A 57,671-nucleotide genomic window follows, 5' to 3' on the forward strand; every position below is an offset into this window, starting at 1 on the left:
ATTCGCCAATGCCTAAGTAGGATTATGATGTTTTTAGAAAATGGGCTTGTTGTCTCTCTAAGTGAAGGATTCTAAAGCATTTAAATCTTGTGTTGTTTTTATTTATAAATGAGTTAATAAACTAGAATACTTGTTCTACTTCGACTACTCCAGGTACTTCTTCATGCAAAGCACGCTCGATGCCTGCTTTTAATGTGATTGTTGAACTTGGGCATGTACCGCATGCACCGTGTAATTGAAGTTTAACGATTCCGTCTTCTACATCTACAAGTGAACAGTCGCCACCATCACGTAGTAAGAAGGGACGTAATTTTTCAATAACTTCTGCTACTTGATCAAACATTGTTACGTTTTCAGTTGGCATGGAAATGCCTCCTTTCAAGTATATTATTTCATTTTCTATCTATCTTTTTATTATAATAGATATATAAGAAAAAATCTATCAATCAAGACAAAAGGGGATAAGTTAATATGAATAAAGTAAGTGTAGTCGTTTATGGCGCAGATATTGTGTGTGCGAGTTGTGTCAATGCACCGACAGCTCGAAATACGTATGATTGGTTGCAACCGTTATTAAAAAGAAAATATCCAGATACACAATTTGAATTTACGTATATTGATATTGAAAAAGATACAGAAAATTTAACTGACCATGATCAGCAATATATTGAACGTATTCAAGAAGATGAATTATTCTATCCGCTTGTCACTATGAATGATGAGTATGTTTCAGATGGATATGTTCAACTAAGAGATATCACTCAATTTATGGAGCGTCATTAATTATTTAATAAAGACACGGCCGTGTACTTTTCGAGTTAATGTATTAAAGAAAAGTCAGGTCGTGTCTTTATTTTAATATTATACAAGTTTAGCCATTATGGTATTTATATAACCATAATACGCCTGATTTTAAGATTGAGGCTAACCGACCAGTAACAGTTCGGTCCATAATATATGCAAATCCTTTTTTGTCGCCTAAAGAACCTAAGAACCCTTGAACTTTAAGTTCAGGCATTTTTTCGGGAAGTGGTTTACCTTGCCATTGTAACTTCATCACATCAGCAATTTGATCACCTTGAACTTCTGCAAGTTGTGCACTAGGTGCATGAGGTAAATCTGCACAGTCACCAACAACATATACGTTTTTATAAGTAGGCACTTGGTGATATTGATTTAATATAACGCGCCCATCTTTACTAATATCGATTGGTAGATTTCTAACAATTTCAACGGGTTGGATACCTGCTGTCCATACAATTAAATCTAATTCTTCTGGCACATCATTATTAAAAATCTTACCAGGTTCTACACGATTAATATCAGAATTTGGTACTACAGTTACGTCATTTTTTTTAAACCAATTTTCTATATAACGACTTAACTTTTCAGGGAAACGACGTAAGATACGCTCTCCACGATCATATAGGAAGATTTGTAAGTCTTCACGACTTTCGCGTAATTCACTTGCTAGTTCAATGCCGCTTAAACCAGCGCCTACAATGCCTACCTTAGCCCCGTTAGGTAATTCGCTAATATGGTGAAATGTTTCGCGTGAACTAGATAATGTTTGAATACTATGTGTATATTCCGAAGCGCCTGGAACGTTGTGATATTTGTCCTCACATCCTAGTCCTATAACTAATTCATCATAATCCACTTTCGTATTTCCAACAGAAACTATTTGGTCCTCTAAATTAATATCATTAATTTCTCCATATACGGTGTTAATACGCTCTGAATCTGGGAAATTCATACGAATATCTTTGTCTGATTTTGTGCCAGCAGCTAATTCATAGAATTCTGGTTTCAGACCATGATAAGGCATACGATCAATCAATGTAATAGAATAATTTTCAGGAAGTGCAGATGGTAAAATATGAGACATAATACGCATATTACCATATCCGCCACCTAATAGTACTAAGTTTTTCATTTATGATACCCCTCTAGTAAAAATAGTATTGATCAATTTAATAATAGCATGATGGTTTCGTAATGAACCATCAATGTTATTATCTTATTTTGTCAATGTAAGTTAATAAATATAATGTGGTTAAATCATATTCGTTTTTTCATTGAACGAAACACTAAATTTTAAAATAAGCTTACTTAAAATTATTATATGCTTTTTTGTATACTTCTACAAATAAAGACGATGCGTCATAATTTGTAAAATATAATAATTTTGAATACAAAACGATGATAACAATATATATAAATGCTGTGAATGGCGTTTTATACGAAAATATATATCGCTTTAATTTAATTTTGACAAAAAAATTTTAAGCACATAAAAAATACAATCATAAATTTAAAATTTTACGTGTTAGTAAATGCGGTTTAGTGTGGAAAAGTTAACATCAATGCAATGATAAAATAAGCAACGTAATTTAAAAAAATACGATTTTAAAAAATTGAATTATATAAGCTAGTATGTAGTCAGTTAGGGATTGTTTTTGTTATAATTATTAAACTGACAATTAATGAGAGGGTGTAATATGAATCCAATAGTTGAGTTCTGCATTTCGAATTTAGCGAAAGGCGGAGATTATGTATATAATCAACTTGAAAATGATCCAGGAGTTGATGTTTTAGAATATGGTTGTTTACAAAACTGTGGTATTTGCTCAAGTGGCTTGTATGCATTAGTAAACGGTGATATCGTTGAAGGAGAATCACCAGACGACTTATTACAAAACATTTATGCACATATAGAAGAAACATGGATTTTCTAAGGAGGTAATTTAAATGGCAGTAATTGAATTAACAGAAGCTGCAGCATATGAAGTTAAAGATATGATGCAACAAAATGATATGCCAGATGGATATTTAAAGCTTAAAGTAAACGGTGGTGGCTGCACAGGATTAACATACGGTATGTCAGCAGAAGCTGAACCAAGTGAAAATGACGAAGTATTTGAATTTCATGGTTTAAAAGTACTGATTGATAAATATGATAAACCTGTATTAGAAGGTACCAAAGTTGATTTTAAACAATCGCTTATGGGCGGTGGCTTCCAAATTGATAATCCAAATGCTATTGCATCTTGTGGTTGTGGTAGCTCATTTAGAACTGCTAAAGTTGCCGGAGCGCCAGAAGATTGTTAATAATATAAAACCAAGCATTCAAAGGCTATAGTTCGACCAAATATAGAGAGAACTATAGCCTTTTATATGTTTATGTGAAATAATAAACAATATGGGTATTACGGCTTGAAAATAAACTGTAAAAACTATAAAATTAGTGTTGGATGAAAAATGTCTTTTTTGTGAAATTCTAAAAATTGTTTAACGTATAAAAAAAGACTGTCGCAACAAAAAAATGATGAAAGTTTAGGTGAATGAAATGGCTCAAGATCGTAAAAAAGTATTAGTTTTAGGCGCTGGTTACGCTGGTTTACAAACTATTACAAAATTACAGAAGCAACTTTCAGCTGATGAAGCTGAGATTACATTAATTAATAAAAATGATTATCACTATGAAGCTACTTGGTTACATGAAGCTTCAGCAGGAACACTTAGTTATGAAGATGCATTATATCCAGTTGAAAGTGTAATTAATAAAAACAAAGTAAACTTTGTTAAAGCAGAAGTTACAAAAATCGACCGTAATGCTAAGAAAGTAGAAACTGATGCAGGTATCTTTGATTTTGATATCCTAGTTGTTGCTTTAGGTTTCGAAAGCGAAACATTTGGTATTAAAGGCATGAAAGACTATGCTTTCCAAATTGAAAATGTATTAACTGCTCGTAAATTAGCACGTCACATCGAAGATAAATTTGCTAACTATGCGGCTTCGAAAGAAAAAGATGACAAAGATTTAGCTATTATCGTTGGTGGCGCAGGATTTACAGGTGTTGAATTCTTAGGTGAATTGACTGATCGTATCCCTGAACTATGTAATAAATATGGTGTTGACCAAACAAAAGTTAAAATTACTTGTGTAGAAGCAGCGCCAAAAATGTTACCACAATTCTCTGACGAATTAGTAAACCATGCTGTAAGTTATTTAGAAAGCAAAGGTGTTGAATTCAAAATTGCAACGCCAATCGTTGCTGCTAATAAAAAAGGTTTTGTAGTAAAAGTTAATGACGAAGAACAACAATTAGAAGCGAATACAGTTGTATGGGCTGCTGGTGTTCGTGGTAGTAAATTAATGGAAGAATCATTTGAAGGTGTTAAACGTGGCCGTATTGTTACTAACCAAGATTTAACTATCGAAGGTTACAATGATATTTTTGTAATTGGTGACTGTTCAGCATTTATTCCTTCTGGAGAAGAGCGTCCATTACCAACAACTGCACAAATTGCAATGCAAGAAGGCGAACATACTGCTAAAAACATTAAAAATATTTTAGAAGGTCAACCAACACAAGAATTTGAATACGTTGACCGTGGTACAGTATGTTCTCTAGGTGCTAATGATGGTGTTGGTGTCGTTTATGGCAAAGACATCCAAGGTAAAAAAGCTGCATTTATGAAAAAAGTCATTGATACTCGTGCAGTATTCAAACTTGGTGGCATTGGCTTAGCATTTAAAAAAGGTAAATTTTAATAATTAAATCATAAGTGTTAGCTATACATTTATGATGATATACATGATAAGGCTGGGGCATAAATAAATGTCTCAGCCTTAAATATAATATTGGCGGCGAAACGTTGTTTCGACAGTAGCTTTACATTTGTTGTTCGATTCAACCATCTGGTTCACACCAAGTGATAATTTCTGGGCCGAAAATCAGAATTTTATTGCACCTCGTCCGTGTCTTTGTTCTACTTAATTTGTAGATTAAAGCGTAAAATTGTGAGATGCTATGAATGAATGGAAATGGAGGATTATGAATGGATGCAGTAATTAATACAACTACAAATTTTGAGAATGATACGCTTATTGTTGGCGTGCCTGAACATTTGAATCAATTAGAGTCAATTAAAGTTGGAGATGATGAATTAAGTGATTTATTATCACCACTAAAACAACATCATATTTTAAGTACGAATATAGGAAAGATTTCTAGTACATTTTTTAAAATAGGCGAGAAAACACATAAACTTATCTCAGTTGGATTAGGAAATGTCAAAACGCTCGAGTATAGTGATTATTTGAAAATATTTGGGAATGTATTTCAAGCTTTAAAACAAAGCCGGGTTGATCAGGCTACATTAGTATTTGATTCATTTAAATCTCATCAACATACAAATCAGACCATTGCTGAAATTCTAGGTCAACAAAGTGAACAATCTATCTACACATTTGACGGTTATAAAACAAATAAATCAGCACCTTATCAACTTAAATTAGCTATACATACAAAAGATCAAAGCATAAGCGAATCAGTTGAACAAGGGCATGCAATCGCAACTGCAATTAACTTAGCGCGTGATTATAGTAATATACCTCCTAATATTTTAACGCCTGCATATTATGCAGATTTGATACAACAGCATTTTAGCGAAACTGAAGTTATTGTAGATGTTAAAGACAGTGTGACATTACAAAGTGAAGGGTTTGGACTGGTTCATGCAGTCGGAAAAGCTTCTAAACAAGGACCACGTATTATCACACTTACTTATAACGGGGGGCGTCCAGGTGACAATCCAATTGCGCTTGTAGGAAAAGGTATTACCTATGATTCAGGTGGTTATTCTATTAAATCAAAAACAGGCATGCAAACAATGAAATTTGATATGTGTGGTTCATCTAATGTAATAGGAATGATTGAAGCGGCTCGTCAATTGGCATTGCCAATAAACATTGTTGGTGTGATTGCAGCTGCAGAAAATATGATAAATGAGGAAGCTATGAAACCGGATGATGTTTATACAGCTTTAAGCGGAGAATCTGTAGAAGTATTAAATACAGATGCTGAAGGACGTTTAGTCTTAGGCGATGCTGTTTTTTATGCAAATCAATTTGAACCGCAAGTTATTTTAGATTTTGCGACATTGACTGGGGCAGCAGTTGCAGCGCTAGGCGAAGATAAAGCCGCAGTGTTTAATAAAAATGCGACAACGTCATTAAATGCTATTCTGGAGCAAGCTAAGACAATGGATGAAATGGTATTTGAACTCCCTATGACTGCAACAGAACAAGCATTGATTAGAAAGAGTGCTGTTGCTGATTTAGTTAATCATACAAATGGGCAAGGTAAAGCTTTATTTGCCGCAACATTTATAAATCATTTCGCTGGTGACACCCCGCATTTACATTTTGATATTGCAGGCCCGGCTACAACGAATCAGCCATCATATAAAGGTCCAGCAGGCCCAACAGGTTACTTGATATTATCTATCGTTCAATGGTTGAGGACATTATGAGATAAAAAAACGTATTAAAAATAGGAACATGAATTAATAGTCGCGAGATAGGAATCATATGGTCTAAATTGAATTTCGTGGCTCCGCTTTAGCAAGCATGTTTAGACAAAAGTGTACAAAATCTAGAGACTTGTGTAAGTACTATGCATTTTCATAAAGCGTAATATGAGCCAAAACGTTTTAAAGGGTATTCGAGGTTGAAACATTATTTATTATGTTTCAACCTCTTTGTTTATATTGTTGTAATGAAACGCAACCATACGAATGATATATTGTTTGGTTAAATATGAGAAAAATATGATTGACAATTCAGGTACTAATTGTTAATATAAATCTCGTGATACTTTAGTTCGATAACGTAATAAAGGAGATGTGCTTTTGTGATAAATGCAGTTGTTATAGCAGTTATACTGATGATTGTACTATGTTTATGCAGATTAAATGTAGTTATAAGTTTATTTATCAGTGCTTTAGTAGGCGGTTTGATTGCAGGTATGAGTATCACTGATATTGTATCTGTATTCGGTGAAAATATTGTCGATGGCGCCGAAGTGGCATTGAGTTATGCGCTATTAGGTGGATTCGCTGCTTTGATTTCTTATAGCGGTATTACAGACTATTTAGTGAATAAGATTATCAACGCGATTCATGCAGAAAATAATAAAATGTCACGTATTAAAGTTAAAATTATTATTATGGGCGCATTACTCATCATGAGTATCATGAGCCAAAACTTAATACCTGTACATATTGCATTTATTCCAATTGTAATCCCTCCATTAATAAGTTTGTTCAACGAACTTAATATAGATAGAAGACAGATAGCAATTATCATCGGTTTCGGTTTATGTTGGCCTTATGTATTACTACCGTATGGTTTCGGTCAAATTTTCCATCAAATCATCCAAAGTGGGTTTTCTAAAGCGAATCACCCAATTGAGATGGGGATGATTTGGAAAGCTATGTTAATTCCATCGTTAGGCTATATTGTTGGCTTGATAGCTGGTATTTATTATTATAGAAAACCAAGACAATATGCAGAACATAAAGATATTAAAGATATGAGCCAAATTGAAATTAAACCCTATATATTAGGCGTAACTATCATTTCTATCATTGCTACATTTTTAGTACAAATGTTTACGGATTCAATGATTTTTGGTGCATTAGCTGGCGTACTTGTTTTCTTTGCTTCACGCGCTTACAAATGGACTGAATTAGATGAAAAATTTGTAGATGGCATTAAAATTATGTCATTTATTGGTGTAGTCATTTTATCTGCAAATGGTTTCGCAGGTGTGATGAATGAAACAGGGGATATAGGCAAGCTGGTTGATAGTATAAGCGGGGTGATTGGAGATAATAAATTAATTAGCATTATTGTAATGTATATTATTGGATTAGTTGTAACCCTAGGTATAGGTTCTTCATTTGCTACAATTCCAATTATTGCTACGTTATTTGTACCGTTAGGTGAATCTTTAGGTTTAAGTACCATGGCATTAATCGCTTTAATAGGTACGGCAAGTGCTTTAGGGGACTCAGGTTCTCCAGCAAGTGACTCTACATTAGGGCCAACAGCAGGTTTAGATGTTGATGGACAACATGATCACATTCGTGATACTTGTATCCCCAACTTTGTGTTTTATAACATTCCATTAATTATTTTTGGCACGATTGCAGCTATGATATTATAAACTTAATAATATGAAAATGAGGTGTCTTGAGTGACAAACATGCTTGATGTAATGAAAATAAAAGTAGAACGACAAGAACACGGGCTTATGGTTATGTCTATGCCAGTAACAGATGAAGTGAAGCAACCATTCGGCTTCCTGCATGGCGGCGCAAGTTTAGCGCTTGGTGAGACCGCATGTTCGATGGGAGCAGCCGATATCATTGATACGGACCACTATATCCCGTTAGGTTTAGAAATGAATGCGAATCACATAGGTTCCACTACTAAAGGCACAATATTTGCGACAGCTACAATTATACATGAGGGCAGTACAACGCAAGTATGGAATATAGATATTAAAGATGATACAGATAGATTGATTTGTGTCATGAGAGGCACGATTGCGATTAAGCCACGTAAACGCAATAAATAACGAAGTATAAATTAATTGACGATTTATAGAATTACGCTAACATGTATTTGAAAAAATAACTATAATAGACAGGCATATGAAACCAAATTAACTATTTGCGTTTCATGTGCCTGTTTTTTTAATTGATTATCTTATTTTTTCTTTTAATAATAATAAGGCGCCAATGCGGTTGGCAGCTTCACGCCCACCCATGATATTCCTTGCAAAAGGCCCAAGTTGTAAGTCAGCTAAACCACCTGCCACAAATAAATTGGGCAACCATTCTAAATTGGTAGTGATGGAAGGTAAGCCTGCATTTGAGACTGGTGCGTTATATAGTTGAACTAACTGCTTAATTATTGGTTGTTGCATGATTGTATCTTTAAACCCGGTAGCTAAAAAGATGTGGTCGTAATATATGGAATGATGGTCTGTATAAATATGATGGCGATGAATTTCTTTTAATTCATTTATATGAATCATTAACCGGCCTTGTTTAACATATTTTTTAAGCCTTAGATACAACTCCTTAGGCATAGAACCTTGATGTCTTTCCTCTTTTATAATTGCTAATTTGGTTTTAGGATCAACAATATTATTGAAAGGCGTCATTTTTTTAGGGCCTAGCCAACCAGCATCTGCATCAAAATCATGCACATCAAGAGGTTTATTTGTCCAAAGATGAATGATTGAATGTGCCTGTTTTTTTAATAATTTTAAAGTTAAATGTGCCGCTGAAATACCACTGCCAACTACATGAGAAACGATTTTATCGATATCTATCTCTGAATCAAATATATGGGAGACGTCAGGTGCATTTTTAAATGTGGACGGTATGTATGGCTCATGATTACAACCATTAGCGATAACAACATAATCCGACTTTAGAAATTGTTGATTTGAAAGCCTAACGCACCATTGTTTTTCTTTGAGTATAATTTGATTAGCAAAAGCAACCGTGTGACTCTGATTCAGTTCAAATTCGTGTAAAAGACTATGAATATGGTCCATAAATAAATTTCTGTTGGGGCGTTTGTATGAACCATAGCTAGCATTAACATATTGATGATATTTAGCGAATTGATTTAAATGAAAAGGGTTAGGGTGAATATGATGTACACATGGAGATCGCAAATAGGGCATTTCAATCCTTTTTGTATAATGATTAAACTGTTCGCAAAGACTATGATGTGGATCAATAATATTCAACTCATGTGTCTTAATGCCTAAAGTCTTTAGTTTGATAGCAATTGTTACTGCCTGAATACCGCCGCCGATGATTGTCCAAGTAGACATTATTCCAACTCCTTTAAAACGAAATTATTACGATTTAATATATCATTGAATTGAGCAATAATCAATATTTTATAAAGCTCTAATGTGAAATGAGCGGTCTGGAAAATAAAAAGATCAGTATGAGATAGTGTTGTTTTTCGAAAAAAGTAGCTTATTGCTCCAATTTGCTTGTAACAAAGCATCTGGAGTTAAACTTGAAGTTTTAATATGGAGGGTGGTTAGGGAGTGAGGCGAGGCTTTGGTATATAAAACATTTCAGCTTTGAATATCGTATTGGGAGCATCTGACTGTTAAAGCGATACTTTTTCATTTATGAAGATGAGTAGCACTTTAGCAAGGGTTTAAGCTCGTGTAACGCTTTGTGAAGGTGAATCACTTTTATGTAAGTGTTAGTAAGGTAGTATAAACATTACTGTTAATTTTAAATCATAAAAATAACCCCCTCTAACGTTTTCACTGTTTAAGTGTTTCTTTAGAGGGAGTATATCGAATGAAGGTGTTATAACTCCATTGTTCATTGTTATATATGCATTATTTAACGGTGTTATAATTTAGTGTCTTTTAAGTCTTCTTGAATATCATCCCGCTTTGTTCTTTTAGCAGCAGGTGTGCTTAAATTATAAGCAGCTTTGATTATAAGATGACTTGCTAACGGACCAGTAATTAAAATAAATAGTATACCAATCAGCAACTGCATATTTACGTATCCTTCGCGTCCGATAAAGTATAAGAAAACGCCACTAATTAATAACATTGCACCTAATGTAGCAGCTTTACCAGCAGCATGTGCTCTAGAATATACGTCATCTAAACGTAAGAGACCAATAGCAGCGAGTGCGCTAATAAGTGAGCCGAGTATAACCAATATAAGTGCAATACTAATGATGATCGTTGTTATCATGCTCAATCACCTTACCTTTATCCATATATTTGGCGAAAACGGCAGTGCCTAAGAATGCTAGAATACCAATTAATAGAATGGCAACCATCATATATTTAGTACCTAAGAAAATACTAAATAGCGCTACAATCGCCATTAATTGTATTCCCATAGCATCGAGTGCTACAACCCTATCAGCAAGAGAAGGTCCGATAATAACACGAACTAGCATACCTAACATGGATAATGCAACGATAACTAATGCAACGATTAATATAATATTGTAGTTCATTCATATTCGCCTACCTCTCTTACCACTTTTTCAAGGGATGATTTAATACCTTCAATCTCTTCTTCTTTTGTACTGAAATCAATACTGTGTACATATATTTTTGTACGATCATCACTGACGCCTAAAACAATAGTTCCGGGTGTAAGTGTAATTAAATTTGATAATAAAGCAATCTGCCAATCCTTTTTCAAATCTGTGGGATATATAAAGAAGGCAGGTTCGTTGTTAAGTTTAGGTTTAGTAACGATGCGAATGACATCGATATTAGCTTTTATTAGTTCTATTAAGAATACGAAAAACAATTTAATTATTTTATAAACCGTAATAATATAAAATCTGCCGGGTAAAACACCGCGCATTAGGAATACTAGCAATAGAGCAAATAGATAACCTAATAGAAAATTATTAAATGTATAACTGCCAGTAACAAATAGCCAAAAAACAGATAACATTAAATTGACTAATATTTGAATTGCCATACTATTCTCCCCCCAATACGCTATCAATATAAACACTAGGATTGTAGAAAGTTTCAGCAGCATCTTTAATAATTGGGTGTAAGAAATCAGCAGATAATCCGAATAATACAGAAATAGCAACTGAAACGACCGCTACTGCAAGCACCCCTTTATATTGAAGTTTAGGATTCACTTCATAACCTTCAGGTTCTCCAAAGAAACCTTTTAAGAAAATGCGAATGACAGAATAAAGTACTACAAGACTAGATAATAATACGATTATACCACTAATGTAGAAGCCTTTTTCAAAAGTGGCTTGAACAATATAATATTTTCCGTAAAAACCACTTAACGGCGGAATACCTGCTAAGCTTAATGCAGCGATAAAGAATGTCCACCCTAATACAGGATAATGTTTGATTAAGCCACCATATTGACGTAAATCATGCGTTTTTGTAATTTTATACATGACACCGATTAAGAAGAAAAGGGCTGCTTTAATGAGCATATCATGTAAAGTGTAATAGATTGCGCCCATCATGCCGGCTTGATTCATCATCGCAATTCCCACTAAGATGACACCTACGGCAACCATAATATTGTAAATGATGATTTTTTTAGTGTCGAAATAACTTACTGCTCCTACACAACCAAAAATAATTGTGAGTAATGCTAGAAATAAAATTGTGTATAGAGAAAAGTTTGATGACTCACCAAAGAATAGGCTCGCCGTTCTTGCAATCGCATATACACCGACCTTTGTTAACAATGCACCAAAGAATGCAATAATCGCTATTGGTGGAGCGTAATACGCGCCCGGTAGCCAAATGTACATTGGGAAAACACCTGCTTTAGTAGCAAAGACAAAGATGAACATAATAAAGATGATACTAATAATCCCTTTATCTTGCGCTGACAATTGGCTTAATTTTTCACTAATATCTGCCAAATTCAATGTACCAACGACTGAATAAAGCATGGCAACTGCAATAACAAAGAAAGCAGAGGATGTCACATTTACAAGTACATATTTAATTGTTTCACTTAATTGTACCTTCGTACCACCGATGACTAGCAATATGTAAGATGCCATTAAAAATACTTCGAAGAATACGAAAAGGTTGAAAATATCGCCTGTGATAAATGACCCTATAACACCTGTAAGCATAAACATAATTGCGAAATAGTAGTAATATGTTTCACGTTCAATACCTACGGATTGGTATGAATATAAAATAATCAACATTGTTACAATTAAACTAGTGATTACAAGTAGGGCACTAAATATATCAAGTACAAATACAATACTGTAAGGAGCCTCCCAAGAACCGAGTTCAAGTTTGATTGGCCCGTGTTTTAATACATTTTTTAAATTAATAAATGCAAAAATCAATGTGATTGCTGTACCTGATAAAGCAACGTAACGCTTTATTTTCGGGCGTTTACCAATGAATATGAGTGCGATAATGGTTAACATTGGTATGACGAGTAGTGAAATAATAAGGTTACTTTCTATCATCATCTAGCACTCCTTTCATGCTTTCTACGTTGTCTGTGCCCAATTCTTTATAACTTCTAAAAGCTAATACTAAGAAAAACGCTGTGACAGAAAACGAAATGACTATTGCTGTTAATATAAGTGCTTGAGGGATGGGGTCTACATATGAAGTGATCCCTTTTTCATAAATAGGCACTTCACCTTTTTTAAGCCCACCCATAGTTATTAAAAATAAATTGGCTGTATGTGTTTGTAAAGTAGTCCCAATAATGATACGAATCAAACTTTTAGAAAGAATGAGGTAGACGCTCATTGCAGTGAGAATACCACAAACAAAAATCATCACTATTTCCATTACTCATTCTCTCCAATCGCTAATATTATAGTCATTATTGTACCAACGACAGCACACAAAACACCTAAATCAAAAAAGGTCGCAGTATGCATTTCTATTGGTTTTAAAATTACTAATGGAATTTCAAAGGGTGTATGTGTAAAGAAGTTTTTATTGTATAACCAACTTGCCATTGGTGTGGCTAAACAAAAGAATAAGCCTATACCAATGAGTTTTTTGAAATCCCATGGATATATTTTGCGCATTGTCTTAATATCGAATGCGACAGAAATGATTACAAGTGAACTGGACAATAATAAGCCGCCAACGAAACCGCCGCCGGGTGTATAGTGTCCTGTTAAGAACAGATGTAAACCAAACATAACGATTAAGAAGAAAATCACAATTGCTGAATATTGGAAAATTAAATTATTCTTCTGTCTTTTCAATGTGAGTTCCTCCTTCATCATTTGATTTATTTTTATAACGAAGTTTAATCATTGTATAAACACCTAATCCGGCAATACCAAGCACTGAAGATTCAAATAATGTATCGGTACCACGGAAGTCAACGAGAATAACGTTAACCATGTTTGTTCCATGTGCCAAATCATATACATGATCTTTATAGAATTCGCCAATTGAACCAAAATGTCTATTACCATAGGCGATCAAACCTAATACAGTAACCACAAGGCCAGCACCTATGGCGATAATTGCGTTTAACCATTTATATGAAGGTGTTTCATTGTGTCGGTTTAAGTTTGGTAAATGATAGAAACATAATAAGAACAATGCTGTAGAAATCGACTCTACAACAAATTGTGTGAGTGCTAAGTCTGGTGCACCAAAGAAAATAAAGAAAATAGCTACTGCATAACCTACAGCACTCGCCATAATAATACTAAATAAGCGAGAACGAGCGAATATAATCATAGAAGCAGCCGTAATGATAATGACTACGATGATTAATTCAAATGGTCTTATTTCACTAACATCTTTAAAATTGATACTGAACGGCGTTACTAGTAATGTCACAAGCGTGATAATGATTAATGATGCAAAAATCATTAATAAGTTATTACGTGTAAATCCTGTAACATATGTGTTTGTAAATTGGCTCGAAAAGCTTGGCGTAACTGCGCCTAATTTATTATACCAATAGTTGATTGTTAGTTTTGTAGGTTGCGCTTTTAATAAGCTAATCCAATAACCGAAACTAAAGATTAATAATATGCCAACAATATATATGCCTAATGTTGAGAAAAAGGCCGGCGTAAATCCGTGGAACATATGAAACTCAGCTGTTGTTCCTGTAGTATGACTTATTGCGTTAACTGCAGGTTCAATAATCGATCCTGTCAATATTGAAGGGAAGAAACCAAAAACAATCACTAGTATTGCTAAAATACTCGGTGATATTAGCATTAATTTTGAAACTTCATGAGCTGGCTTAGGTAATGAATCAGGTTTGTAACTACCTAAGAATATCTGTCCGATAAATCTAACAGAATAGACAAAAGTAAATACGCTGCCTAGGATAGCTACAATTGGAATAAGTATGCCAATACTATTTAAACTGAATATATTAGCATGTGTAACTTCAATCATACTTTCAAGGAATTTTTCTTTTGATAAGAATCCATTAAATGGTGGAATGCCTGCCATACTTAGTGATGTAATAATCGTGATTGTGAATGAAATTGGCATAATAGTGATTAAACCACCAAGTTTATTTACGTCACGCGTCCCAGTACTATGATCTATAGCACCTGTTACCATAAACAAGGCACCTTTAAAAGTAGCATGGTTGATAAGATGAAACACAGCAGCCGTAAATGCAGCTACATAAATTTGGCTATCCGCACCTTCAAAATGGTAACTTACTGCACCAATGCCCAACATTGCCATAATCATACCTAATTGAGACACTGTTGAAAAAGCAAGAATGCCTTTTAAATCTTGCTGTTTTGTTGCGTTTAATGAGGCCCAGAATAACGTGATTAAGCCTACTGCGGTAATCGTCCAAATCCAGCCTTGAGAAAGTGCAAAGATTGGCGTCATACGGGCAACTAAGTAAAGACCTGCTTTAACCATTGTCGCTGAGTGTAAGTAAGCACTGACGGGCGTAGGAGCTTCCATAGCATCTGGTAACCAAACGTAGAATGGAAATTGGGCTGATTTTGTCATCGCGCCAATAATTACAAATATCATAGATAGTATAAAGAAAGGACTCGTTTGTATTTCTGACGCATTGCCAATTAACGTTTGAATACTTGTAGATCCGCCTGCAAGTGATAATAAGATGAGTCCACCAAGCAGTGAAAGGCCACCTAGTACTGTGATGAGCATTGATTTTTGTGCCCCATAAATAGATGCTTGTTTCGTTCTCCAAAATGAAATTAGTAGAAAACTAGAAAAAGAAGTTAACTCCCAAAACAGATACAAAATAATAATGTTATCTGATAATACAACGCCTAACATGGCACCCATAAAAAGCAATAGGTAACAATAAAAATGACCTAATTGCTCTTGTCGACTTAAATAACTAATAGAATATAATACAATTAAGCTTCCAATACCAGTTATTAATAAACTGAATAGTAAGCCTAATCCATCAACGTATAAATCGAAATTCATGCCAAAGTGAGGCATCCAATTTGCTTTATGTACTACGTTATTTCCTGACATTGTAGTCGAAATGTCTGAAAGAAAATAAATAAATAAGACGACGGGGATAGGTAACACAAACCATCCTAAATGTATTCGCTTATATATGCGATATACAAATGGAATAATGAGTGCAAATATTAACGGTAATAAGACCGCTATATGTATCAAACTCATTATTTTATCCTCCTTTTAAAAAATAGTGTAAAGCCATTATACATGAATAACACTAATCTGAAAAACAACGCCAACCCTTGCAGAGCTTATATTTAAAGTTTATTTTAAATAAGAAGAAACAAGGTATTTTTATTCAAAAAATTTTTTATATTGGATTGAATAATCTTCCTTTAAACGGCTTAAATTCTCAAGTGACATTTTAGCAAAGGCTGTGTTTTCTGCTTTTAATTTACTTTCCAAATTTGAAATTGCGAGTTGCAAGGATGCTATATAAGGCATTTCCTCTACATTAAATGGTCTTAGTTTTGACTTAGATGTATAGCGTTTTTCAAATTGGCTTAAAGCTTTGCGCTCATGGAAAAATACATTTTCAGTTTCGTTTGGATGATGTAAATCACCTTGTTTTGGATGTTTAATAACTTGTTCAACTTGAACTAATACTTGGTTCTCGTCTTCTTCTTTGATTGAAACGCCATAACTTCCAGTTTTGTGTGCAAAACGATATAACATAATTCAATACTCCCTTCATTTTATGTTAGAATACATATATCATCTTAACATGAAATGGAGAATAAAAATGACGAACTATCCTCAGTTAAATTCAGAAGTAAATGAAAATGAAATAAAATTAGTAATGCATACAAATAAAGGTGATATGACTTTTAAACTATTACCTGACGTTGCACCCAAAACAGTAGAAAACTTTGTAACACACGCTAAAAATGGTTATTATAATGGTATTTCTTTCCACCGTGTTATCAATGATTTTATGGTTCAAGGTGGAGATCCAACTGCTAGTGGTATGGGCGGTGAAAGTATTTATGGTGGTCCTTTTGAAGATGAATTTTCATTAGAAGCCTTCAATTTATATGGTGCTTTATCTATGGCTAACTCAGGCCCGAATACAAACGGTTCGCAGTTCTTTATCGTTCAAATGAAAGAAGTGCCTGAGTCTATGCTAAGTCAACTTGCAGATGGTGGATGGCCAGAAACAATTGTCAAAGCTTATGGAGAAAAAGGTGGTACGCCTTGGTTAGATCAAAAACATACAGTATTTGGTCAATTGATAGATGGAGAAGCAACATTAGAAGATATCGCAGCTACTAAAGTGGGACCTCAAGATAAACCATTGCATGACATCACAATCGATTCTATAGACGTGGTTGAGAAATAAAAACAAATATTACAATAAGTGCAATGATTTGAACATAGAATAATATCAGTTATGGGTTGGTTTCAATGTTGTATCATATACAAATCAAATAATAGATGGCATAGTGTTGATATAATCATGGGTGTTTTATAACCGTTGCAAAACGTTAAAACAGTTTCAATCAATTTATAGTTATGCTTTTGAAGGTTATAAAATCATAACATCTGCTTGAAAAATATGAACCCGACTGTGAATGTATAAATAATATAAAGTATGAAATTAAGTCTGGATGCAGAGAAACTTTTTGTTGTTTTTACTGCATTCAGACTTTTTTAATTTTATTGTCAAAAATAAAAGAATTAATAAATACATCCCCATGTGCTGTAAGAGCTTTCATAAATGCATTCGATTCTCATTTAACGTTGGCTATTTTACTTTATTTCTAAATAAATCGTGAAATTTTTCTAGGTAATGTTAGTACCTTAAGAGGATTTATGCTATCATGAACTTGTTAAGTAAAACGAATTAAGGGGTTATCACGTTGAATAATCACTATAAAGTAGGTCAACATATTAAAGTTCGTGTGACTGGTATTCAACCGTATGGCGCTTTTGTAGAAACCCCTGACAATACTGAAGGATTAATCCATATTTCTGAAATTATGGATGACTACGTCCACAATTTAAAAAAGTTTTTATCGGAAGGACAAATTGTAAAAGCGAAAGTAATATCAATTGATGAAGAAGGTAAGTTAAATCTTTCTTTAAAAGATAATGACTATTTTAAAAACTATGAACGTAAAAAAGAAAAACAATCAGTATTAGATGAAATTAAAGAAACCGAGAAATATGGGTTTCAAACAATTAAAGAACGCTTACCGGTTTGGATTAAACAGTCCAAAGACGCGATTAAAGATGAGCGATCATCTTTTAAAAAATACTAACATCTTCATTGAAGATGTTAGTATTTTTTATATAACAGTAAATTGTTCTATATGAGTTGCACGCGTAATATGAAAAATCATAAAATTATATGCGTGAGCATATAGTTTTATATTTGAATTTAAGGCAGTTAGAATTAAAGTACTTAAAGTGATGATATTACGACACTTTAGTATTTTTGAATTTTAGGAGGATTTAATTTAATGAATAAAAAATTTCAACCATTATTTGAAAAATTAAAATTACCAAATAATGTAACATTAGATAATCGATTTGTGCTCGCCCCTTTAACACATGTTTCATCCAATGATGATGGAACAATTTCAAATGAAGAAGTTGTCTATATGGAACAACGTTCAAAAGACGTTGGTTTAGCTATTTCAGCAGCAAGTAATGTGACGGATTTAGGTAAAGCTTTCCCTGGACAGCCTTCTGTAGCACATGATTCTAATCTTGAAGGTTTAAAACGATTGGCAAAAGCAATGAAGAAAAACGGTGCAAAAGCAGTCGTTCAAATTCATCATGGTGGCGCGCAATCATTACCTAATTTAACGCCTAATGGTGACGTTGCGGCACCAAGCCCTATATCATTAAAAAGTTTTGGTGAACAAGAAGAACACCATGCGCGTGAAATTACTGAAGATGAAATTGAAACAACAATCAAAGCATTTGGTGAAGCTACACGAAGAGTAATTGAAGCAGGCTTTGATGGTGTTGAAATACACGGTGCCAATCACTATTTAATTCATCAATTTGTTTCTCCTTATTATAACCGTCGTAATGATGAATGGGGAGAAAATCGCTATCAATTTGCTTTACGTGTGGTGGATGAAGTAGCAGAAACTGCTAAAACGCACGGCAATGAAGATTTTATCGTTGGTTATAGATTTTCTCCTGAAGAAGCTGAATCACCAGGTATAAGTATGGAAATAACGGAAACATTAATTAAAAAATTAATTGAAAAACCATTAGATTATTTACATGTATCATTAATGGATATTCACTCAAAAACACGTGAAGGTCAATATAAAGGACAAGAGCGTATTAAATTAATTTTAGATTGGATTAATGGACGTATGCCGCTGGTAGGTATCGGGTCAATTTTCACTGCTGAACAAGCGATTGAAGCGATTGAATCAACAGGCGTAGAACTTGTTGCATTAGGAAGAGAAATTTTATTAGATTATAATTTTGTAAGTAAAATTAGAGAGGGCAAAGAAGATGAAATTATATCTCAATTTGACCCTAATAGAGCAGATAAACATCATTTACCACCGAACTTGTGGGAACAATTTAATAATGGCTTTTACCCATTACCAAGAACTGACAATAAATAAAAGTAGTTCAATGATGTTCTAAAGCATATAAAACACACTAGCGATAAGCCATGAAGAAACCTATCATGATAGGTTTCTTCATGGCTATTTTTTATCATTATCGTAAAAATAAAGGTTAAGGGATGACTATATGTCAAATAGGATATTGGTAAGATGAGCAAATGATTTTAGAAAATATATATTTCTGTTTGTATGCTTATTAAGCTTTACCATACAAGGTTTACGCGTATCGATTTGATAATCCATTTTTAAATTTTTTTGTTTAGGATATAGCTTTTATTCATAGTATATGAATAGCTAATGTGGGTTAGATTAGATAGCGATAAATTTAATTTAAGAAAATGGTTAAATTTATTGAAATTGACTTGTGCAAACAGTTAGAAATGTGTCATTATATTATTGTAAGGGCTTACATTATATTAGTGGTTTTATAAACATAGCATTTAAAACTTGAGTTGTAAGTTTTGAATTTACGATTTTATAGCATTTTCGGAAAATAGTTTTCGAAAGTTAATAAATACGTTATGCTATGAATAAGTATTGCCAATTAATCATTATATTTCAATTCACACAAAGGGGAGATATTATGTCAAGATCAGAAGAAATCATTGAATTAACAAACCACTATGGTGCTCATAATTATGTACCACTTCCAATTGTTATTTCAGAAGCTGAAGGCGTATGGGTTAAAGACCCGGAAGGAAATAAATATATGGATATGTTATCTGCTTATTCTGCAGTAAACCAAGGGCATAGACATCCTAAAATTATCCAAGCGTTAAAAGATCAAGCAGATAAAGTGACTTTAGTATCGCGTGCATTCCATAGTGATAATTTAGGCGAATGGTATGAAAAAATTTGTAAGTTAGCTGGTAAAGAGAAAGCTTTACCAATGAATACAGGCGCAGAAGCAGTTGAAACAGCATTGAAAGCTGCACGTCGTTGGGCTTATGATGTAAAACAAATTGAACCAGATAAAGCTGAAATTATAGCATTCAATGGTAACTTCCATGGTCGTACAATGGCACCCGTATCATTATCATCTGAACCAGAATATCAGCGCGGTTATGGTCCTTTATTAGACGGTTTCCGTAAAGTTGAATTTGGTAACATAGATGCAGTTAAAAAAGCAATCAATGAAAATACAGCAGCTATTTTAATCGAGCCTATACAAGGAGAAGCTGGTATTAATGTACCGCCTGAAGGCTATTTAAAAGAAATTAGAGCATTATGTGATGAACATAACGTTTTATTTATCGCTGATGAAATTCAAGCAGGACTTGGACGTTCAGGTAAATTATTTGCTACTGATTGGGATAACGTTAAACCGGATGTTTATATTTTAGGCAAAGCGCTAGGTGGTGGTGTGTTTCCAATTTCAGTTGTACTTGCAGATGAAGAAGTATTAGGTGTATTTACACCTGGCTCTCACGGTTCAACATTTGGGGGGAATCCTTTAGCTTGTGCTGTATCTATTGCAGCATTAGACGTTTTAGTAGATGAAGATTTAGCAGGTCGTTCATTAGAATTAGGCGAGTATTTTAAATCAGAATTAGAAAAAATTGAACATCCATCTATTAAAGAAGTACGCGGTCGCGGATTATTTATTGGTATAGAGTTAAATGAAAATGCTAGACCATACTGCGAGAAGCTAAAAGAAGCAGGTTTATTATGTAAAGAAACCCATGATACCGTGATTAGATTTGCACCGCCGCTGATCATTTCTAAAGAAGAATTAGACTTTGCAATAGACAAAGTAAACAGTGTTTTTAAATAAAATCAATGTTCTGTAACTTAAGTTTTGAAAACCCTTTAAAAAGCAAAATCTTATGTTACAATTATCGTGAAAGCGAAATCATTAGTAACGAAAAAGAGGCGAAATGAATCATGACTGAGAATAATAATTTAGTTACTTCTACGCAACAAATTATTAAAGAAGCATTGCATAAATTGGGATTTGATGATGGTATGTATGACTTAGTAAAGGAACCATTAAGATTCCTTGAAGTACGTATCCCTGTACGTATGGATGATGGGACCGTCCAAACATTCAAAGGGTATCGTGCTCAACATAATGATGCTGTTGGACCAACAAAAGGTGGGGTACGTTTCCATCCCGATGTAGATGTTGAAGAAGTTAAAGCATTATCTATGTGGATGACATTAAAATGTGGCATCGTGGATTTACCATACGGTGGCGGTAAAGGTGGAATCATTTGTGATCCAAGACAAATGAGTATTCATGAAGTTGAACGTCTATCTCGTGGGTATGTTCGTGCGATATCTCAATTTGTTGGACCTACAAAAGATATCCCAGCACCAGATGTATTTACTAACTCACAAATTATGGCTTGGATGATGGACGAATATAGTTCATTAGATAAATTTAATTCACCAGGATTTATCACTGGGAAGCCTATTGTTTTAGGTGGTTCACAAGGACGCGATCGTTCTACAGCATTAGGCGTTGTGATTGCTATTGAACAAGCAGCTAAACGTAGAGGTTTAAACCTTAAAGGGGCACGTATTGTTATTCAAGGTTTTGGTAATGCGGGAAGTTTCTTATCCAAATTCCTTTACGATATGGGTGCGAAAATCGTTGGTATCTCAGATGCTTATGGTGCACTACATGACCCAGATGGTTTGGATATAGATTATCTTTTAGATAGAAGAGATAGTTTTGGTACAGTTACAAACTTATTCGATGACACAATTTCTAACAAAGCATTGTTTGAACTTGATTGTGATATTCTTGTGCCAGCAGCAATCGCTAACCAAATTACAGAAGATAATGCAAATGATATTAAAGCAGATATCGTTGTTGAAGCGGCTAATGGCCCTACAACACCAGCTGGTACACGTATCTTAACAGAACGTGGTAAATTGCTTGTACCTGATGTGTTAGCAAGTGCTGGCGGTGTTACAGTTTCTTACTTCGAATGGGTTCAAAATAACCAAGGTTATTATTGGTCAGAAGAAGAAGTGAATACGAAATTACGTGAGAAACTAATCACAGCTTTCGATACCATTTACGAATTATCTCAAAACAGAAAAATAGATATGCGCTTAGCAGCATATATTATTGGTATTAAACGTACTGCTGAAGCTGCACGTTACCGTGGTTGGGCTTAATTAATCAATGATTGAAATTAAATAAAAAGTAGATGAAGTTCTATTAATAAAGTGAACTTCGTCTACTTTTTTGTTTGCATTAATCTTTGTTGTGCTGTCGTGCATCATCTTGTATAACTTGTTTATATAAATCAGGATAATTGGTGAAAACACCATCAACACCATATTGGTTTAAACGATACATATCCTCTTTGTTATTGACTGTAAATGGATGAACTAATAAGCTGGCGCGTTTAAGATTCTTTACATTTTGTTCAGTTAAATCTGTATATTCAGGACCTACACCAATGGCATATTGTCTGATTTGATTGAAATCTTTTTGTGATAGACGTGGTAATTCACCTTTATCTAACAATCTTATTAATGGTATATTGCTATTTAAACGATGTAATTTAGTTAAACTTTCAACTGAAAATGATTGTATTAATACATGACCATTGTTAAGCGAGTGTTTATTGAGCAAATGGTGAGCATCCAGTGCTTCCAGTACTGCTTCTTCCATGCCTGGATAAACATCAGGTGATTTGGTTTCAATATAATAATTAGCATCTGGGCCATAACGTTCTAATATTTCATTAAATGTAGGAATTTTAGCATCTTTATAGTTTGAATTAGCGTATTTTGGGTTTTGAGCATTAAATTTACTACCTGCATCTAATTGTTTTAATTCTTCGAGCGTATAAGCATCAACTCTTCCAGTGCCATTTGTGGTTCTATCTACTGTTTCATCATGCATCGCTACTAGGTGCCCGTCTTTTGTCATTTGTAAGTCGATTTCAATATAGGATGCGCCTATGGCATTGTGGCTTTTATCATACGAGAAAAAGGTGTGTTCTGGGGCATACCCACTTGCGCCCCTATGCGCGATTGTTGTGTATTGTTCGCCAGTCAGATTATGTACGTTATTTGAGTTATACGAGTTATGAGATGTCTGATTTGAAGTTGAAGCGTTGCTGGTATTACTACCACTAGCTTCGATTATCGATGTAGTTGTTATGAGGGACAGGGACGTAATTGCAATACTAGTTGTAATCACTTTATTTAGGCTTTTCAAAATGAGGTCACTCCTTGGTATGTATTTACATATCAACCGTACAAAATAAAATGACATATGAGAATGAAATTTACGATATTAAAATTTAAAATTTATAAAATTAACACTTTTATAACGATTTGTTAAATTATTTAAAAAACTTTATAAAATAAAACAATAAAACAAAGGGCACTTTGATTTTTCAATCATATTGAATCATGTTCAAGTAAAATGCGATGAAATGTATAAAGAACGTATTTTGTAAAAAAAGCCTGTAAGTTAATTCACTTAATTAACTTACAGGCTTTATCTTAGGCGTATTAATTTGTATTGTACTGCTGTTTAATTACTGATAACTGATGTTTTACAGAAGCTTGACCAGTTGATCCATAACTGATACGACGGCTTACGCAATTTTCAGGTTTTAAGTAATCATAAATATCTGATTCAATGCTTTCGTGTGCTTCTTGATATTGATTTAATGGCACGTCTAATAAATAAATATTGTGTTGAATAGCCCATAATACCATTTTTCCAACAATTTCATGTGCTGTTCTGAAGGGCACACCTTTATTAACGAGATAATCAGCAAGCTCAGTTGCATTTGAAAAATCATTATAAACAGTTTGTTGTAAGTATTCCACATTTACTGTCATTGTGTCTATCATACCTTCGAAAATGCGAAGAGAGCCTTTGATAGTATGAATTGCGTCAAACAGTCCTTCTTTATCTTCTTGCATATCTTTGTTATAAGCAAGAGGTAAACCTTTGAGCGTCATTAGCATACTCATCAAGTTTCCTGTCGTACGACCAACCTTACCTCTAATTAATTCAGCCATATCAGGGTTTTTCTTTTGTGGCATAATGGAAGAGCCAGTTGAAAACGCGTCTGATAAGGTTATAAAATGTGCTTCGGCAGATGACCAAAAAATAATTTCTTCAGCAAAACGAGATAGGTGAACCATCGTCAGTGAAATATTATGCAACGTTTCTACAATATAGTCTCTATCACTTACAGCATCCATACTATTTTCGTAAATAGAACTAAAGTTTAATAAAGATTGTGTTTCATGACGATCGATGGGATAGGTTGTTCCACTTAGTGCAGCGGCACCAAGTGGGGAAATATCGATTCGTTTTAAGCTATCTTCAAAACGTGATTTGTCTCTATTTAACATCCAATAATAAGTGAGGATGTGATGTGCGAATGAAATAGGTTGTGCTCTTTGTAAGTGCGTATAACCAGGCATAATGGTATCCACGTGTTGTTCCGCTATATCGACAATGGTTTGTTTAAAACTGTCGATTAACTCAATAATTTTTGTAACTTCTTCTTTGGTATACAGATGCATATCAGTAGCTACTTGATCATTTCTGCTTCGGCCAGTATGCAATCTACCACCTGCGTCACCAATACGTTTGATTAATTCATGTTCTATATTGAGATGGATATCTTCTAAAGAAACATCTAGTGATAAATTACCTTCTTCATAATCTTTTAAAATATCTTTTAAGCCATTAATAATTTGATGGCAGTCATCATCAGATATAATGTTTTGTTTGGCTAACATTGTGGCATGAGCAATGCTTCCTTGCACATCATATTGAATGAGTGCTTTATCAAAATGGACTGAAGCATTAAACGCATCAACCCAGTCTTCAGGTTGTTCACTAAATCTTCCACCCCAAGCTTTCTTACTCATTTAAGTAACCACCATGTAACATAGAATTGACTTTAGTTGGTAGACCAAAGATATCAATGAATCCGACTGCTGAGGCTTGGTTAAATGCATCTTCTTTTGTATAAGTTGCTAATTTTTCGTTATATAATGTATGTGGTGATTTTCTTCCATTTACAATTGCATTTCCTTTGAATAATTTAACACGTACTTCACCAGAAACGAACGCTTGTGTACTATCTACAAATGCTTTTAAGCTATCTGTTAAAGGTGAGAACCAAAGACCATTATATATTTGTTCTGAAAATTGCTTTTCAATTACTGGTTTGAAATGTGCTACATCTTTAGTTAAAGTAATCGTTTCAAGTGCTTTGTGTGCTTTTAAAATGACTTCTGCTGCTGGTGTTTCATAAACTTCTCTTGATTTAATACCCACTAATCTATTTTCTACATGATCGATTCTACCAATACCATGTTTACCAGCAAGCTTATTTAATTCTAATATTAATTGGCTTAATGTATAAGTTTCTCCATTAAATGATGTTGGAATACCTTTTTCAAAGGTTAATACAATTTCATCCGCTTCATCTGGCGTATCTTCAATTTCTTGTGTTAAATCAAATGCGTCTTTTGGTGGTGCTGCGTAAGGATCTTCCAAAATACCACATTCATTACTTCTTCCCCATAAGTTTTGGTCGATTGAATATGGAGAGTCATGTTGGATTGGAACTGGAATATTATGCTTTAATGCATAATCAATTTCTTCTTCACGACTCCAAGCCCATTCTCTTACCGGAGCAAATACTTTTAAATCAGGGTCTAAAGCTTTAATTGCTACTTCAAAACGCACTTGATCATTGCCTTTACCAGTACAACCATGGGCAATACCTACAGCGTTAGTTTTGCTAGCAATTTCTACTAATTTTTTTGAAATTAAAGGTCTTGATAGTGCAGAAACAAGTGGGTAAGTACCTTCATACATTAAATTTCCTTTAATTGCATATGAAACAAAGTCATTACTAAATTCTTCAGTAGCATCAATAATATGACATTCAACTGCCCCCATGTCTAATGCTTTTTGATAAACTAAATCCAAATCTTTTCCTTCACCGACATCTAAACAACAAGCGACAATGTCATAACCTTTATCAATCAACCATTTTACTGCCACACTTGTATCTAATCCGCCGGAATATGCTAATACGATTTTCTCTTTCATAATTACACCTCTATTGAAAATTTTTATTTGTTAGTTATAAATTTGATATTAGTAAGTATAGCAGATTAAAAATGAAAATAAAACCATTTTTATACATAAATATGCAAAAACTTGAAATTTCTAAAAATGTATAATTTGGTTTTATGATTGTGATAGCGTTGGTATAATATTTGCCTTTGTTTCTTATAATGTATATAATATTGAATATAACAATTGATGGAATTGTTATAATTTTAAAACAATATAAAGTAAATGATTTATAGAAAAATTTGATTTATAGGCTAGTTGTTTGAATAGTAAAAATAAACTTAGTAAAATATTAGTGAAATCAAAAACACTGGAGGCAATTTAGATGACTCATATTCAATTAGATTATGGTAAAACTTTAGAATTTTTCGGCGAACATGAATTACAGCAACAAAAAGATATTGTTAAATCAATTCATAAAACGATTCATGAAGGAACAGGCGCTGGCAGTGATTTCTTAGGTTGGATTGACTTGCCTGTAAATTATGATAAAGAAGAATTTTCACGCATTTTAGATGCTTCTAAACGTGTTAAAGAAAATTCAGACGTATTTGTTGTAATTGGTATTGGTGGTTCATATTTAGGTGCACGTGCTGCAATTGAAATGCTAACACCTGCATTTAGAAATAGTGATGAATACCCTGAAATTGTCTTTGTAGGTAATCATCTATCTTCAACATATACACAAGAATTAATTAACTATTTAGATGGAAAAGATTTTTCAGTTAATGTTATTTCAAAATCTGGTACGACTACGGAACCAGCAGTTTCATTTAGATTATTTAAACAAATTTTAGAAAATAAATATGGTAAAGAAGAAGCAAAACAACGTATTTTTGCAACAACAGATAAAGAAAAAGGTGCGTTGAAACAATTAGCGACAAATGAAGGTTATGAAACATTTGTAGTGCCAGACGACATCGGTGGCCGTTACTCAGTATTAACTGCAGTTGGCTTATTACCAATTGCAGTAGCAGGTATTGATATTGAAGCTATGATGAGCGGTGCTGCTAAAGCACGAGAAGAACTTTCTTCTGAAAACTTAGAAGATAACATTGCATATCAATATGCTAGTATCCGTAATATTTTATATGCAAAAGGTTACGATACAGAAATGTTAATTAATTACGAACCTTCAATGCAATATTTCAATGAATGGTGGAAACAATTATTTGGTGAATCAGAAGGTAAAGATTACAAAGGCATCTATCCATCCAGTGCTAATTATACAACTGATTTACACTCACTTGGCCAATATGTACAAGAAGGCCGTCGTTTCTTATTTGAAACTGTAGTAAAAGTGAACGAGCCAAAACACAGCATTACTATTGAAGAAGATAGTGATAATCTAGATGGTTTAAACTACTTGGCTGGTAAAACAATTGATGAAGTTAATACAAAAGCATTCGAAGGTACGCTATTAGCTCATACCGACGGCGGCGTTCCAAATGTTGTTATTAATATTCCTCAATTGGATGAAGAAACATTCGGCTATATCGTGTACTTCTTTGAAATGGCGTGTGCAATGAGCGGGTATCAATTAGGCGTAAACCCATTTAATCAACCTGGCGTTGAAGCATATAAACAAAATATGTTTGCTTTATTAGGTAAGCCAGGATTTGAAGATAAAAAAGAAGCATTAGAAAAACGTTTATAATTTTATTTAGCAAAATTGAATGTATCAATTTGATTCAGTGAGAAGTTTGTATGGGCGTGTATTTCAAGTTTCTTACTTAAATGGTTGGTAGGCGATTAGTCCTGAAAATAGCGTTAAATTAAAAGGAGAATTTCACCAACCTACGTATGAGCAGGATAAAGGAATCTTATTTTTTAAATTAGATTTCTGTTCTGCTCATTTTTATTTAATTAGAGATGGTGTGTATGCGTATAAGTAGTTATTTTTGATTTGCATTGCTGTAAAATTGGATGCTTTGTTTCGTACTTGAGACTGATATTTGATGAAATGAGTACTTTATTGTTTTAAAATAGTTATAATACACTTATAATAATCGTTGAATAACAATGGTGGGGATTGATGAAATGACTCAAGAGCAAGTACAATATTGGTTTGATTTATTTGGCAGTTTAGGATATATTGTTGGATTTTTATTGCCTTTTATTGAAGCGTTTATACCAGTGTTACCTATTATTGTATTTGTCATTGTCAATGTGAATGCGTTTGGATTTTGGATGGGTACATTATTAGCGTGGTTAGGAACTGTTCTAGGAAGTTATCTTGTATTTATATGTTTTAGAAGGTTAACCCATACACGATATATGCTACGATTACAACAACGTACATCTGTTCAACGGTTGATACATTTTATAGATAGAAAAGGGGTCATCCCCATTTTTATTTTGCTATGTTTCCCATTTACACCAAGCGCCTTAGTTAATTTGGTAGTGAGTTTGTCCCATATTAAAGCGCATGTTTATCTTGTCGTATTGTTCAGTTCGAAATTAATAATGATTGGTTTGATTGGATGGTTAGGCAATGATATTACGACGCTATTTACTGACCCATTAAGATTAATTTTGATTATAATTGTAATTGTGGTTGTATGGTTTATTGGTAGGAAGCTTGAGCGATATTTTATGCATTCTCCAGAGGAGTGACAAGTTGAGTAAGATAGTAAAACATTTGATTTCTATTATATTTGCGATTATTATTGTCATATTGATTCAAGCGTTTGTAATTACCGGTGCTGTGATTCAAGATAAAAGTATGAATCCGACATTGAAACAAGACGATCGTGTAATTGTTAATAAAATCAAAACAACATTTAATTTATTAAATAATAATGATATTATCATGTACCGTAAAGGTAATGATACCAATTTTGGTAGAATTATCGGAAAACCTGGTCAATCTATTGCTTTTAAACAAGGGCAGTTGTATAGAGATGACAGACAAGTGAAAGAAAGTTATACTGATACGCGTATTGATGAATTATCTCTTAGAAATGTTAAAGGGTCTGAAGGAGATATTATTCCACCGGACGTTTATTTTGTACTTAATGATAATCGTAATAATAAACATGATTCTAGAACAATTGGCTTTGTTCGACAGGAAGAAATTATTGGTGACATCAGTTTAAGGTATTATCCTTTTGATAGATTCACAGCAAACTTTAATTAAATGGACGAGGTGTAAACAGTGAAAAAAGAAATATTAGAATGGATTGTGTCAATCGTTGTTGCTGTAGCGTTAGTGCTATTGATTACAAACTTTGTCGCAAAGTCATATACAGTAAAGGGTGACTCTATGGATCCGACACTTAAAGATGGAGAACGCGTAGTAGTCAATTTAATAGGTCAAAAACTAGGTAGTTTAGAAAAAGGTAATGTTATTGTATTTCATGCTACAAAAGAAAATGACTACGTCAAACGTGTCATTGGTACACCTGGAGATGAAATAGAATATAAAGATGATCAACTCATCGTTAATGGTAAAAAAGTAGATGAACCTTATTTAGATTATAATGAAAAACATAAATTAGGTGAATACATTACTGGTAGCCTTGAAACGAAAGATATCAACCAAGTAGACGGTAAGAATAAAATTCCAAAAGATAAATTGCTAGTGCTAGGTGACAACCGTGAAGTTAGTAAAGATAGCCGTTCATTTGGTTTAATTGATAAAGACCAAGTTGTAGGTAAAGTATCATTTAGATATTGGCCACTTAATGAAATGAAATTTGGATTTAATCCGGATACAAACTATGAATAAATAAAAAGTACAAAAAGCTTGAGACATTGAAATATTTCGGACTCAAACATAATAAAGGTAACAGAAGATTGGTTTGGAAATATCTTCTTTTCCAGTTTTTTACGATTTATCTGTGCCTAGGGCAGAATTAAGAAATCTGATTTTGAAAATAGATTTCTGTTCTGCCCTTTTTTATATAAGGTAATATTTAAACTATGTAAGGTTATTAGTCATCAACCCATTGAAAAATACAAAATAATTAAAGATGGACGAAGTACAATTTGTTATATGTTAAAATGTGATTCAAAGGAGTTGGCATATGCAATGGAATTAAATGCATATATCGGGAGAGCCGGTACTGGCAAATCCCACAATATAATAGAAGAAATAAAAAATAAAATGAAACAGGATCCGTTAGGAGATCCCATTGTATTGATTGCACCTACACAAAATACTTTTAAACTTGAACAAGCTTTTGTAAACGATGCAAGTTTATACGGTAGTTTGAGGACTGAAGTGCTCCATTTCGAACGTTTAAGTCATCGAGTATTCCAAGAGGTTGGTGGATTGACAGAACAACAATTATCCAAAGCAGGTACTGAAATGATGATTTATGACATCATTCAAGCATACCAATCAGAATTAAAACTATATCAATCGCAAGTTAAATACTATGGTTTCAGTGAAAAACTCTATGAACAAATACAAGATTTTAAAAAATATGCAGTTTCTCCACAAGATTTAGAATCATACGTCGCTGCGAATGATTTACAAACAAGAACGAAGCATAAATTAGAAGATATTGCGTTAATTTATAAGCACTTAGAAGATAGAATTACTGGTGAATATGTTTCTACAGAGGATAGTTTACAACGCTTTATTTCGCTCATGCATCAATCTGAATGGTTAAAACGCGCTGAAATATATATTGATGGGTTTCATAACTTTTCTACAATTGAATACCAAATGATTCGTGCTTTAGTACAAAATACGAAAAAAGTAACAGTCGCATTAACGACTGATGGGGATAAAGACGTCTTTAGTTTATTTAGAAAAGCCTCAGAGTCATTAACACATATTGAAGATATTGCTGATGACTTAAATATTCGTTTGAATAAGAAGCGGTTTAATGATTTACAAAGATTTTCTAACAAAGAACTAATGCATCTAGAACAAAATTTTAATGCACTACAATTTGAATCTATCGCTTCAGAAGGCCATATATCTATCATAGAATCATCAGTTATGCGTGAAGAAATTAATGAAGTTGCAAGACGTATCTTAAAAGAAAATCGAGAATTGGGTAGACGCTTTCAAGATATTGCTATTTTATATAGAGATGAAACGTATGCTTATTTAATGGAATCCATTTTACCCCAGTATGATATTCCATATAACATTGATATTAAAGCTTCAATGACACATCATCCTATTATGGAGATGCTCCGATCATTAATTGAAGTGCTACAAACAAATTGGAACTTTGATCCCTTAATGCGTTTGTTTAAAACCAATGTATTAACAAAAAAATATAAAGATAGCCAATATCTTATTGATATTTTGGAGAACTTTGTATTAGAACGAGGGGTTTACGGGAAACGGTGGATCGATGACCAGTATTTCCAAGTTGAGCAATTTAGAAAAATGGGCTTAAAACGACAACCATTAACAGATGAAGAACGTCATACGTTTGAAAGAGTGATTCAATTAAAAACGGATGTTATAGATAAAATTATGCGTTTTGAAAATCAAATGGCTGATGCTTCGACTGCTGTAGAATTTGCTACGGCATTTTATGAAGCAATAGAAACATTTGATTTACCGAGTCAATTAATGACTGAACGTGATACGTTGGATACGGAGGGTGAACATCGTAAAGCTGAAGAAATAGATCAACTATGGCATGGTTTTATCCAAACGCTAGATGATTTAGTTACTGTATTTGGTACTCAAACGATGACACAAAATAGATTTTTAGAACTTTTAGATATTGGATTGGATCAGTTAGAGTTTGTTATGATTCCTCAGACACTTGACCAAGTGAGTATTGGTACAATGGATTTAGCTAAAGTCGATAATAAACAACACATATATCTTGTTGGAGTGAATGATGGTGTACTACCACAAACTGTAAGTTCATCTGGACTGATTACAGATGAGGAAAAGAAATATTTCCAGGAACAGTCAGCTATTGAGCTCAGCCCTACAGCTGATATATTACAAATGGATGAAGCATTTGTATGTTATATTGCTATGACTCGAGGATGTTCAGATGTTACCTTTTCATATTCGTTGATGGGCACTAAAGGCGATGAAAAAGAACCTAGCCCATTCTTAAATCAAATTCAACAACTATTCACTAACATAGACATACAAAATATCCATCATCAACATCAAGCAAACCCACTTACATTAATGGAGCATCCTCATCAAACAAAGATTGCTTTATTCGAATCACTGAAAGCTTGGCTTGATGATGAGATTGTTGCTGATACATGGCTAGATACATATCAAGTCATGAGAGACGATGCTCAACTCAATGAAGGATTGACTTATCTATTATCAGCATTAACTTATGATAACGAAACGGTACAACTTAGCGAATCGTTATCAAAAGATTTATACGGTACGACTATCAATGCAAGCGTGTCACGTTTTGAAGGTTATCAATCATGTCCTTTTAAACATTTCGCTTCACATGGATTAAGACTTAATGAGCGTACAAAATATAAATTAGAAAATTTTGATTTAGGAGATATTTTCCATCAAGTGTTAAAATTTATTTCAGAAAAAGTGAATGGTGATTTCAAAAATTTAAATGTAAACCAAATTCATAAATTAACAAGTGAAGCATTATCTGAAATACTACCAGAGATACAATTTAATTTATTAAATTCCACGGCTTATTATCGATATTTATCACAACGTATAGGTTCTATTGTTGAAACGACATTAACTGCATTAAAATATCAAGGCAGTTATAGCAAATTTATACCTCAACGATTTGAAGCGGGCTTCAGAAGAAAACCTAGAGACAACGAGGAATTATATGCCCAACCGTTACAAACAAAACAAGGCATCCCTATTAATATTCGTGGTCAAATTGACCGTATCGATACGTATAATCATGGAGAAGAAAGTTTTGTAAACATTATTGATTATAAATCTTCTAAATACAGTGGTACGCTCGATCTGACGAAAGTTTATTATGGTATGCAAATGCAAATGATGACGTATATGGATATTGTACTGCAGAATAAATCTAGACTTGGGCTAACAAATATGACAAAACCTGGTGGCTTATTGTATTTTCATGTACATGAACCACGTATTAAATTGGCTTGGAATGAATTAAATGAGACTAAACGTGATACAGAATTTATTCAATCATTTAAATTAAGTGGTTTGTTGAACAGTGATGATGCTGTATTAGAAGCTTTCGATACAAGGTTAGAGCCGAATTATAATTCAGATATTGTGCCACTTGGTTTGAAAAAAGATGGCGGCATCAAGCGTAATAGTAAAGTTGCTGATGAAAAGACTATATATAAATTAATCCAACACAATAAACGGAATTTTATTGAAACAGCATCTAATATTATGGATGGTCACACAGAAGTTGCACCAATGAAATATAATCAAACGTTACCATGCGATTTCTGTAATTATAAACCTGTGTGTCATGTAGATGGCATGATTGACAGTAAAAGATATCGAACTGTAGATGAAGCAATCAACCCGCTAGAAGCAGTTCAAGATTTGGAATTAGAAAGTGAGGAAGAAGAATGATGAGTGAGATTCCTGTAAAACCAGCTGATACCAGATGGACTGATAATCAGTGGAAAAGTATCTTCGCTAAAGATCAAGATATACTCGTAGCTGCTGCTGCTGGTTCAGGTAAAACAGCTGTCTTAGTTGAACGTATTATTCAACGTATCCTTAGAGATAAGATTGACGTAGATCGTTTACTCGTTGTGACATTTACAAATGCAAGTGCAAGAGAGATGAAACAACGTGTAGATCAACGTATTCAAGAAGCTTATTCTGAATCGCCTGACAATACCCATTTGAAAAATCAACGCATTAAAATTCATCAAGCACAAATTTCTACATTGCATAGTTTTTGCTTGAAGTTAATCCAACAGCACTACGATGTATTAGACATAGATCCAAACTTTAAAACAAGTGGGGAAGCAGAAAATATTTTACTACTTGAGCAAACGATTGATGAAGTGTTAGAACAACATTATGATATTTTAGACCCTAATTTTGTTGATTTAACAGAACAATTGTCTTCTGATCGAAATGATGACCAACTTAGGGCTATTGTCAAAAAAATGTATTTCTTTAGTGTCGCTAATCCTAATCCTGTCAATTGGTTACAAAACCTTTCAGTTCCATATGAAAATGAACAACAGCAAGAAGCACTGTTACAGCTGCTAAACGAATTGGCTATGATTTTTATGACATCTGCGCTAGAGTCTTTAAATAAAAGTTACGATTTATTTATGATGCTTGAAGAAGTGGATAAGCAAGTTGCAGTTATAGAAAGAGAACAACAATTTTTAAAGCAAGCGATGGAAGATGGATATATAAACTCTGAAATCGTAACGCAACATGAATTTGAAAAAACGTTTCCGAGAAAAGATAAAAAGATTAAAGAAGCTAATGAAATGATGATAGATGCATATGATGATGGCAAAGCTTATTATGATGATTATAAAAAGTTAGTATCAAAAGTAAAAAACGATTATTTTTCAAGAGCTTCTGAAGATTTAAAATCAGATATGAAACGCTTAGCACCAAGAGTTTCGTACCTTGCGCAAATAACGCACGACGTGATAGAACGATTTAACCAAAAAAAACGTGGACGAAATGTGTTGGATTTTTCTGATTATGAACACTTTGCTTTACGCATATTAACGAATGAGGATGGTTCACCATCTACAATTGCAAAAGCTTACCGTGAACAATTCGAAGAGATATTAGTGGATGAATATCAAGATACCAATAGAGTACAAGAAAAGATTTTATCATGTATTAAGCGCGGGGAAGAGGCTGACGGAAATTTATTTATGGTAGGTGATGTAAAACAATCTATCTATAAATTCCGTCAAGCAGATCCTAGTCTATTTATTGGAAAATATAACCGTTTTACTTTAAATGGTTCAGAGTATGGTCTGCGCATTGATTTATCCCAAAATTTCCGTTCAAGATCCGAAGTGCTGACAACTACCAATTATTTATTTAAACACATGATGGATGAAGCAGTCGGAGAAATCGTCTACGATGACGCGGCTCAACTTTATTATGGTGCGCCGTTTGACAATGAACCGCATGATGTGCAGTTGAATATGCTCATAGAAGATGGCGCTTCAGATTTAAAAGGCTCTGAACAGGAAGCAGAGTATGTTGTGCAACAAGTTGAAAAAATTATGGATGAACGTGAAATTTACGACGTAAAAACACAACAATATCGCAAACCGACATATAAAGATATTGTTATTTTAGAAAGATCATATGGCCAAGCACGAAAAATTCAACAAGCGTTTAAAGACCATAACATTCCTTTTCATGTAAATAGTAAAGAAGGTTATTTTGAACAAACAGAAGTACAGTTAATATTATCATTTTTAAGAACTGTAGATAATCCGTTACAGGATATCTATTTAGTAGGTTTAATGCGCTCTGTTATTTATCAATTCACTGAAGATGAGCTATCAAACATTAGAGTGTTTAGCCCTAATGATGATTACTTTTATCAATCTATACAACATTATATGGCACACGATGTTGCTAATAAGAAATTAGTGAAAAAACTACAAGCATTTTTAAATGATATTGCGATGTATCAAGAATACAGTCAGAGCCACCCTGTATATCAGCTTATTGATAAGTTTTACAATGATCACTATGTTATTCAATATTTTAGTGGTCTTATCGGTGGTAAAGGCCGTCGAGCGAACTTATACGGTTTGTTTAATAAGGCAGTTGAATTTGAGAATTCTAGTTTTCGTGGTTTATATCAATTCATTCGATTTATTGATGAGCTCATAGAACGAGGTAAAGATTTTGGAGAAGAAAACATTATCGGTCCTAATGATGATGTTGTGAGAATGATGACAATTCATAGCAGTAAAGGACTTGAATTTCCTTATGTCATTTACTCAGGATTATCTAGGAAATTTAGAAGAGATGAATTGCATAAACCAGTCATTTTAAACCAAAATTATGGATTGGGAATGACATACTTTGATGTTGAAACGAATTTAACTTATCCTTCGTTATCATCAGTGACGTATAAAGCTATAGCAGAAAAAGAGATGGTTTCAGAAGAAATGAGATTGATTTACGTGGCCTTGACACGTGCTAAGGAACAGTTGTTTTTAGTGGGGCGCGTTAAAGAAGAGAAAGAATTAGCCCAATTCGAGCAAATTTCAGTTTCGGACACACATTTACCAGTAAGTTACCGCATTACAGCGCAAAGACCGATTGATTTGATATATCCAATACTTTCAAAATATCAATCTTTATCTTTACCAAGAGAAATGCGCTTTGAACAATCGATCGAAGAGATTGATGCAACAATGAAACCACATGTCCAATTGAATACGGATTTTTATGAAGATATTGCTTCAGAAGAAGTTGTATCAGAAAATGAACAACGAACAGTGGCGGATATTGAACAATCAAATACTGGCAATACCCCAGTGAAAGCAAAAATACGCCAGCAATTAAATTATGAGTACCCTTACAAACAAGCTGTTGTAAAACCATCGAAACAGTCAGTATCAGAATTGAAACGACAATTAGAAACAGAACAGGCTGACACAAATTATGACAGAGTACGCCAATATCGTATCGGTACTTCTTCTTATGAGAGACCCGCATTTTTAAGTCACCAAACTAAGAGAAAAGCGAATGAGATAGGGACTTTAATGCATACCGTAATGCAGCATTTGCCATTTAAACAAGAACGCCTTACACCAGAAGAAATTGAAGTGTTTGTGAATCAATTAATCACTCAATCTATTATTCCTGAAGATGCAAAAATGGATATTCAATTTGAAGATATTTATAGATTTGTGGAAAGCGATTTATATCTAACCATTGCAACAAGTGAACATATCTACCGTGAGTTACCTTTTGTTGTTAACCAAACTAAAGTAGATCAGTTGAAAGATGCTGAAACGGATGCATCAATTATTCAAGGTATGATTGATTTGATTTTTATTAAAAATCATCAATATTATTTTGTTGACTATAAAACAGATGCGTTTAATCGTCGTTTGAGTATGTCAGATGATGAAGTAGGAAACCAATTGCGTTCTCGTTATAAAATTCAAATGGAATATTACCGAAATACATTACAGACAATCCTAAATGTACCCGTAAAAGGTTATTTATATTTCTTTAAATTTGGTCAACTTTCAATAGATGATCAATCGTAAGATGATTATTTTATAAAGGGAGCTGAAGGTATTGAAACAGCGGCGGATTTTTGAGTTAGATGCTTTACGCGGATTGAGTTTATTTGGCATTTTATTAATGAATATATTAGTGTTTAGTATGCCGTATGAAGAGGCTTTTCTTCCAGATTTGGTAAGTGGTTTTGATGAAAGTTTGTTACGTGGCATCACCCTTTTTGTGATCAGTTCATTTTATCCTATATTTACTTTTTTATTTGGTTATGGGCTAGCAATCATGTACACCAATCGTTTAAAAAAATCGATGAATTACTATCCTTTTATATATAGGCGTTTCATTTTCTTATTGGTATTAGGTATGCTCCATGGTTTCTTATTGTTTTCAGGAGATATTTTATTCAGCTATGCATTTACAGGAATGATAGCAGTATTATTTATTAAAAAAACTGCGGGACAACTTTTAAAAGCAGCAATCATTTTATTTGCAGTGAAAATCATTATTCTTGTGTTACCAGCGTTTTTAATGACTTTGAACGACAATCCATACAGCACTTTTAGTATAAGTGGTTTGTCTGTTTCTGAAATTATAGCATTAAAACAAAGTGGTACTTATTCTAATTTTTTAAGTATTAATGTTAAAGAATATTTAAATAGCATCGTAGATACAGTAACATTTTCTGCATATTTTGAATTTTTACCATATATCTTATTCGGTATGGCAGCACAAAAATTTAATTTGGTAGAGAAAGTAAAACATAATCATAGCCGCACAATCATATCTTTAATTACGTTACTACTCATAGGTTATATGATTAAAATACCTTATGTAATTGATTATGGACATCAAGGCTTCAATATGATTAGTTCTATGATTGGCGGGCCTTTGGTAGGATTTGGTTATATTTTATTGTGTTTATATTTATGTCAGTTGAAGCAATTTTCGCATGTTTTGACCATTTTTAAATACCCTGGTAAGTTAAGTCTAACAGTCTATTTAATGCAGAGTTTTATTTTTACATTTATTTACGTAGGGTTAAGTTTATATAATCAGTTACCTTTATATCAATCTTATATTATTGTATTAGTTGTTTATGGCATACAGCTTGTATTCTGTTACTTCTATCTAAAATATTATAGATACGGTCCGATTGAATGGTTATGGCGTAAGGTAACGTATTTAAAATAGCATTTATAAAATGTTAGAGAGTATTGAATTTTTTGAAAATAGTGGGTATTTATTTGTGATTTGTTGGTAAATATAGTTATAATATGTAGTAAGATATAGATGAGGAGCTGATATTGAATGAAATTCCTATCATTCAGACATGAAGGACAGACATCTTATGGTGTGAAAGTTAAACGTGAAGAGGCTGCATGGGACTTAAAAAAAGTTTTTGCTGATTTTGCGGAAGGCGAATTCCACCCGAAAACATTATTAAATGGGCTTCAACAAAACCAAGTTGTCGATTTCCAAGAACAAGTTCGCAAAGCGGTAGTTGCAGCAGAAGATAGTGGTAGAGGTGAAGACTATAAAGTGTCGTTTACTGATATTGAATTTTTACCGCCAGTAACGCCAACAAATAATGTGATTGCTTTTGGACGTAATTATCAAGATCACGCAAGTGAATTGAACCACGAAGTTCAACGCTTGTATGTCTTTACAAAAGCAGCTTCATCATTAACTGGTGATAACAGTACAATACCGAATCATAAAGATATCACAGACCAGTTAGATTACGAAGGTGAATTAGGCATTGTAATTGGTAAATCAGGTGAAAAAATTCCTAAAGGTTTAGCGCTTGATTATGTATATGGTTATACTATTATTAATGACATCACTGATCGAAAAGCTCAAAAAGCACAAGATCAAGCATTCTTATCTAAAAGTTTAACAGGCGGTTGTCCAATTGGACCATATATTGTAACCAAGGACGAATTACCTACGCCTGAAGATGTTAACATTGTAACTAAAGTAAACAATGAAATACGCCAAGATGGTAATACAGGTGAAATGATTCTTAAAATTGACGAATTGATAGAAGAGATTTCTAAATATGTTGCTTTACATCCTGGAGATATTATTGCAACAGGCACACCAGCTGGTGTAGGTGCAGGTATGAATCCTCCGAAGTTCTTACAACCAGGCGATGAAGTCAAAGTAACAATTGATAATATCGGAACACTAACAAACTTTATTGCAGAAAAATAATAAAACATTAAAAGTAGGCTAGCTCAAAAGTTAGCCTATTTTTAATGGAACAAAAATAGTATATTGCTTTAATATGAAATAACGGATAAAATAAGCAGTGCAGAATTTTTTTGAAATACAGTTACTTTTTCAGTATGATAAGAGAAGCATTCTTTTAATTTTATAGTTAAAAGAATGGTATAGTTCTGTTTTATATATTTATAAAGTAAAAATGTGTGGGGGTAATCTTTTATGTTACATATGCATATTGCAAGTTGGGTATTGCTAATTATCTTGTTTTTTGCAGCATATTTTAATTTTTCTGAAAAACAAGGCGCGACACCTTATTTTAAACCTATTCATATGTTATTAAGATTATTTATGGTATTAGTCTTAATTTCAGGATTTTGGGTTTGGATTCAAGCATTTAGTTCTGATAATTCAGGTGGCCATATGTTGTTAACATTGAAAATGATTTGCGGTGTAGCTGTTGTAGCTTTGATGGAAGTTACAGTTACTAAACGTAAAAAAGGACAACCAAGCCACGGTTTATTGTGGGGGACAATCGTTGTATTTATTATTACTATGATTATCGGCGTTATTTTACCACGAGGACCAATTACACAAATGTTTGGTTTATAATGTGAAAAAAGATGCTATGACTTTATTGTCGTAGCATCTTTTTTATTTTGGCAGTAGATAGATAATTTAAATTGAAGGGCGCAATGATATGTAAACATTAAAATAGCGTATCAAACGCGTACTTTGATTTTTAACATGTTCTATAGAAATGTATCAATATGCGGTTCTAATAGATACCATAGTTCATTACTTAACTCATCAATAGAGCATGGTCTAGTGTTCTCAACCCACCATATAATAACACCTACTATTGCTGAACCTAAAAATTGTAATGTTATTTCATTATCTTTCTGCCTTATAGATTGCATAAATTTTTCAGAAAGCGTTTGTCTTAATATATTTAAATCAGATTTTTGTATTAATTGTTTCAAGATAACATATTGTTTATCTATAGCTACGAGTATTTCACGCATATTTGTTTTACCATCTTGTTGAAGGTTCATCGTACGCTCGCATTTTTCAATTGCTTCAGCTAATATAAAATCTAATGATTGATTAAGTATGTCGTATTTATCTAAAAAGTTTAAATAAATCGTTCCTCTATTGATATTAGAAGCTTCGGCAATATCTTTCATAGATATTTTAGCAATGTCCTTTTTTTGCATTAGCTTTATAAAATTTTCGATAATAAGTTGACGTGATTTTTCTTTTCTTTTATCCATAATTATTCCTCATTTATCAACGATTTTTGAGATCTGTTCAATAATCGTCAATATACTTATTTTGTTTATTGAGTTTAACTTTTTATAATGATAAGTTCAAGTTAATGAACAAATGTTCGTTAAAAAGGAGGACGCATATGAATATTCTTATTTATGGCACTGGAGTACAAGGGCAATATTTAGCACATACATTAAACAAAACTGATAATAACATAACATTATTAGCTAGAGGTGAAAATTATAAACACTTAAATAAGAGAGGGGTTGTATTGAATCATTACTTACAAAATAAAAGAACTACGGATCACTTTAACTATATAAGTCATTTAGGTAAGAATGATAACTATGATGTTATCTTTGTAACAATGAAGTATTCAGATTTTTACTCAGTTGTACCTTCAATAGCTCAAAATATAAGTACCAATATTATTTTTATAGGTAATAACACTAACCCCCATAAGCTTCGTCAAACAGTACTTCGCCAATCAATCACACATAAAAATATATCTTTTGGTTTTTTAATGACTGGCGGAAATAGAGGGGATAGTGCAACAACTGTTATTCGATTTAATGCAGGGGAATTAAAAGTAAGCCATCTCAATGGCGTAATGCCATTTCATCATAAACTTGATACAATTTTTAAAAATTCATCTATAAAATTAACTTATGAAACAAGATTTGAAGATTGGTTAATGTCGCATGCAGCAATGATAATACCTCTAAATACTGGGATATCACTGAAAAATAAATATAAAGGTAATCAAAAGCAACTTATCAGTAACATCATTAAGTCATATAATGAATTACATTTATTAATTGAACATAGTAACTATAAGATCATCCCAAAATTACAGTCGATACTTTTTAAGAAATTTAAATATATTGCTTATCCGCTGTTAAAATTAATTATTAATATCAAAATGATAAATCAAATTCAAGGTTCAAATTCAGAAGTTAATGCTTTATACGAAGATATAAAGTTATTAAATAGGCCAACGGTGTTAACAACAAATCATTTAGATGATTTGATTAGGGAATCGATATAATAAAGTTGAATTGTATTATGTTTATTAATTTTTAGGTGTAAATAAGAATTTAATATCATTATTATAGTTGTTAAAACATATGGTTAAGAAAATATGGAGCCCCTTTATAAAAAATAAGCAATTTTTATAAAAGTATTCTGTTTTATAGAAATCTAAACCTTAAAGTACTAATATAAATAATAAAAGCGATGATTTCTACTTAGTTCTCGTATAGAAATCATCGATATCTTTGTGTTTTTCAAGAAGGGATTATTTTTATTTATTTCTAGCTTTGTAGCCAATCATATTAATGATATCTTTGGGTCTGCTATATGGTGGGGCGTAAGCAACTTCAAATTCAGTCAACTCATCAATGGTTAGTTTATTCATCATTGCCATAGATAAAATGTCGATGCGTTTATCTACGCCTTTTTTACCAACGGCTGCAGCACGTATGATACGTCTACTTGATTTTTCAAAATAAACACGTAAATGTAATTTAGTATTCCCTGGGTAATACCCTGCGTGTGCACCTTGATTGGCTTCAACTATTTGATAATCAAAATTTGATAATTCATTTGGCGTCACGCCAACACTAGCGAAGGTATAATCGAAGCATTTTACAATGTTTGACCCTAAATAACCTTTAAAGTGTATAGATGCATCTCCAGCTAGTTGTTCTGCTATAACACTTGCCCCTCTATGAGCGCCCCAAGCTAATGGCACATGTGCATTTAAATCTACATGACGATAATGAGAAGTGATAACATCACCTAAAGCATAAATATTACTAACATTTGTTTGGAAGCGTTCATTTACTGCGATGTAGCCCTTACTGTCTAACATCACATTAGATGATTTAATGAATTCAGAATTGGGTTTCACACCGACGCCTTCAATAATCATGTCATATGTTTCTATTTTTCCAGATTTAAAATGAACTTTATTACCATCGACTTTTTCTACTTCTTCATTTAAGCGATAGTTAATATTTCTTTTTTCCATTTCTTCAAAAATAGGCTGATTCATATCTTCATCCATCAATTTGTTAACACGCATAGAACGATGGATTAATGTAGTATCAATCCCTCTAACATGAAGATTATCTAATACTTCCAGACCAATATACCCTGCACCAATAACAAGGACAGTTTTAACTTTTTGATTTTCGATAAAGTTTTCAATTTCATCTGTATCTTCCATATTTCTTAAGGTGAAACTGATATTACTGTTTAAGTTTAAAGTGTTAGCACTACATCCTGGACTTAGTATTAAAGTATCATACGTTTCTTCAAACGATGTATGATCTATTCTATTATAAACGGTAATTGTTTGTTTATGATCATTGATTGCTGTTACTTCATGATAGGGTTTCACAACAATTTGTTTGGATTTATAGAACGACGCTGGCGTTGCTTCAAGCACTTTATCCCTTGAATCTACTACTTCACCTAAATAATAAGGGAGTGCACAGTTTGCAAAACTCATGTCTCTATCTTTTTCAAATACTATAATTTCACTATCTTTATCTAGTCTTCTGATTTGGCTGGCAACAGTCGCGCCACCTGCAACGGCACCAACAACTAAAATTTTACCCATAACCAATTACCTCCCTATCAATCTATTGATTATATATGTGATTCTACTTTTTCTTCATAAGGGATATTTAATTTGAAATAATCATTTAAATAACGTCCTATGCCGTCTTCGTTATTTGAATAAGTTACGTGGTTTGCAACATGTTTAAGTTCATCTAAGCCATTTTCCATAGCAATACCGTGTTTAGCATATTTGATCATTTCTAAATCATTATCTTCGTCACCAAACGCAATGATATGGTTTCTATCGATATCTAAATAAGATTTTACATAATCGATGCCTCTGGCTTTACTAATACCTTGTCTTACGATTTCGATCACCGGGAAAGGTGACCCCCATCTACGATGTTCGATATTTTCAGCATAAAAACGTGTGAGCATTTGTTTAATTCTAGGAATCATAAATTCTTCAGCTTCAACTAAAAGTGAAGTAGGTGACTCATTTAATGAGGTAAGTAAATCACCAGTTTCAATTTTGGGATTCCCCATTGAAAACCCATCGAATAATTTTTGGTCAAAATTATTTAAAAAGACATAATCTCTTACTTCAGCAATAATATTGGAAACACCAAAGTTTTGAAGAGATTGAATAATCTCGTGAGATAATCCTAAATCTAATACTTCATGCATAATTTCGAATTGATCATTTTTAGGGTGGTGTACAAAAGCACCATTGAAGTTGACAACTGGTGTATTCATATTTAGTTCATGGTAATAAATTTGGCTTGCTCTATAAGGTCTACCTGTTGCAATCATTAATTTATGACCTTGATTTTGTAATGTAGTTAAAACCCTTTTCGTATAAGATGTAATTTCCTTGTCATCGTTTAATAGTGTTCCGTCTAAGTCTAAACAAATTAAATAAGAACTCATGTAAATCTCCTTTAAATATAATAAATGATGTATGATTATCATAGCATTTTATTGGCGTTTTGTAAGATATTTGATATATTGTTAATATGATTAAATACAGAGAGGTGAGAAGTATGGACGAAGGATTAAAAGATAGCATACTTAATGCTTTAGAGATGGTAATTGACCCTGAGTTAGGCATTGACATTGTAAACTTAGGTTTAGTATATAATGTAGACGTTGATGATGAAGGACTATGTACAGTTGAAATGACATTAACTTCTATGGGATGCCCGCTTGGACCGCAAATTATGAACCAAGTGAAAATGGTGTTAGCTGAAATTCCTGAGATTTCAGATACAGAAGTAAATATCGTTTGGAGTCCACCATGGAGTAAAGAAATGATGTCACGTTATGCTAAAATTGCGCTTGGTATAGGTTAATATATTGATTAAAAACTAGTTTGAGTTGGGACACATAACTATGTGTATCGCTAACTTAGGCTAGTTTTTTTATTTTTGTAATTGAGGCTCTTTTTACAACGCGCTATATAATATTTCAGATTTTTTATTGTTCAAATCATTAAAATAATTGCAGTTATATTACAATAACTAGGTAAATCAAAGTGATATAGGGGTATTTATGTAAATTTTAGAAAGTTTGAGGAGAAATGGACATAATTTAAAAAATAATCATGTAAAGTATCAAATTCGGTATATGCCTGGTTTAGATGGATTAAGAGCAATTGTTGTAATAAGTATTATAATCTATCATTTAAATAAGTAATGGCTAACGGGTGGCTTTATCGGTGTCGATACTTTTTTGTTATTTCAGGATATTTAATTACTAGTTTATTTGTATTTGTTGGAGCGTTCGATAAATTGGGGAAAAAAACGGTCTCTGATAAGAAAACGTCATTTAAAACAGAAGTATATGATAATTATTTAGTGAGACCTATTTCAGTAGATGATGTGAATTTCTTTGGGAAAACGACTCCAAAACAATTAAATAAAAACCAATTTTATACGGAAATTAAGCCACTGCTCAGAGATTATTGCATAAAGATATTAAAATATATACACAAAACGGTGAAGATGCAGAAGAAGTAAGAAATGTTGGCTTTACTAACGTTCAAATTTTTGAAAAAACAAATTATCTCGGAGAAATAACACTCATTAAAACACCTGCCCAACATGGGCGAGGAGAAGTGCTAAAAATTGCGGGTAATGTATGTGGATTAATATTCAAAAACGAAAATGAAAAAACATTATACGTTGCTGGTGATACAGTGTGGTATGAGAAGTTGAAAAAACATTAGAGTCATATAAGACAGAAATAATCGTTGTTAATGGCGGTGATAACCAGTTTAATATGGGCGGCTCTTTAATTAGGGATGAAGTTGATATTCAAAAAGTTGCCGAAAAAGCGCCTGGTTCAAATATAATCGTTGTTCATATGGGAGCTGTTAACCATTGGAATTTATCAAGAAGCGATTTAAAACAATTTGCTAAAACAAATAACTTCGATTCACAAATTCTTATCCCAGAAGACGGAGATAAATATAAATTTTAATTGAGGTCATATTATGAAAAACAGAAAAGAATTGATAAAAGCATTTTATAAACTTATTGAAAATGAAGATTACGAAGAATTAAAGACATTCTGTCATGATGATTTTGTATTTTATCCACAAATTGATACGCCATACTATGGTGTAGAAGGGTTAAAAGTGTCTGAAGGAAAAAACTTCGCTGCTTTTCCAGATTTTAAAATGCCAGTTAAAGAAATTATTTTAGGCAACAATAACAGCGCAGCAGTATATCTAACGTTTGAAGGTAAGCATACTGGTACACCATTTAATGGCGTTAGGCCTAATGGCAAACATGTGAGGTTCTCATTAATGATGCTTTTAAAATTTAAAGATAACAAAATTGTAGAAAAAAATCGCATGTAGATGTCAATGATATTACAAACCAAATTAAAGTTTAGAAATAAAAAACGATTTAAGTGGGGCGTACAGTGACTTCGTTAACGTTAACATGATTTGGTTGAGAAATAGCATAGGATACAGCATTGGCAATATCTTTAGGTTCTAATTTTTTCCTGTTTTCTTCAAAAGGGCTTTTCGAACTGAGCTCTGTTTCCACCATACCTGGTGATATGTTTGTTACCCGTACGCCTGTATTAGCTAATTCTTTTTCTAAACCAATAGAAATAGCGCGCACAGAGAATTTTGTAGCGCAATAAACAGATAAACGCTCAATAACTTCAAACCCTGAATCGGAACAAATATTGACGATATGACCTTTTTGATTATTGACCATATTTCCAATTACCGAATTTACACCATAAAGTAAGCCTTTAATATTTATATCAATCATATCTTCCCAATCAGATAACGAACCATCTAAAATTCTACTAGAGTCCATTTTCCCAGCATTATTAACAAGAACATCAACTGTCTCAAAATGCGTTACGGCTTGTTTAACTACAAATTCTATTTCTTTTTTATTAGAAACATCTGCTTGTATCGTGAGTAATGTAGAGTCGTTATTTAATTCGAAAGCTAAACTATCTAATTTATCTTGGTTTCTAGCTACAGCTACTACGTTCATATTCATTTGATGTAATTTTTTTGTGATGGCTTTACCTATACCACTCGTCGCGCCTGTCACTAATGCAGTCTTATATATTAAGTTTTGGGACATATTGTTATCTCCTTTGGTTAACAGTATAAATGTTTTTTTGTTTTCCTTTATGATTATGAAAATATAGTTAATTTTAGTCAGCTTCATTAATCTATATTTGATTCTAGTATTTTCTATCATCTTTGTTAATTGGGTAATCATTTGCACTCATATCTCTTCTAGTCATGAGACCATTTTTATTAAATTCCCAATGTTCATTGCCATGTGTACGCATCCATTGATTTGATTCTGCATCTCGCCATTCGTATTCAAATCGGACAGAAATAAGGTTGTCTGTGTAACACCATAATTCTTTCATTAATTTATAATCAAGCTCTTTATTCCATTTTCTATATAAAAAAGACTTGATTGCTTCGCGTCCTTCAAAAAATTCAGTACGGTTTCTCCATTTTGAGTCTTCCGTATAAGCGAGACAAACTTTTTCTGGATTTCTTGTATTCCATGCGTCTTGAGCTATCTTTACTTTTTCCAACGCTGTTTGCTTATTGAAAGGTGGTATTGGTTTTTTAATTTCTTGTTCCATGTAAGCACACTTCCTTATATTGTCTATTTACAATAATCGTAACATAATTATAACAACTGTCATTGTATTTACTTAGTTAAGTAGTTTGAAAATGCTAGTTGAATTTATTTCCTTATAATAAATGCATGTTTTATTTTACGTTAAACGGGCAAAATATACGATGTAGCAAGCTTTCAATTCTCATAAAAATAATATGAAAAAGCGATCTTTATTGTTGATTAATTTAATAAGAAGTTATATAATGTATATAAGGTCAAAGAAAGTCAAAGTCAAACTTACTTTATTGATCAATCATTAAATGGTGAGGTGAATCATTTTGGACATAAATCAAATGACCTATGCTGTTCAAGGTGCTTTGCAAAAAGCAATTGAATTAGCAAAAACAAATGAAAATCAAAATATTGAAATTGAAGCTGTCTTATCAGCAGCATTAACAGAAAATGATAGTTTATTTAAAAGTATATTTGATAGAGCAAATATTGATACAGAACAATTAAACCAAACATATAATGCAAAATTAGAAAAATATCCATCAGTTCAAGGCGATAATATTCAATATGGACAATATATTAGTCAAAACACTAATAACTTATTAAACAAAGCAGAATCTTATATGAACCAATATGAAGATGACTATATATCTATGGAACATATTGTATTAGCTGCAATGGATATAGACGATACAACTAAACAATTTGTAGGGAATAAACAAGAAGTTGTTGAAGAAATTATTAAAAAAATTAGAGGAGGCAATCGTGTGACATCACAAAATCCAGAAGCCAACTATGAAGCTTTAGAAAAATATGGTCGAGATTTAGTTGAAGAAGTCCGTCAAGGTAACATGGATCCAGTTATTGGCCGTGACGAAGAAATTCGTAACTCCATTCGAATCTTAAGTAGAAAAACAAAAAATAACCCTGTACTGATAGGGGAACCCGGCGTCGGTAAAACCGCCATTGTTGAAGGCCTAGCGCAACGTATTGTGCGTAAAGATGTACCAGAATCTTTATTAGACAAAACGATTTTTGAACTTGATTTAAGTGCCCTTGTTGCAGGTGCTAAATATCGTGGTGAATTCGAAGAAAGATTAAAAGCAGTGCTTAAAGAAGTGAAAGAATCAGATGGAAGAATCATTTTATTTATTGATGAAATTCATATGCTTGTAGGCGCTGGTAAGACTGAAGGTGCAATGGACGCAGGAAATATGTTAAAACCAATGCTTGCTCGAGGAGAGCTACATTGTATTGGAGCGACAACTTTAAATGAATACAGAGAATATATTGAAAAAGATTCAGCGTTAGAGCGTCGTTTCCAAAAAGTAAATGTATCTGAACCAGATGTTGAAGATACCATTTCCATATTGCGTGGTTTAAAAGAACGTTATGAAGTATATCATGGTGTTCGCATACAAGATAGAGCACTTGTGGCGGCAGCTGAATTATCTGATCGTTATATCACTGATCGATTTTTACCGGATAAAGCGATTGATTTAGTAGACCAAGCATGTGCAACAATACGTACTGAAATGGGTTCAAACCCAACAGAATTAGATCAAGTCAATCGTCGTGTGATGCAATTGGAAATCGAAGAATCTGCATTAAAAAATGAATCAGATAATGCAAGTAAACAACGTTTACAAGAGCTTCAAGAAGAATTAGCTAATGAAAAAGAAAAACAAAGTTCTATTCAATCACGCGTGGAAGAAGAAAAAGAAAAAATAGCTAAATTACAAGACAAACGTTCAGAATTAGATGAAAGTAGAAAAGCATTAGAAGATGCAGAAAACAACTACAATTTAGAAAAAGCCGCGGAATTACAACATGGTAAAATTCCAGCCTTAGAAAAAGAATTACGCGAGTTAGAAGATGCTTTCCAAAGTGAACAAAATGAAGATAACGAACGTATCATTCGTGAAATTGTGACTGATGAAGAAATCGGCGATATTGTAAGTTCTTGGACGGGCATCCCAGTTTCTAAATTAGTCGAAACGGAAAGAGAGAAACTCTTAAACCTAGCTGATATATTACACGAACGCGTAGTAGGTCAAGATAAAGCAGTAGACCTTGTTTCAGACGCAGTGGTAAGAGCTCGTGCAGGTATCAAAGACCCAAATAGACCAATTGGAAGTTTCTTATTCTTGGGGCCTACAGGAGTAGGGAAAACAGAATTAGCTAAGTCATTAGCATCCACTTTATTCGATTCAGAGAAACATATGGTTCGTATAGATATGAGTGAATACATGGAAAAACATTCTGTCTCTCGTTTAATTGGAGCACCTCCAGGTTATGTTGGCCATGAAGAAGGCGGACAATTGACAGAATCAATACGCCGTAACCCTTATTCAGTTATTCTCCTAGATGAAATTGAAAAAGCACATTCAGATGTGTTCAATGTGTTATTACAAATACTAGAAGAAGGGCGTTTAACTGATTCACAAGGTCGGGAAGTGGACTTTAAAAATACCATTATCATTATGACAAGTAATATTGGTTCTCAGATTTTATTAGAAAATGTAAAAGATACAGGCGTAATCACCGAACCAACAGAAAAAGCAGTTATGAACAGTTTAAATCAATATTTCAAACCAGAAATCATTAACCGTATGGACGATATTGTATTATTCAAACCATTATCTATTAATGATATGAGTCTGATTGTTGATAAAATTTTAACACAGTTGAATATTAGACTGATGGAACAACGCATTTCTATTGATGTTTCAGATAAAGCAAAAGCATGGTTAGGTGAAGAAGCGTACGAACCTCAATTTGGTGCAAGACCGCTTAAACGATTTGTACAAAGACAAATTGAAACACCACTTGCTCGTAAAATGATTAGAGAAAACTTACCAGAAGGTACTGTAATCAAAATTGATCTATCAGGTGATGGATTAACATTTGAAGAAATTGAACCAGAAATGATTTAAATTGTAAGAAGAAAAAAGCTCAGTAGCAATGTATTCATTGCTACTGAGCTTTTTATATTAATTGAGTTATAAATGCTTAATGCTGTTCATTTGTATCATGTTTTGAAGATTTTATTACCATGTCAAACAATACTACAAGGATTGTAAATACAACAGCACCTACAATAGGAGCGATTAAGTTAAGTGTGCCCCCACCAGCAAGACTGTTAAGTACGAAATTTGTCATTTGTAATAAAAGTATAGCCCAAATTAACACTGCGAGGTATTTCATTATGTAATGCCTCCAATTTAATATATATATTTTCATTATAAATAAGAAAGCGCTATTTGTATAGTAGTAATTCATATAGCTAGAATTTTCATTGTACTCATATTTGCTTTAAATTATAATAAAGCATGTAATTTGATTATTGTACAGTTGAAGTTCTTGTATTGGAATTGTGTATTATGTTAAATTAATACCTGGTATTAAAAAATTATTAAGAAGGTGTACAACGATGGACGTGGGTATCAAAGGTTTCGGTGCATATGCACCTGAAAAAGTTGTAGAAAATGCCTATTTTGAAACATTTTTAGAAACATCAGATGAATGGATTTCAAAAATGACAGGTATCAAACAAAGAAGATGGGCTGATGAAGATGAAGAAACTTCTGATTTAGCTTATCAAGCTAGTGTTAGAGCAATCAAAGATGCTGGTATTGAACCAACAGATATAGATATGATTATTGTTGCGACTTCTACAGGAGATTTTCCATTTCCAACTGTGGCCAATATATTACAAGACAGACTAGGTATTGGCAAAGTTGCTTCTATGGACCAATTAGCTGCTTGTAGTGGTTTTATGTATGCAATGATTAATGCGAAACAATTTGTACAATCAGGCGATTATAAAAATGTTCTAGTTGTAGGTGCAGATAAATTATCAAAAATTACTGACTTTACTGATCGTTCGACAGCTATTTTATTCGGTGATGGGGCTGGTGCAGTCGTTATTGGAGAAGTGTCAGAGGGACGAGGTATTTTAAGCTATGAACTCGGTTCAGATGGTTCAGGCGCTGAATACTTATATTTAAATCCAGATAACGGTAAAATATTTATGAATGGACGTGAAGTATTTAAATTTGCTGTTAGAATTATGGGTGAAGCGTCTAATAACGCTGTAGCTAAAGCGAATTTAGAACCAGAAGATATAGATATGTTCATACCACATCAAGCAAATATTAGAATTATGGAGTCTGCAAGAGAACGATTAGGTATTCCAAAAGAGAAAATGAGTGTATCAGTAGATAAATTTGGTAATACTTCAGCAGCTTCAATTCCCTTAAGTATCGCTCAAGAGTTAGAAAATGGTAGAATTAAAGACGATGATGTCTTAGTATTAGTAGGATTTGGTGGCGGTCTTACTTGGGGCGCTGTAACTATAAGATGGGGAAAATAGGAGGATAATATATGAGCAAAGAACAACGTGTTGTAATAACAGGAATGGGTGCATTATCACCAATTGGTAATAATGCAAAAACTACATGGGAAAATGCACTAAATGGCGTAAGCGGTATTGATGAAATTACACGTTTAGATACATCGGCATATAAAGTCCATTTAGCTGGAGAACTCAAAGACTTCGATATAGAAGATCATATAGATAAAAAAGAAGCACGTCGTATGGATCGATTCACTCAATATGCGGTAGTTGCTGCAAGAGAAGCTGTAAATGATGCGAGATTAGATATTAATGCAAACACAGCCGATAGAATTGGTGTTTGGATCGGTTCTGGCATTGGCGGTATGGAAACATTCGAATTGTCACATAGCCAATTGTTAGAACGTGGCCCTAGACGTGTAAGTCCTTTCTTTGTACCAATGTTAATTCCAGATATGGCAACAGGACAAGTTTCTATTGATTTAGGTGCAAAAGGACCTAACGGTGCTACTGTAACGGCATGTGCGACAGGTACTAATTCTATCGGAGAAGCATTTAAAATCATCCAACGTGGTGATGCAGACGCTATGATTACAGGCGGAACTGAAGCTCCTATCACCCATATGGCAATAGCTGGCTTTAGCGCAAGTCGTGCGTTAACAACGAATGACGATAAAGAAACAGCATGCCGTCCATTCCAAGAAGGTCGTGATGGGTTTGTAATGGGTGAAGGCGCAGGTATCATTGTACTCGAATCTTTAGAGTCAGCTAAAGCACGTGGCGCAGAAATTTATGCTGAATTAGTAGGGTATGGCTCAACAGGCGATGCTTACCATATTACAGCACCAGCACCAGAAGGTGAGGGCGGTTCACGTGCAATGCAAGCTGCAATGGATGACGCTGGTATCGAAGCTAAAGATATACAATATTTAAATGCGCATGGTACAAGTACGCCAGTCGGAGATTTAACAGAGATTCAAGCGATTAAAAATACTTTCGGCGAAGCAGCTAATGCACTAAAAATCAGTTCTACCAAATCCATGACTGGACATTTATTAGGCGCAACAGGTGGTTTAGAAGCTATATTCTCAGCTTTATCTATTAAAGAGGGACGTATTGCACCAACAATCCATGCCGTATCACCAGATCCAGAATGCGACTTAGATATTGTGCCTAATAAAGCTGAAGATCTAGATATTACTTATGCGATGAGTAATAGTTTAGGATTTGGTGGGCATAACGCAGTGCTCGTTTTAAAGAAATTTAACGATTAGTTTTTTCTGTATTTATAAACATATAAAGTTTTGCTACAAAATTGGGACATAAACGTATCAAATATTTATAAAACGAATGGTTTTTACGTAAACAAAGTAAAAACCATTCGTTTTTTATTGTAAAAAATATTCGCTATGCGTTTGGTGCAGTTTATTCACTTATGAAACGCTTGTTCGCTCTATAATAATTATTAAGACTAAACTGATTTTTGATGAAATTTGAGCTTTTTGTCTACCCATTCCTGCCAGAGTGGACAGCAAAATTTATAAGAAAATAGTTTTTCGTCCAACTTTTTTGAATATATTAAAATTCTTAGTTTACAGTTAAGTTTAAAATGTTAAAGTTATTCTTATATTAATAAAACACATATTAAGAGTCAGGAGAATGAGGATGAAAAAATTTCTAACATTGTCAACCACGCTAAAGACAAGATTAATAGCAGATTTCATCTTGATTGTGGCAAGTCAAGCAATTCTCCCTTTTTTGGCATTATATTTAACGAGTAAAGTTAGCGCAGTTTTTGCAGGTACATTCTTAATTGCGAACATTATAGTGAATTTTTTTATGTCTTTTGTTGGTGGCTACATTGGTGATAATTATAATAGAAAGAAAGTAGTGAATTATGTACATGCATTTTATGCTGTATGCTTAATTATTTTAAGTGTTACGGTCACTATGGATGGCATCGGCTTAGTCGTATTTTGTGTAACAATCTTTATTTTTCAAATGTTATTTGCTGCAAGTGAACCTATATTTGAGGCAGCAATTATGGACGCAATTTATGAAGAAGTAAGAGAGTTCGTGTATCAATTTAATTATTGGATGTTTAATATAAGCACGGGCTTAGGTATGTTGCTAGGTGCCTTGCTTTATTTGGAACATAAACATTTATTATTTATTATGTTTTTTATTGCCATGTTAATCAGTTGGTTTTTATTTGAAAAATTCTATGACGTTGAACAAATTTATGCTCATAAAGATGAATTATCTTCTAAATTCAAAGATTTTTTGAAAAGTTACCATACTGTTATCAAAGACAAGTATTATATGATTTTTAACTTAGGGTATATGTTTGTCTTAATGGCAGAATTAAGTCTAAATTCTTATGTAATTGTTAGGTTAAAAAAAGATTTCGAACCTTTCACGTTCTTAGAATTTTATATTGATGGTGTCAGGATGTTTACAGTTATTATGATTATTAACACATTGGTTGTAGTTACACTTACGTTTACAGTGAATCGTTTAATCACTGGCACTTCTAAAAAATATATATTTGTATTGGGGATTTTGTTATATACAGTAGGTTATAGTTTGATTACAGCTTCGAACTCATTTTTATTGTTATGTATTTTTGCAGTTATAGCTACGTTAGGTGAATTAATATATTCTCCGATTCAAAATGCCCAAAGATTTTTAATGATACCAAATGACCAACGTAGCACATACGCTACTTTTAGTATGGTTTCATTTTTTGGAGCGAATATTTTGTCGCGCTTTGGTCTTATTCTCGGTGCTTTTTTATTACCATGGATGATGTCAATTTATGTAGCTAGTGTAGTTTTAATAGGTTTTGTCTTATTATATTATGCATTATTCTTTAATCCCAACATTGAATCTAATTAAAAGACTGTATTAGTTATATCATAGCAATCGCTACGATATCTAATGCAGTCTTTTTATATGGCAAACGATATCAAAATTGAAACCGCAATATACACAAGATTACAGATAAATCCTATTTTAACCCAAGGTGAGACGATATAGACATCCTTTTTAACTTTAGTTGGTTTGAAAAATTCATCTTCGTCTAAGGTATGTCTATGTTTTTTTCTGGTTAGTTGATACTTCAACCTTCTAAAGCCAAAGCTTGTTGGATCTAATATGCCCTCTTGTGTAATTAAAATGATAAAGAAAATGATCGCTAAAATCATGGAAATATAAAAAGTGACGTTAATCAAATTTATCCAAGTGTGTGCTGTGAACAACCATAAAATAAATGAAAGTAAGGGGGTGAACAGTAAATATATGATGATATGTTGTAAATATTTCATGTTGTGTCCTCCTAAAAAGAATTAAATTAATTGTAACTTAAAGTAACTAAAAAATGAATAAAAATAACTATAAATTCGTTAGCTACAGTATTTAATTAAATGAATAAAAAATATCCATTTTTAATAACTTTAATAAAGTAACGCAATAGAATATTGCTTAAAACCATAACAAAACGTATAATGTTATTAAATATTCTGAATATTGTGAAGGGAATGTTTATTTCGAAATTAAAGGGGGATAAGATATGCTTAAATATGTCTTAAAACGATTAGGGTATATGGTTCTATCGTTATTCATCATTATTACCATTACTTTTTTCTTGATGAAGCTTATGCCAGGTTCACCATTTAACGATGAAAAATTAAATGAAGAACAGAAGCAAATTCTAAATGAAAAGTATGGTTTAAACGATCCAGTACCTGTTCAGTATGCCAGTTATTTGAAGAATGTTGTTACGGGGGACTTTGGTAACTCATTCCAATACGATAACCAACCAGTGTGGGATTTAATAAAACCAAGACTATTACCATCTTTAGAAATGGGATTAACAGCGATGGTAATTGGCGTTATACTAGGTCTTATTTTGGGGGTCATTGCCGCAGTCCGGCAAAACACTTGGGTTGACTATACAGCGACAGTTATTTCAGTTATCGCAGTGTCAGTACCATCATTTGTATTAGCAGTGTTATTACAATATGTGTTTTCTGTAAGATTACAGTGGTTCCCTGTAGCCGGGTGGGAAGGTATTTCTACAGCGGTATTACCATCTTTAGCACTTTCAGCAGCAGTATTAGCAACGGTGGCAAGATACATAAGAGCAGAAATGATAGAAGTATTAAGTTCAGATTATATCTTACTAGCACGTGCGAAAGGTAATTCAACTATGAGAGTATTATTTGGTCATGCGTTAAGAAACGCATTGATTCCAGTAATTACAATTATTGTCCCTATGTTAGCAAGTATATTAACTGGGACTTTGACCATTGAAAATATTTTTGGTGTGCCAGGTTTAGGGGACCAATTCGTAAGATCGATTACCACGAATGACTTCCCAGTTATCATGGCAACAACGATTTTATTCAGTACACTATTTATCGTTTCTATATTCCTTGTAGATATATTATATGGTGTCATTGATCCACGTATACGTGTACAAGGGGGTAAAAAATAATGGCTGATAATAAAAATGAAAAAGTAAACAAAGACTATTCAAATGCAGTTATGACACATACCTCAGAAGCAATCCCAGCATCAGATTTTATTAGAAGCAACAATGATATGGAAAAAGAACCAGAAATCCAAAGAGAAAGTAAAAACTTTTGGCAGGATGCATGGTCACAATTAAAAAGAAATAAATTAGCAGTGGTCGGGATGATTGGTTTAATTATAATTGTCATACTCGCTTTAGTTGGACCTTTATTAAGTTCACATGATTATGCGGAACAGGATGTTGATAGACGTAATCTACCAGCTAAAATACCTGTATTAGATCAAATTCCTTTTTTACCATTTGATGGTGAAGGTGCACAGGGTGTAGATGCTTATAAAGAAGCGAGCGTTAATGAAAATTTCTGGTTTGGGACAGACCAACTCGGTAGAGATTTATGGTCGCGTACATGGCAAGGTGCACAAGTATCATTATTTATTGGTGTTGTCGCTGCATTACTAGATATTTTTATAGGTGTTATTTATGGTGCGATTTCCGGATTCTTTGGTGGACGGCTTGACAACGTCATGCAGCGTATTATTGAAATCGTTGCATCAATACCAACATTGATTGTAGTTATTCTATTCGTGTTAATCTTCGAACCATCCATATGGACTATCATACTAGCGATGGCAATCACTGGATGGATAGGCATGAGTCGTGTAGTACGTGGAGAATTCTTAAAATTAAAAGAGCAAGAATTTGTATTAGCTTCACAGACACTAGGAGCATCTAAGCTCAAACTTATATTTAAACATATCTTACCTAATACTTTAGGCGTTATTGTTGTTACATCCATGTTTACAGTACCGAATGCTATCTTCTTCGAAGCGTTCTTAAGTTTTATTGGTATTGGGGTGCCAGCGCCGGGGACGTCGCTTGGTTCATTAGTGAATGAAGGTAGGGCAATGTTACTGAT

At 33.1% G+C, this 57,671-nt stretch carries 53 protein-coding genes and 1 pseudogene (1 of these 54 only partly in view); 33 read left to right on the top strand and 21 right to left on the bottom strand.

Translation table 11 applies throughout. The annotated features are described in order from the left end of the window. Positions 1 to 121: 121 nt before the first annotated feature. Positions 122 to 364, bottom strand: coding sequence for a NifU family protein (locus KA894_RS09735; RefSeq protein ID WP_019469675.1), 243 nt, complete (start codon positions 362 to 364; stop codon positions 122 to 124). Positions 365 to 471: 107 nt separating this feature from the next. Between KA894_RS09735 and KA894_RS09740 the strand changes: the two genes are divergently transcribed. Then, positions 472 to 783 carry a YuzD family protein gene (locus KA894_RS09740; protein WP_096810530.1) on the top strand — a complete coding sequence of 104 codons (312 nt, stop codon included), beginning with the start codon at positions 472 to 474 and terminating at the stop codon, positions 781 to 783. Positions 784 to 871: 88 nt separating this feature from the next. On the opposite strand, the gene KA894_RS09745 is transcribed toward KA894_RS09740, so the two are convergent. Beyond that, positions 872 to 1,936 carry an NAD(P)/FAD-dependent oxidoreductase gene (locus tag KA894_RS09745; RefSeq protein ID WP_096810529.1) on the bottom strand — a complete coding sequence of 355 codons (1,065 nt, stop codon included), beginning with the start codon at positions 1,934 to 1,936 and terminating at the stop codon, positions 872 to 874. A 565-nt stretch (positions 1,937 to 2,501) separates the two neighbouring features. On the opposite strand from KA894_RS09745, the gene KA894_RS09750 reads away from it, so the two are divergent. From KA894_RS09750 to KA894_RS09775, 6 genes are all read left to right on the top strand, one after another. Continuing rightward, positions 2,502 to 2,738: a YuzB family protein gene (locus tag KA894_RS09750; protein ID WP_096810528.1), complete on the top strand. Its 237-nt coding sequence runs from the start codon at positions 2,502 to 2,504 to the stop codon at positions 2,736 to 2,738. Between the two features lie 13 nt (positions 2,739 to 2,751). Next, the gene (locus KA894_RS09755) at positions 2,752 to 3,111 is read left to right on the top strand and encodes a HesB/IscA family protein (protein WP_103372648.1); all 360 of its coding nucleotides are present in this window, start codon (positions 2,752 to 2,754) and stop codon (positions 3,109 to 3,111) included. Between the two features lie 238 nt (positions 3,112 to 3,349). Next, positions 3,350 to 4,558, top strand: a complete 1,209-nt coding sequence (locus KA894_RS09760; RefSeq protein ID WP_096810526.1) for an NAD(P)/FAD-dependent oxidoreductase — start codon at positions 3,350 to 3,352, stop codon at positions 4,556 to 4,558. Positions 4,559 to 4,845: 287 nt separating this feature from the next. After that, positions 4,846 to 6,321 (top strand): M17 family metallopeptidase, encoded by a 1,476-nt coding sequence (locus KA894_RS09765; RefSeq protein WP_115342331.1) that lies wholly within the window; start codon positions 4,846 to 4,848, stop codon positions 6,319 to 6,321. 380 nt (positions 6,322 to 6,701) lie between these two features. Further along, positions 6,702 to 8,018, top strand: coding sequence for a Na+/H+ antiporter family protein (locus KA894_RS09770; protein WP_096810524.1), 1,317 nt, complete (start codon positions 6,702 to 6,704; stop codon positions 8,016 to 8,018). A gap of 30 nt (positions 8,019 to 8,048) precedes the next feature. Next, positions 8,049 to 8,432 carry a PaaI family thioesterase gene (locus KA894_RS09775; RefSeq protein WP_103372646.1) on the top strand — a complete coding sequence of 128 codons (384 nt, stop codon included), beginning with the start codon at positions 8,049 to 8,051 and terminating at the stop codon, positions 8,430 to 8,432. Between the two features lie 126 nt (positions 8,433 to 8,558). Here KA894_RS09775 and KA894_RS09780 read toward each other — a convergent pair whose 3' ends face one another. The 9 genes from KA894_RS09780 to kapB all read right to left on the bottom strand — a co-directional run bounded on the left by KA894_RS09780 (position 8,559) and on the right by kapB (position 16,526). Next, on the bottom strand, positions 8,559 to 9,707 hold the full coding sequence (locus KA894_RS09780) for an FAD/NAD(P)-binding protein (RefSeq protein ID WP_096810522.1): 1,149 nt from the start codon (positions 9,705 to 9,707) through the stop codon (positions 8,559 to 8,561). 544 nt (positions 9,708 to 10,251) lie between these two features. Then, entirely contained in the window at positions 10,252 to 10,608 is a 357-nt protein-coding gene (locus tag KA894_RS09785) for a Na+/H+ antiporter subunit G1 (protein WP_096810521.1), read from the bottom strand. Beyond that, entirely contained in the window at positions 10,586 to 10,879 is a 294-nt protein-coding gene (locus tag KA894_RS09790) for a Na(+)/H(+) antiporter subunit F1 (RefSeq protein WP_096810520.1), read from the bottom strand. The genes KA894_RS09785 and KA894_RS09790 overlap by 23 nt, the downstream gene beginning before the upstream one ends. Beyond that, the gene (locus KA894_RS09795) at positions 10,876 to 11,358 is read right to left on the bottom strand and encodes a Na+/H+ antiporter subunit E (protein ID WP_096810519.1); all 483 of its coding nucleotides are present in this window, start codon (positions 11,356 to 11,358) and stop codon (positions 10,876 to 10,878) included. The genes KA894_RS09790 and KA894_RS09795 overlap by 4 nt, the downstream gene beginning before the upstream one ends. Before the next feature lies 1 nt (position 11,359). Further along, positions 11,360 to 12,856 carry a Na+/H+ antiporter subunit D gene (locus KA894_RS09800; protein ID WP_096810518.1) on the bottom strand — a complete coding sequence of 499 codons (1,497 nt, stop codon included), beginning with the start codon at positions 12,854 to 12,856 and terminating at the stop codon, positions 11,360 to 11,362. Then, positions 12,843 to 13,190, bottom strand: a complete 348-nt coding sequence (mnhC1, locus tag KA894_RS09805) for a Na+/H+ antiporter Mnh1 subunit C (protein WP_096810517.1) — start codon at positions 13,188 to 13,190, stop codon at positions 12,843 to 12,845. The genes KA894_RS09800 and mnhC1 overlap by 14 nt, the downstream gene beginning before the upstream one ends. Continuing rightward, a complete protein-coding gene (locus tag KA894_RS09810; RefSeq protein WP_096810516.1) occupies positions 13,190 to 13,618 on the bottom strand; it encodes a Na(+)/H(+) antiporter subunit B in 429 nt (142 codons plus the stop codon). The genes mnhC1 and KA894_RS09810 overlap by 1 nt, the downstream gene beginning before the upstream one ends. Then, positions 13,599 to 16,016, bottom strand: a complete 2,418-nt coding sequence (locus tag KA894_RS09815; RefSeq protein WP_096810515.1) for a Na+/H+ antiporter subunit A — start codon at positions 16,014 to 16,016, stop codon at positions 13,599 to 13,601. The genes KA894_RS09810 and KA894_RS09815 overlap by 20 nt, the downstream gene beginning before the upstream one ends. 129 nt (positions 16,017 to 16,145) lie before the next feature. After that, a complete protein-coding gene (kapB, locus tag KA894_RS09820; protein ID WP_096810514.1) occupies positions 16,146 to 16,526 on the bottom strand; it encodes a sporulation phosphorelay system protein KapB in 381 nt (126 codons plus the stop codon). Positions 16,527 to 16,593: 67 nt separating this feature from the next. Between kapB and KA894_RS09825 the strand changes: the two genes are divergently transcribed. The 5 genes from KA894_RS09825 (at position 16,594) to KA894_RS09845 (ending at position 22,579) form a co-directional block, all read left to right on the top strand. Beyond that, on the top strand, positions 16,594 to 17,190 hold the full coding sequence (locus KA894_RS09825) for a peptidylprolyl isomerase (protein WP_210133923.1): 597 nt from the start codon (positions 16,594 to 16,596) through the stop codon (positions 17,188 to 17,190). A 520-nt stretch (positions 17,191 to 17,710) separates the two neighbouring features. After that, complete coding sequence (gene ygs / locus KA894_RS09830; RefSeq protein ID WP_096810512.1) at positions 17,711 to 18,112, top strand: S1 domain-containing post-transcriptional regulator Ygs; 402 nt, start codon at positions 17,711 to 17,713, stop codon at positions 18,110 to 18,112. 201 nt (positions 18,113 to 18,313) lie between these two features. After that, positions 18,314 to 19,447 carry an NADH-dependent flavin oxidoreductase gene (locus tag KA894_RS09835; protein ID WP_096810511.1) on the top strand — a complete coding sequence of 378 codons (1,134 nt, stop codon included), beginning with the start codon at positions 18,314 to 18,316 and terminating at the stop codon, positions 19,445 to 19,447. 586 nt (positions 19,448 to 20,033) lie between these two features. Next, positions 20,034 to 21,224 carry an ornithine--oxo-acid transaminase gene (locus KA894_RS09840; protein WP_096810510.1) on the top strand — a complete coding sequence of 397 codons (1,191 nt, stop codon included), beginning with the start codon at positions 20,034 to 20,036 and terminating at the stop codon, positions 21,222 to 21,224. Between the two features lie 110 nt (positions 21,225 to 21,334). Beyond that, positions 21,335 to 22,579, top strand: coding sequence for a Glu/Leu/Phe/Val family dehydrogenase (locus tag KA894_RS09845; protein WP_096810509.1), 1,245 nt, complete (start codon positions 21,335 to 21,337; stop codon positions 22,577 to 22,579). A gap of 79 nt (positions 22,580 to 22,658) precedes the next feature. Here the strand turns inward: KA894_RS09845 and KA894_RS09850 are convergent, their stop codons facing one another. The 3 genes from KA894_RS09850 to KA894_RS09860 all read right to left on the bottom strand — a co-directional run bounded on the left by KA894_RS09850 (position 22,659) and on the right by KA894_RS09860 (position 26,510). Beyond that, entirely contained in the window at positions 22,659 to 23,633 is a 975-nt protein-coding gene (locus KA894_RS09850) for a glycerophosphodiester phosphodiesterase (protein WP_115342328.1), read from the bottom strand. Positions 23,634 to 23,932: 299 nt separating this feature from the next. After that, positions 23,933 to 25,315, bottom strand: a complete 1,383-nt coding sequence (gene argH, locus KA894_RS09855) for an argininosuccinate lyase (protein ID WP_096810507.1) — start codon at positions 25,313 to 25,315, stop codon at positions 23,933 to 23,935. Next, complete coding sequence (locus KA894_RS09860) at positions 25,308 to 26,510, bottom strand: argininosuccinate synthase (RefSeq protein ID WP_096810506.1); 1,203 nt, start codon at positions 26,508 to 26,510, stop codon at positions 25,308 to 25,310. The genes argH and KA894_RS09860 overlap by 8 nt, the downstream gene beginning before the upstream one ends. Positions 26,511 to 26,862: 352 nt before the next feature. Here KA894_RS09860 and KA894_RS09865 point away from each other — a divergent pair, with 352 nt between their 5' ends. The 9 genes from KA894_RS09865 (at position 26,863) to KA894_RS09905 (ending at position 40,503) form a co-directional block, all read left to right on the top strand. Then, entirely contained in the window at positions 26,863 to 28,194 is a 1,332-nt protein-coding gene (locus KA894_RS09865) for a glucose-6-phosphate isomerase (protein ID WP_103372898.1), read from the top strand. Positions 28,195 to 28,577: 383 nt separating this feature from the next. Beyond that, positions 28,578 to 29,153, top strand: coding sequence for a TVP38/TMEM64 family protein (locus tag KA894_RS09870; RefSeq protein WP_096810504.1), 576 nt, complete (start codon positions 28,578 to 28,580; stop codon positions 29,151 to 29,153). Between the two features lie 4 nt (positions 29,154 to 29,157). Next, the gene (gene lepB, locus KA894_RS09875; RefSeq protein ID WP_096810503.1) at positions 29,158 to 29,676 is read left to right on the top strand and encodes a signal peptidase I; all 519 of its coding nucleotides are present in this window, start codon (positions 29,158 to 29,160) and stop codon (positions 29,674 to 29,676) included. Positions 29,677 to 29,694: 18 nt separating this feature from the next. Then, a complete protein-coding gene (gene lepB, locus KA894_RS09880) occupies positions 29,695 to 30,267 on the top strand; it encodes a signal peptidase I (protein WP_103372899.1) in 573 nt (190 codons plus the stop codon). 303 nt (positions 30,268 to 30,570) lie between these two features. After that, entirely contained in the window at positions 30,571 to 34,035 is a 3,465-nt protein-coding gene (addB, locus tag KA894_RS09885; RefSeq protein WP_210133925.1) for a helicase-exonuclease AddAB subunit AddB, read from the top strand. Then, entirely contained in the window at positions 34,032 to 37,697 is a 3,666-nt protein-coding gene (addA, locus tag KA894_RS09890; RefSeq protein ID WP_182478057.1) for a helicase-exonuclease AddAB subunit AddA, read from the top strand. Before addB ends, addA begins: the two co-directional genes overlap by 4 nt. 31 nt (positions 37,698 to 37,728) lie before the next feature. Continuing rightward, positions 37,729 to 38,859, top strand: coding sequence for a DUF418 domain-containing protein (locus tag KA894_RS09895; RefSeq protein WP_232164694.1), 1,131 nt, complete (start codon positions 37,729 to 37,731; stop codon positions 38,857 to 38,859). A gap of 117 nt (positions 38,860 to 38,976) precedes the next feature. Next, positions 38,977 to 39,882, top strand: coding sequence for a fumarylacetoacetate hydrolase family protein (locus KA894_RS09900; protein WP_096810499.1), 906 nt, complete (start codon positions 38,977 to 38,979; stop codon positions 39,880 to 39,882). A gap of 231 nt (positions 39,883 to 40,113) precedes the next feature. After that, positions 40,114 to 40,503 carry a YisL family protein gene (locus KA894_RS09905; protein ID WP_096810498.1) on the top strand — a complete coding sequence of 130 codons (390 nt, stop codon included), beginning with the start codon at positions 40,114 to 40,116 and terminating at the stop codon, positions 40,501 to 40,503. A 140-nt stretch (positions 40,504 to 40,643) separates the two neighbouring features. On the opposite strand, the gene KA894_RS09910 is transcribed toward KA894_RS09905, so the two are convergent. Continuing rightward, positions 40,644 to 41,165 carry a TetR/AcrR family transcriptional regulator gene (locus tag KA894_RS09910; RefSeq protein ID WP_115342323.1) on the bottom strand — a complete coding sequence of 174 codons (522 nt, stop codon included), beginning with the start codon at positions 41,163 to 41,165 and terminating at the stop codon, positions 40,644 to 40,646. Between the two features lie 137 nt (positions 41,166 to 41,302). On the opposite strand from KA894_RS09910, the gene KA894_RS09915 reads away from it, so the two are divergent. Next, positions 41,303 to 42,211 carry a ketopantoate reductase family protein gene (locus KA894_RS09915; RefSeq protein WP_115342322.1) on the top strand — a complete coding sequence of 303 codons (909 nt, stop codon included), beginning with the start codon at positions 41,303 to 41,305 and terminating at the stop codon, positions 42,209 to 42,211. A 255-nt stretch (positions 42,212 to 42,466) separates the two neighbouring features. Here the strand turns inward: KA894_RS09915 and KA894_RS09920 are convergent, their stop codons facing one another. Beyond that, positions 42,467 to 43,789 (bottom strand): CoA-disulfide reductase, encoded by a 1,323-nt coding sequence (locus KA894_RS09920; RefSeq protein WP_210133927.1) that lies wholly within the window; start codon positions 43,787 to 43,789, stop codon positions 42,467 to 42,469. Between the two features lie 29 nt (positions 43,790 to 43,818). Then, positions 43,819 to 44,661, bottom strand: a complete 843-nt coding sequence (locus KA894_RS09925) for a Cof-type HAD-IIB family hydrolase (protein ID WP_096810494.1) — start codon at positions 44,659 to 44,661, stop codon at positions 43,819 to 43,821. 113 nt (positions 44,662 to 44,774) lie between these two features. Here KA894_RS09925 and KA894_RS09930 point away from each other — a divergent pair, with 113 nt between their 5' ends. The 5 genes and pseudogenes from KA894_RS09930 to KA894_RS09945 all read left to right on the top strand — a co-directional run bounded on the left by KA894_RS09930 (position 44,775) and on the right by KA894_RS09945 (position 46,594). Then, on the top strand, positions 44,775 to 45,083 hold the full coding sequence (locus KA894_RS09930; protein ID WP_019469047.1) for a metal-sulfur cluster assembly factor: 309 nt from the start codon (positions 44,775 to 44,777) through the stop codon (positions 45,081 to 45,083). 274 nt (positions 45,084 to 45,357) lie between these two features. Then, positions 45,358 to 45,500, top strand: a pseudogene (locus tag KA894_RS14730) (hypothetical protein); the annotation flags it as partial. Positions 45,501 to 45,694: 194 nt separating this feature from the next. Continuing rightward, positions 45,695 to 45,958: an MBL fold metallo-hydrolase gene (locus KA894_RS09935; protein ID WP_182478048.1), complete on the top strand. Its 264-nt coding sequence runs from the start codon at positions 45,695 to 45,697 to the stop codon at positions 45,956 to 45,958. Positions 45,959 to 46,011: 53 nt separating this feature from the next. Next, positions 46,012 to 46,212 (top strand): hypothetical protein, encoded by a 201-nt coding sequence (locus KA894_RS09940; protein WP_182478046.1) that lies wholly within the window; start codon positions 46,012 to 46,014, stop codon positions 46,210 to 46,212. Between the two features lie 13 nt (positions 46,213 to 46,225). Beyond that, positions 46,226 to 46,594 (top strand): ester cyclase, encoded by a 369-nt coding sequence (locus KA894_RS09945; RefSeq protein ID WP_232164695.1) that lies wholly within the window; start codon positions 46,226 to 46,228, stop codon positions 46,592 to 46,594. A 49-nt stretch (positions 46,595 to 46,643) separates the two neighbouring features. Here KA894_RS09945 and KA894_RS09950 read toward each other — a convergent pair whose 3' ends face one another. Together KA894_RS09950 and KA894_RS09955 are read right to left on the bottom strand one after the other, a co-directional pair. Continuing rightward, entirely contained in the window at positions 46,644 to 47,348 is a 705-nt protein-coding gene (locus tag KA894_RS09950) for an SDR family oxidoreductase (protein ID WP_210133929.1), read from the bottom strand. A 103-nt stretch (positions 47,349 to 47,451) separates the two neighbouring features. After that, entirely contained in the window at positions 47,452 to 47,871 is a 420-nt protein-coding gene (locus tag KA894_RS09955; RefSeq protein ID WP_096810492.1) for a nuclear transport factor 2 family protein, read from the bottom strand. Positions 47,872 to 48,187: 316 nt separating this feature from the next. On the opposite strand from KA894_RS09955, the gene clpB reads away from it, so the two are divergent. After that, positions 48,188 to 50,797 carry an ATP-dependent chaperone ClpB gene (gene clpB / locus KA894_RS09960; RefSeq protein ID WP_119488070.1) on the top strand — a complete coding sequence of 870 codons (2,610 nt, stop codon included), beginning with the start codon at positions 48,188 to 48,190 and terminating at the stop codon, positions 50,795 to 50,797. A gap of 76 nt (positions 50,798 to 50,873) precedes the next feature. Here the strand turns inward: clpB and KA894_RS09965 are convergent, their stop codons facing one another. Further along, the gene (locus KA894_RS09965; protein WP_119488071.1) at positions 50,874 to 51,068 is read right to left on the bottom strand and encodes a DUF2929 family protein; all 195 of its coding nucleotides are present in this window, start codon (positions 51,066 to 51,068) and stop codon (positions 50,874 to 50,876) included. Positions 51,069 to 51,294: 226 nt separating this feature from the next. On the opposite strand from KA894_RS09965, the gene KA894_RS09970 reads away from it, so the two are divergent. The 3 genes from KA894_RS09970 to KA894_RS09980 all read left to right on the top strand — a co-directional run bounded on the left by KA894_RS09970 (position 51,295) and on the right by KA894_RS09980 (position 55,116). Then, positions 51,295 to 52,236, top strand: a complete 942-nt coding sequence (locus tag KA894_RS09970) for a beta-ketoacyl-ACP synthase III (RefSeq protein ID WP_107644549.1) — start codon at positions 51,295 to 51,297, stop codon at positions 52,234 to 52,236. 11 nt (positions 52,237 to 52,247) lie between these two features. Next, complete coding sequence (fabF, locus tag KA894_RS09975) at positions 52,248 to 53,492, top strand: beta-ketoacyl-ACP synthase II (RefSeq protein WP_096810488.1); 1,245 nt, start codon at positions 52,248 to 52,250, stop codon at positions 53,490 to 53,492. A gap of 391 nt (positions 53,493 to 53,883) precedes the next feature. Then, entirely contained in the window at positions 53,884 to 55,116 is a 1,233-nt protein-coding gene (locus tag KA894_RS09980) for an MFS transporter (protein WP_107644550.1), read from the top strand. Positions 55,117 to 55,169: 53 nt separating this feature from the next. On the opposite strand, the gene KA894_RS09985 is transcribed toward KA894_RS09980, so the two are convergent. Continuing rightward, entirely contained in the window at positions 55,170 to 55,544 is a 375-nt protein-coding gene (locus tag KA894_RS09985) for a DUF3899 domain-containing protein (RefSeq protein WP_115342320.1), read from the bottom strand. Positions 55,545 to 55,789: 245 nt separating this feature from the next. On the opposite strand from KA894_RS09985, the gene opp3b reads away from it, so the two are divergent. Then, a complete protein-coding gene (gene opp3b / locus KA894_RS09990; protein WP_096810485.1) occupies positions 55,790 to 56,716 on the top strand; it encodes an oligopeptide ABC transporter permease in 927 nt (308 codons plus the stop codon). Further along, positions 56,716 to 57,671, top strand: the 5' portion of a protein-coding gene (gene opp3C / locus KA894_RS09995) for an oligopeptide ABC transporter permease (protein WP_107644298.1). The gene runs 112 nt beyond the window's last position; only the first 956 of its 1,068 coding nucleotides appear in the window; it begins with the start codon at positions 56,716 to 56,718; its stop codon lies off the right edge, out of view. The genes opp3b and opp3C overlap by 1 nt, the downstream gene beginning before the upstream one ends.

This window comes from Staphylococcus sp. GDY8P131P (genome assembly GCF_017891975.1).
Taxonomy (GTDB): domain Bacteria; phylum Bacillota; class Bacilli; order Staphylococcales; family Staphylococcaceae; genus Staphylococcus; species Staphylococcus nepalensis.

Excerpts from the sequence above, each read along its gene's own strand:
- KA894_RS09740 (WP_096810530.1), top strand. The coding sequence starts at position 472 with ATGAATAAAGTAAGTGTAGTCGTTTATGGCGCAGATATTGTGTGTGCG.
- KA894_RS09755 (WP_103372648.1), top strand. The coding sequence starts at position 2,752 with ATGGCAGTAATTGAATTAACAGAAGCTGCAGCATATGAAGTTAAAGAT.
- addB (WP_210133925.1), top strand. The coding sequence starts at position 30,571 with ATGGAATTAAATGCATATATCGGGAGAGCCGGTACTGGCAAATCCCAC.
- KA894_RS09790 (WP_096810520.1), bottom strand. The coding sequence starts at position 10,879 with ATGAACTACAATATTATATTAATCGTTGCATTAGTTATCGTTGCATTA.
- addA (WP_182478057.1), top strand. The coding sequence starts at position 34,032 with ATGATGAGTGAGATTCCTGTAAAACCAGCTGATACCAGATGGACTGAT.
- KA894_RS09940 (WP_182478046.1), top strand. The coding sequence starts at position 46,012 with ATGGGCGGCTCTTTAATTAGGGATGAAGTTGATATTCAAAAAGTTGCC.
- KA894_RS09780 (WP_096810522.1), bottom strand. The coding sequence starts at position 9,707 with ATGTCTACTTGGACAATCATCGGCGGCGGTATTCAGGCAGTAACAATT.
- KA894_RS09845 (WP_096810509.1), top strand. The coding sequence starts at position 21,335 with ATGACTGAGAATAATAATTTAGTTACTTCTACGCAACAAATTATTAAA.
- KA894_RS09870 (WP_096810504.1), top strand. The coding sequence starts at position 28,578 with ATGACTCAAGAGCAAGTACAATATTGGTTTGATTTATTTGGCAGTTTA.
- KA894_RS09815 (WP_096810515.1), bottom strand. The coding sequence starts at position 16,016 with ATGAGTTTGATACATATAGCGGTCTTATTACCGTTAATATTTGCACTC.
- KA894_RS09745 (WP_096810529.1), bottom strand. The coding sequence starts at position 1,936 with ATGAAAAACTTAGTACTATTAGGTGGCGGATATGGTAATATGCGTATT.
- KA894_RS09735 (WP_019469675.1), bottom strand. The coding sequence starts at position 364 with ATGCCAACTGAAAACGTAACAATGTTTGATCAAGTAGCAGAAGTTATT.
- KA894_RS09795 (WP_096810519.1), bottom strand. The coding sequence starts at position 11,358 with ATGGCAATTCAAATATTAGTCAATTTAATGTTATCTGTTTTTTGGCTA.
- KA894_RS09985 (WP_115342320.1), bottom strand. The coding sequence starts at position 55,544 with ATGAAATATTTACAACATATCATCATATATTTACTGTTCACCCCCTTA.
- KA894_RS09970 (WP_107644549.1), top strand. The coding sequence starts at position 51,295 with ATGGACGTGGGTATCAAAGGTTTCGGTGCATATGCACCTGAAAAAGTT.
- KA894_RS09765 (WP_115342331.1), top strand. The coding sequence starts at position 4,846 with ATGGATGCAGTAATTAATACAACTACAAATTTTGAGAATGATACGCTT.
- KA894_RS09980 (WP_107644550.1), top strand. The coding sequence starts at position 53,884 with ATGAAAAAATTTCTAACATTGTCAACCACGCTAAAGACAAGATTAATA.
- KA894_RS09955 (WP_096810492.1), bottom strand. The coding sequence starts at position 47,871 with ATGGAACAAGAAATTAAAAAACCAATACCACCTTTCAATAAGCAAACA.
- KA894_RS09930 (WP_019469047.1), top strand. The coding sequence starts at position 44,775 with ATGGACGAAGGATTAAAAGATAGCATACTTAATGCTTTAGAGATGGTA.
- KA894_RS09965 (WP_119488071.1), bottom strand. The coding sequence starts at position 51,068 with ATGAAATACCTCGCAGTGTTAATTTGGGCTATACTTTTATTACAAATG.
- KA894_RS09915 (WP_115342322.1), top strand. The coding sequence starts at position 41,303 with ATGAATATTCTTATTTATGGCACTGGAGTACAAGGGCAATATTTAGCA.
- KA894_RS09865 (WP_103372898.1), top strand. The coding sequence starts at position 26,863 with ATGACTCATATTCAATTAGATTATGGTAAAACTTTAGAATTTTTCGGC.
- KA894_RS09900 (WP_096810499.1), top strand. The coding sequence starts at position 38,977 with ATGAAATTCCTATCATTCAGACATGAAGGACAGACATCTTATGGTGTG.
- fabF (WP_096810488.1), top strand. The coding sequence starts at position 52,248 with ATGAGCAAAGAACAACGTGTTGTAATAACAGGAATGGGTGCATTATCA.
- KA894_RS09825 (WP_210133923.1), top strand. The coding sequence starts at position 16,594 with ATGACGAACTATCCTCAGTTAAATTCAGAAGTAAATGAAAATGAAATA.
- KA894_RS09950 (WP_210133929.1), bottom strand. The coding sequence starts at position 47,348 with ATGTCCCAAAACTTAATATATAAGACTGCATTAGTGACAGGCGCGACG.
- KA894_RS09910 (WP_115342323.1), bottom strand. The coding sequence starts at position 41,165 with ATGGATAAAAGAAAAGAAAAATCACGTCAACTTATTATCGAAAATTTT.
- opp3b (WP_096810485.1), top strand. The coding sequence starts at position 55,790 with ATGCTTAAATATGTCTTAAAACGATTAGGGTATATGGTTCTATCGTTA.
- kapB (WP_096810514.1), bottom strand. The coding sequence starts at position 16,526 with ATGTTATATCGTTTTGCACACAAAACTGGAAGTTATGGCGTTTCAATC.
- KA894_RS09920 (WP_210133927.1), bottom strand. The coding sequence starts at position 43,789 with ATGGGTAAAATTTTAGTTGTTGGTGCCGTTGCAGGTGGCGCGACTGTT.
- KA894_RS09800 (WP_096810518.1), bottom strand. The coding sequence starts at position 12,856 with ATGATAGAAAGTAACCTTATTATTTCACTACTCGTCATACCAATGTTA.
- KA894_RS09760 (WP_096810526.1), top strand. The coding sequence starts at position 3,350 with ATGGCTCAAGATCGTAAAAAAGTATTAGTTTTAGGCGCTGGTTACGCT.
- argH (WP_096810507.1), bottom strand. The coding sequence starts at position 25,315 with ATGAGTAAGAAAGCTTGGGGTGGAAGATTTAGTGAACAACCTGAAGAC.
- KA894_RS09905 (WP_096810498.1), top strand. The coding sequence starts at position 40,114 with ATGTTACATATGCATATTGCAAGTTGGGTATTGCTAATTATCTTGTTT.
- KA894_RS09785 (WP_096810521.1), bottom strand. The coding sequence starts at position 10,608 with ATGATAACAACGATCATCATTAGTATTGCACTTATATTGGTTATACTC.
- KA894_RS09925 (WP_096810494.1), bottom strand. The coding sequence starts at position 44,661 with ATGAGTTCTTATTTAATTTGTTTAGACTTAGACGGAACACTATTAAAC.
- KA894_RS09945 (WP_232164695.1), top strand. The coding sequence starts at position 46,226 with ATGAAAAACAGAAAAGAATTGATAAAAGCATTTTATAAACTTATTGAA.
- KA894_RS09750 (WP_096810528.1), top strand. The coding sequence starts at position 2,502 with ATGAATCCAATAGTTGAGTTCTGCATTTCGAATTTAGCGAAAGGCGGA.
- KA894_RS09835 (WP_096810511.1), top strand. The coding sequence starts at position 18,314 with ATGAATAAAAAATTTCAACCATTATTTGAAAAATTAAAATTACCAAAT.
- mnhC1 (WP_096810517.1), bottom strand. The coding sequence starts at position 13,190 with ATGGAAATAGTGATGATTTTTGTTTGTGGTATTCTCACTGCAATGAGC.
- KA894_RS09840 (WP_096810510.1), top strand. The coding sequence starts at position 20,034 with ATGTCAAGATCAGAAGAAATCATTGAATTAACAAACCACTATGGTGCT.
- KA894_RS09860 (WP_096810506.1), bottom strand. The coding sequence starts at position 26,510 with ATGAAAGAGAAAATCGTATTAGCATATTCCGGCGGATTAGATACAAGT.